Here is a 56770-nt window from a genome sequence, read left to right as displayed (position 1 = left end):
GTCAAAGATACCCCCTAAGAACGTCAGAGCGCTCCGTGAGGTCCTGAATGCGGTTTTTTACCGGATTAATTTCAAACATGGTCTGTTTTCTTTTATGAGCTTGTCAAAATGCGGTGATAAGAGCGGGATTGTACCGAATCCACGCCCTTTTTTATAGAGATTACTGACGCTAAATTGGCCAGATATTGTCGATGATGATCTGAAGGGAGCGGTTACCGCGAAACTCGTTAATATCCAGCTTATAGGCCAGCTCAACCTCGCGCACGCCGTTGTCCGGCCAGATGGAGGTATCAACGTTAAAGGCTATGCCGTCCAGCAGCGGCCCGCCGCCGACCGGTTCCACCATCACTTTGAGGTGGCGTTCGCCGACAATACGCTGTTGCAGCAAACGAAAACGCCCGTCGAAAAGCGGCTCCGGGAACATCTGCCCCCACGGGCCCGCATCGCGCAGCATCTGCGCCACGTCCATGGTCATTTCAGCCGGGGAAAGCTCACCGTCAGAAACCACTTCCCCCTGCAACAGCGACGGATCGATCCAGTCGGTGACCAGTTCGCCAAACAGACGCTGGAATTCGTCGAACTTCGCCTCTTCGAGTGACAGGCCCGCGGCCATCGCGTGGCCGCCGAACTTAATCATCAGGTTCGGATGAAGCGTGTCGAGACGCTCCAGCGCGTCGCGCATGTGCAGCCCCGGAATCGAGCGTCCGGAGCCTTTCAGCGTGCCGTCCCCGGCAGGCGCAAACGCGATCACCGGACGGTGGAAGCGCTCCTTGATGCGTGAGGCCAGAATGCCCACCACGCCCTGGTGCCATTCAGGGTGATACATCGCCAGCCCGCCCGGCAGGGTATCGCCGCTGCGCTCCAGCTTTTCGCACAGGGTCAGCGCTTCGGCCTGCATCCCCTGCTCAATCTCTTTACGGGTCTGGTTGAGCGCGTCCAGCTCATTGGCCAGCACGCGCGCTTCGCCGATGTTGTCGCACAGCAGCAGCGCGACGCCAACGGACATATCGTCCAGCCGCCCCGCCGCGTTCAGGCGCGGGCCGAGGGCAAAGCCCAAATCGCTGGCCGCGAGCTTAAGCGGATCGCGGTTGGCAATTTCCAGCAGCGCCTTGATCCCCGGACGGCATTTACCTGCTCGAATACGGCTTAAGCCCTGCCAGGTGAGGATCCGGTTATTGGTATCGAGCGGCACCACGTCCGCTACGGTTCCCAGCGCCACCAGATCGAGATATTCCGCCAGGTTCGGCACGGCTATCCCGCGCGATTCAAACCAGCCCTTATCGCGCAGCAACGTGCGCAGCGCCAGCATCAGATAAAACGCCACCCCTACCCCGGCCAGCGATTTCGACGGGAAATCACAGTCGCGCAGGTTGGGGTTAATGATGGCTTCGGCGGCCGGCAGGGTTTCTCCTGGCAGGTGGTGATCGGTGACCAGTACCGGGATCCCCAGCGCATGGGCATGATCGACCCCCGCATGAGAGGAGATCCCGTTATCCACGGTCATGATCATCTGTGCGCCACGGGCGTGGGCCTGATCGACCACTTCCGGGCTGAGGCCGTAGCCATCCTCAAACCGGTTCGGCACCAGATAAGTCACGTTATCGCAGCCCAGGGCACGCAGGCTGAGCACGCTCAGCGCGGTACTGGTTGCGCCGTCGGCATCGAAATCGCCCACCACGACAATCCGCGTCCCTTCACGGAACGCGTCGTAGAGCATGTCGGTCGCTTTTTCGATGCCGCTCAGCGCCTGCCAGGGCAGCATGCCTTTGACGCTGCGCTCAAGATCGCTTGCCGTTCGCACGCCGCGGCTGGCATACAGCCGCTTTAGCAGCGGAGGAAGGTCGGCGGGTAAATCGACCGTATCCACCGCTTCACGGCGGCGCAGTTTTATCGGGGCTTTCACGCGAATTACTTACCGCCCGTCTGTTTCTGATGCGCGTCGAGGAACGCTTTCATCTCTTTTGGACCCTGATAGCCCGGCACCACGTAACCGTTGCTCAGCACAATGGCTGGCGTTCCGCTCACGCCAAACTGGACGCCCAGCGCGTAGTGGTTAGCAATGTCGATATCGCAGGACGCAGGCTTCACGCCTTTGCCGTTCATCGCGTCATCAAAGGCCTTATTGCGATCTTTCGCACACCAGATCGCCTTCATATCCTGCTCGGGCTGGCTCTGCACGCCGGCGCGTGGGAAGGCCAGGTAACGCACGGTAATGCCCAGCGCGTTGTAGTCTTTCATCTCTTCATGCAGCTTGTGGCAGTAGCCGCAGGTGATGTCGGTGAAGACGGTAATGACGTGTTTTTCCTGCGCCGCTTTGTAGACGATCATCTCTTTTTCGAGCGCGTTCAGGTTTTTCATCAGCAGCTGGTTAGTGACGTTCACCGGCTGTGCGCCGCTCACGTCGTACATTGGCCCCTGAATAATGTGCTTGCCGTCTTCGGTCACGTACAGCACACCGCTGTTGGTCAGCACCGTTTTCATGCCAGCCACCGGCGATGGCTGGATCTCGCTGCTGGCGACGCCGAGTTTCGTCAGAGACTGTTTAATGGCGGCATCGTCCGCATGGGCAAATCCGGAAACTGAAGCTGCCAGCAGGGTGAACAGCGCTAAAGACTTTTTCATATATGATCCTGTAACAATTCGTCGGCACTCACGCGCGAGGGTGGTGCTGTTGGTGTAGCTGCCGCAGGCGTTCCGTCGCGACATGGGTGTAAATCTGCGTCGTTGAAAGATCGCTGTGTCCAAGCAACATCTGCACCACGCGTAAATCAGCGCCGTGGTTTAACAGATGCGTCGCGAAGGCGTGACGCAAAACGTGCGGCGACAGCTTTTCACTGTCAATACCCGCCAGTGTGGCGTAATGTTTAATGCGATGCCAGAACGTTTGTCGCGTCATCTGCTGCGCGCGCTGGCTCGGGAATAATACATCAATGGAAACGCCGTTCAGCAGCCACGGACGCCCGTGTTCCAGATACGTCTCCAGCCAGTAGACCGCCTCTTCACCCAGCGGTACCAGCCGTTCTTTGTTCCCTTTACCGATGACGCGCACCACGCCCTGACGCAGGCTGATATCGCTCATCGTCAGGCCAACCAGTTCGGAAACGCGCAAGCCCGTGGCATACAATAGTTCAAGCATGGCTTTATCGCGTAACTCCAGCGGAAGGTCAACTGCGGGCGACTGTAATAATCTCTCAACTTGTGCTTCGCTGAGATCTTTTGGCAGCCGCTGAGGCAGTTTAGGCGATGCCAGCAGTGCGCTGGGATCGTCCGCGCGGATCTTCTCGCGGTAAAGGTGCTGGAACAGGCGGCGCATGGCGCTCAACAGACGCGCGGAGCTGGTGGCTTTGTACCCCCCTTCCATCCGCTCGGCCAGTAACCCTTGCAGGTCATCGCTTTGCGCGCTTTCAAGCGTCAGCCCCCGGTGCGCCAGCCACTCCACCAGCAGGGTAAGATCCCGGCGGTAGGCGCTGAGCGTATTTTCAGCGAGGTTTTTTTCCAGCCACAGCGCGTCGAGAAACTGTTCGATGAGTGCGAGATCCTTTTCCACATCCGCCCCTTTGGTTCTGCAATCCGGCCATTATGCCTGATTGCCATCGGTTTCTGGTACACTACGCGCAAAGTCATAGCAAGAATTGAGATTGTTACGCGATGAATATTGGTCTGTTCTATGGTTCCAGCACCTGCTACACCGAAATGGCGGCGGAGAAAATTCGCGACATCATTGGCCCGGAACTGGTGACGTTGCATAACCTGAAAGATGACTCGGTCGCCTTGATGGAGCAGTACGATGTGCTGATCCTGGGCATCCCAACCTGGGATTTTGGTGAGATTCAGGAAGACTGGGAAGCCATCTGGGATCGGCTCGATACGGTCAATTTCGAGGGCAAAATCATTGCGATGTACGGCATGGGCGACCAGCTGGGCTACGGGGAGTGGTTCCTCGACGCGCTCGGCATGCTGCATGACAAACTGGCGCCTAAAGGCGCGACGTTTATCGGCTACTGGCCTACGGAAGGCTATGAGTTCACCAGCCCAAAACCCGTCATTGCCGACGGCCAGCTGTTTGTCGGGCTCGCGCTGGATGAAACCAACCAGTACGATCTCAGCGACGAGCGCCTCCAGACCTGGTGCGAGCAAATTCTGGGTGAGATGGCCGAGCAGTTTAGCTGATTTACTCCTGCGTCGGCTGTTGCACGATTAGCCGGCGCAGATCCCGCCACTCCGCGGCATCCATACTGTCTGCTGCCAGCCACAGGTGCTGGCGTCGATTGTCCTCAACCCGACGCAGCCGTAGCATCATCCCGGTGTTGAGCATCCACGGCGTCCCTATCATCTCCCACTCTTTTCCCTGCCAGCGCAGGCGAGAATCCATCAGCAGCTTGATTTCACCCTGTCGGGCGTTGATTCGACGCTGGCTTCGCACGCTGTCAAACACCACAAACGACAGCAAAAGCAACCACAGAGGGGTGTAGCTAAGCGGCCACGGCACCAGTAACACCAATGCCGCGACCAGTCCGTGGAGCAGTAACGACATCCACTGTGAGCGCCACGAGACGCGAAGATCAGATTGCCACAGGACCACGTTCCTGATTCCGTGTTTGAATTAATTGCACCATCCGTTGCAACTCGGTGTCGGCGGGCTTGCCGTGATTCATCAGCCAGTTGAATAAATCCGGATCGTCAGACTCAAGCAAGCGGACAAACAGACGCTTATCGTCATCGCTTAAGCTGTCGTACTCATACTCAAAGAAAGGCATGATGGAGATATCAAGTTCACGCATGCCGCGACGGCACGCCCAGTGAATACGGGCCTTGTTGTTAATATCCATGTTCTGTTTCCTGCATTACGTTTGGCACAGTCGGTATCCCGTTCGGTATTCATTATTGCTTTCCGGGACACCTGGTAGTGTAACGTGTTTTTGACCGTTTCTTTACTGGAATATTGCGAACTACGAGCAGGCTTCCAGAATAATCCCTATTAAGACAGTGGATTACACTATTTTGCGTAGCGCTACGCATAACCAGGTAATGGCACGAATGGCCTGCTGAAAGCGCTTGCAATGAATACAGTCTCTTTTACCATTAGGTATTATCAAAGCGTTAAGCAATTCAGGACATCACTATGGCATTTACACCATTTTCTCCTCGCCAGCCCGCCGCCTCTGCGCGTCTGCCGCTGACGCTGATTACTCTTGATGACTGGGCACTGGCGACACTGACCGGTGCGGACAGCGAAAAATACCTGCAAGGCCAGGTCACAGCGGACGTGGCGCAGTTGACTGAACACCAGCATCTGCTGGTCGCCCATTGCGATCCAAAAGGCAAAATGTGGAGCAACCTGCGTCTGTTCCGCCGTCAGGACGGGTTCGCCTTCATTGAGCGCCGCAGCCTGCGTGACGCCCAGCTCAAAGAGCTGAAAAAATATGCAGTCTTTTCTAAAGTCACTATCGCCCCGGACGATGAACACGTCCTGCTGGGGGTTGCGGGTTTCCAGGCGCGTGCAGCGCTGAAAAACCTGTTTGCCGAGCTACCGGATGCCGAAAAACAGCTGGTCAGCGAGGGAGCGACCTCCATTCTGTGGTTCGAGCACCCGGCGGAGCGCTTCCTGCTGGTAACAGACGTGGCAACGGCGGAACGGGTCACCGAGGCCCTTCGCGGTGAAGCACAGCTCAACAACAGCCAGCAGTGGCTGGCGCTGAACATCGAAGCGGGCCTGCCGGTGATTGACGCGGCAAACAGCGCGCAGTTTATCCCGCAGGCGACCAACATTCAGGCGCTGGGCGGTATCAGCTTTAAGAAAGGCTGCTACACCGGTCAGGAGATGGTAGCGCGGGCGAAATTCCGCGGCGCGAACAAACGTGCCCTGTGGACGCTGGCGGGCCACGCCAGCCGCGTGCCGGAAGCGGGTGAAGATCTCGAGATGAAGATGGGTGAAAACTGGCGTCGTACCGGCACCGTATTAGCCGCCGTACAGCTCGATGATGGCCGCCTGCTGGTGCAGGTTGTCATGAATAATGATATGGAGCCCGACAGCGTATTCCGCGTGCGGGATGATGCGAACACGCTCAGCATTGAGCCGCTGCCGTATTCACTGGAAGATTGATGCTGTATCGCCCGGTGGCGCTGCGCTTACCGGGCCTACAGATCCCGTAGGTCGGATAAGGCGAAGCCGCCACCCGACAACAAACTACACCTGCCCCACATACAAATAAATTGCCAGGAAGTGGCACACGCTGCCGCCCAGCACAAAGCCGTGCCAGATCGCATGGTTGTACGGGATGCGCTTACAAACGTAGAAAATCACGCCCAGCGAGTAGACCACACCGCCCATCGCCAGCAGCGTCACGCCCCCGACCGCAAGCTTAATGGCTAACTGATACACCACAATCAGCGAGAGCCAGCCCATTGTCAGATAGGTGACCAGCGACAGCACTTTGAACCGGTGCGCGATGGTCAGCTTAAACAGGATCCCCAGCAGCGCCAGGCTCCAGATCACAATCATCAGGCCACGCGACAGCGGTGAGTTGAGCCCCACCAGCAAAAACGGCGTGTAGGTGCCTGCAATAAGAAGATAGATAGCGCAGTGGTCAAATTTCTTGAGCCATATCTTCGCCCGCTGGTGCGGAATAGCGTGATACAGCGTTGAAGCCAGAAATAGCAGGATCATACTCCCGCCATAGAGGCTGTAGCTGGTGATGGCCATCGCGCTGGCGTTGGAATCCACCGCCTGCACCAGCAGCAATACTAAACCGACAATCCCAAACACCAGGCCAATGCCATGGCTTATACTGTTGGCTACTTCCTCAGCCAGCGAATATCCCTGTGCGATTAATGGTCTGCTCACCATACTTAACTCCGGGAAAACAAAAGATGATTATTCATCGCCAGTCTATGCTAACTGAGAATGATTCCAGTGAACACCTGTTAGCTAAAATAAATCCACAATAAAGATTTATCCTTATAATTCAATGCAATGAAAAAACAATCCGCCGTACAGATGTAAATGATTTCATTAACGCCTGAGTAATCAATGAGATAAAACCGTCTCCCGCCGCCGGGCGGCATGATATGATTCAGGGATAGTGTCCGACAGCGAGTTTAGCCATTGTGAGTATGTTCACCCATTCCGCCATTGCCAGCCTCAACAATCTGGAAATGATGGTCTACAACTACGTCATTAAGAACCGTGACAAAGTGATGTACATGACCATCCGCGAGCTGGCGGATGCGGCGGGCGTTTCCACTACCACCATCCTGCGCTTTTGCCGCAAGCTCAACTGCGATGGCTACTCTGAGTTCCGCGTGCGCTTTAAGCTTTACCTGGAGCAGAACGAGCCGCAGCAGGCAAATTTTGGCGCCAGCGAAATTATCAGCTTCTTTAAAAGCGTAAATAACGAAGAGTTCGATGCGTTATTAGATGAGGCCGTCGATATTATTTTATCCTCCGAGCGAATTATTTTCGTCGGCGCAGGCACGTCCGGATCGCTGGCAAAATATGGCGCGCGTTTCTTTTCAAATATCGGAAAATTCAGCAACCATATTGACGATCCCTATTTCCCGGTCACGAACGATATGGCTAAAAATGCGCTGGCTATTGTGCTCTCCGTCTCCGGCGAAACCGAAGAGATCTTACGCTTTGCCAGCCAGTTCAGCCTGCACCGCTGCAAGGTACTCTCCATTACCAGCCATGAACACTCTCGTCTCGCGAAGCTGGCAGACTTCAATCTCTCCTGGCACGTTCCGCAAACGCGAATCGGCGGCGTTTACGATATCACCACCCAAATTCCTGTGATCTATATTCTGGAATCATTAGGCCGCAAGCTGGCGAAGAAATTAACAGAATAAAACACCCTGTTTTTTTGATGTGACAAATTACAATTTCCGCAAATTGTTATATCGTGACATTTAATTCCGCTTTGCTAGACTCGAAATCAATAAATCCTGAATTGAGAATAGCAAAGATGAAAAAACTCACCTTACCGAAAGATTTTTTATGGGGCGGCGCGGTGGCGGCGCACCAGGTTGAAGGCGGCTGGAACAAAGGCGGCAAAGGCCCCAGCATCTGCGACGTCCTCACCGGCGGCGCCCACGGCGTTCCGCGTGAAATCACTCAGGAAGTGATTGAAGGCAAATATTACCCGAACCACGAGGCCGTCGACTTCTACGGCCATTACAAAGAAGACATCAAGCTGTTTGCCGAGATGGGTTTCAAATGCTTCCGTACCTCCATCGCCTGGACGCGCATCTTCCCGAAAGGGGATGAAGCTCAGCCAAACGAAGAGGGGCTGAAGTTCTACGACGACATGTTCGACGAGCTGCTGAAGTACAACATCGAGCCGGTGATCACCCTCTCCCACTTTGAAATGCCGCTGCACCTCGTTCAGGAATACGGCGGCTGGACCAACCGTAAAGTGGTGGATTTCTTCGTGCGCTTCTCGGAAGTGGTGTTTGAGCGCTACAAAAATAAGGTCAAATACTGGATGACCTTTAACGAAATCAACAACCAGCGCAACTGGCGCGCGCCGCTGTTCGGCTACTGCTGCTCCGGCGTGGTGTATACCGAGCACGATAACCCCGAAGAGACCATGTACCAGGTGCTGCACCACCAGTTCGTGGCCAGCGCGCTGGCGGTGAAGGCTGCACGCCGCATTAACCCGGAGATGAAGGTCGGCTGCATGCTGGCGATGGTGGCGCTCTATCCTTACTCCTGCAAGCCAGAAGATGTGATGTTCGCCCAGGAATCCATGCGCGAGCGCTACGTCTTTACCGACGTTCAGCTGCGCGGCTACTACCCGTCTTACGTGCTGAACGAGTGGGAGCGCCGTGGCTTCTCCATCAAAATGGAAGCGGGCGACGAGCAGATCCTGCGTGAAGGCACCTGCGACTACTTAGGTTTCAGCTACTACATGACCAACGCGGTGAAAGCGGAAGGCGGCACTGGCGACGCCATTTCCGGCTTCGAGGGCAGCGTGCCGAACCCGCACGTGAAGGCGTCCGACTGGGGCTGGCAGATTGATCCTGTGGGCCTGCGCTATTCGCTGTGCGAGCTGTACGAGCGCTACCAGAAGCCGCTGTTTATCGTAGAAAATGGTTTCGGTGCCTACGACAAAGTGGAAGCAGACGGCAGCATCAACGATGACTACCGCATCGACTACCTGCGCGCCCACGTGGAAGAGATGATGAAGGCCGTGACCTGGGACGGCGTAGATCTGATGGGCTACACCCCGTGGGGCTGCATCGACTGTGTCTCCTTCACCACCGGCCAGTACAGCAAGCGCTACGGCTTTATCTACGTTAACAAGCATGACGATGGCACAGGCGACATGTCCCGCTCCCGCAAAAAGAGCTTCGAGTGGTATAAAACCGTCATTGCCAGCAACGGCGAAACGCTGTAATCGCTCGCCCTCTCTGCAACAGGAGAGGGCAAACCGCTTATCTTCCAGACACTTCTTTACAGCATTTGCGTTGCCAAAAGATGTTCGCCCGATAATATAGGCGTCCTGAATATTAGAGGCGAACATGATTAAGCGACAACGCAACGCTATTCTGCTTGTAGCCCTGGCCTGCCTGGTGGTGCTGATATGCACCGCCCAGCGGATGGCCGGGATGCACGCGCTTGTCATGAACGTCACCGCCGTAAGCCAGTCCGTCCAGCAGGGGCAGGAGAGTTCCGACGCACCGGTCACCCCGTGTGAGCTTAGCGCCAAATCGCTGATGTCGGTCCCGCCGGTGTTGTTTGAAGGCGCCCTGTTTGCCGTTACCCTGCTGCTGGCGTTGCTGGCAGCCATTCCGCCGCGCCGCGAGCGGCAGTGGCCTCCCCGCGTTATCTCCCCGCCCCGGTTACGGGTGCATCTGCGATTATGCGTCTTCCGTGAATGAGTTTTCGCCTGTCACTTCAGGTTAATTTATCATTTACGGAGAAAATTTATGTTTACTGTATTCAGGCGACTGCTGGTCTGCCTGCTTTGGCTATGGCTGCCCCTCAGCCAGGCTGCCGACAGCGGCTGGCTGCGCGCCGCCGATAATCAGCACGCCAGCGTCAGGCTGCGTGCGCAACCCGAAAGCACTGGCGAAACCCGCCTGCTGCTGGACGTCGCCCTGCAAAAAGGGTGGAAAACCTACTGGCGCTCGCCGGGCGAAGGCGGCGTCGCACCCGCCATTACCTGGCATCAACCCGTTGAGGCGATCTGGCGCTGGCCTACGCCGCAGCGTTTCGACGTCGCGGGCATCACCACGCAGGGCTATCACGGCGATGTGAGCTTTCCCATCACCCTGCGGGGCGACGTCCCGAAGATCCTGAGCGGCGTGCTGACGCTCTCCACCTGTAGCAACGTCTGTATTCTTACTGACTATCCCTTCTCGCTGAACATGACCGCATCCGCAGGCGCCGGTTTTGATTACGATTTCAGTCGGGCCATGGGCACCCTTCCGCTCAGCGGCGGATTGACCTCAACGCTGAACGCCACCTACGCCCCCGGCAAGCTGACCGTAACGGCGCAGCGTGAGGCTGGCTGGCAGGCGCCGTCGCTGTTTATCGACGGCATGGACGACGTGGATTTCGGCAAGCCGACCCTCGCCGTGCGCGGTGATTCGCTGGTGGCCACCGTGCCCGTGACGGACAGCTGGGGCGAGGCCGCGCCGAGCCTCAGCGGGAAAACGCTGTCGCTGGTGCTCGCCGACAGCGGCCAGGCGCAGGAGTCCCGCGTGGAGATCCAGCCGGGCAGGGCCGCCCCCGCGTTCTCGTTAGGCTGGGTGCTGCTGATGGCGCTGGCTGGTGGTCTGATCCTCAACGTTATGCCCTGCGTGCTGCCGGTGCTGGCCATGAAGCTGGGCACGCTGATGCAAACCGAAAGGCAGGCGCGCAGTCAGGTGCGCAGGCAGTTTCTTGCTTCAGTGTCCGGGATCGTGATGTCGTTCCTCGCGCTGGCGCTGATGATGACGGTTTTACGCTTAGGCTATCAGGCGCTTGGCTGGGGGATCCAGTTCCAGAATCCGTGGTTTATTGGCGCGATGGCGCTGGTGATGGTGCTTTTCAGCGCCAGCCTGCTGGGGCTGTTTGAAATCCGCCTCCCTTCCGGGGCCAGCACGTTCCTCGCCACGCGCGGAGGAAACGGTCTGGCAGGCCATTTCTGGCAGGGCGCGTTTGCGACGCTGCTGGCAACGCCCTGCACCGCGCCGTTCCTGGGCACAGCGGTATCGGTCGCGCTGGCGTCGCCGCTTCCTCTGCTGTGGGGGATCTTCCTGGCAATGGGCATCGGCATGAGCCTGCCGTGGCTGCTGGTGGCGGCCTGGCCGGGGCTGGCACAGCGGTTGCCGCGCCCGGGACGCTGGATGAACGTCGTGCGCGTCGTGCTGGGGATAATGATGCTTGGCTCATCGCTGTGGCTGCTGAGCCTGCTGACGGTGCATATCGGCACCCTGCCCGTTATCACGCTGGGCGTGCTCCTCATCCTTGCGCTGCTGCTGGTCACCGCCTGGCGCTACCGCTGGCAAACGGCGCTGCGCGCCGGAGCGTTTGCCATCGTGGTGGCCGGGGCGGTTGCGTTTGTTTCCGGCTCCGGCAGCGAGGGGGCCCGACGCGATCGCATTCACTGGCAGCCGCTCAGCGACCAGGCCATCACCCAGGCGCTGGCAGAGAACAAACGGGTGTTCGTCGACGTGACCGCCGACTGGTGCGTGACCTGTAAAGCCAATAAATACAACGTGCTGCTGCGCGACGACGTACAGGATGCGCTCTCTGCCCCGGACGTCGTTGCCCTGCGCGGTGACTGGAGCCGCCCCTCCGATACCATCAGCCAGTTCTTAACCACGCGCGGCAGCGCCGCCGTACCGTTTAACCAGATTTACGGACCAGGGTTACCGCAGGGCCACGTGCTGCCCCCGCTGTTAAGCCGTGAAGCGGTGCTGAGCACCCTGTCCGATGCGAAAGGAAAATAATATGCGCTCGTTTATCGCCTTACTGTTGCTCTCTTTATCGGCGTTCAGTTTTGCCGCGCCAACAGAGGACGCTTCCGATGACCAGCTGGCGGCGCTGCTGTTCAACGATCCGGCCAGCCCGCGCACCGGCGCGACGTCGCCGAAGCTCACCATCGTCTCCTTCACGGACTACAACTGCCCTTACTGCAAGCAGTTCGACCCGATGCTGGAGAAAATCGTACGTGATAATCCCGACGTGCAGCTCATCGTTAAACTGCTGCCGTTTAAGGGGCAAAGCTCGGTGAATGCCGCTAAGGCGGCGCTCTCGACATGGCAGCAGGCGCCGGACAAATTCTGGGCGCTCCACCAGCGGCTGATGATGAAAAAAGGCTATCACGATGACGCCAGCATCGCCGCCGCGCGGGCCAAAACCGGAACGGACGGCATTAAAACGGATGATAAAACCATGGACAGCCTAAAGATGAACCTGATCCTGGCACAGGTACTGAATATTCAGGGTACGCCGGCAACCATCATCGGTGACCAGATGGTCGCGGGCGCCATTCCTTATGACGATCTGGAGGGGCTGGTCAAAGAACAGCTGGCAAACGCCCGTGGCAGGTAAGCTTCCGCGCCTGCTGCGCGAGCTGGCCGTGTGGCTGCTGATTGGCGTAGCCGTGAGCCTGGCGGTGGACTATTTCCGCCAGCCCGCGCTGCCGCAGAACTTCGCGTCCACCACGCTGCAAACCCTCGACGGCGGGACCGTCGATCTTATCGCCATGAGTGAGGAGCGTCCGCTGCTGGTCTACGTCTGGGCGACGTGGTGCGGCGTCTGTCGCTACACCACGCCGTCGGTAGCGGCGCTGGCCGCGGACGGGGGTAACGTGATGTCGGTTGCGCTGCGCTCAGGCGATAACGCGACGCTCGAAACATGGATGAGGAAGAAGAAGGCTGCGATGCCCACGGTCAACGACGCCAGCGGAGAGCTGGCGCGTCAGTGGGACGTTCAGGTGACGCCCACGCTGGTGGTGATCTCTCACGGTGAAGTGACGTCGATCACCACCGGCTGGACCAGCAGCTGGGGGATGCGCCTGCGGCTGTGGCTGGCGTCGTAGCGTTACTTCCCGCCGGCCAGCTCCAGGAAGCTGCCGGTGACATAGGAGGCCTTGTCGCTCAGCAGCCAGGCAATGGCCTGGGCGACCTCCTCCGGCTGTCCGCCACGCTGCATGGGTAACAGAGACTTCACCCGATCCACACGCCCCGGCTCGCCGCCGGAGGCGTGAATATCGGTATAAATCAGGCCAGGCCGCACGCAGTTCACGCGAATGCCCTGCGCCGCGACCTCCAGCGCGAGGCCGGTCGTCAGAGAATCTACTGCCCCTTTGGAGGCGGCATAATCCACATATTCCCCGGGCGCGCCCAGGCGTGACGCCGCCGAAGAGACGTTCACAATTGCGCCGCCCTTGCCGCCGTGTTTATGCGACATACGCTTTACCGCCTCACGGCAGCAGAGAAAATAGCCGGTGACGTTGGTGGCCAGCACGCGGTTAATACGCTCAGCGGAGAGGTTTTCGAGGGTGGATTGTTCAAACAGAATTCCGGCGTTGTTCACCAGCGCGGCGAGCGGCTCACCTTCGCGATCGATGCTGTCGAACATCGCCATCACCTGCGCTTCATCGCTGATATCCGCGCGCACGGCAAAGGCCTGACCGCCCGCGTCCACGATCTGATTGATAACGTCCGTCGCAGCGTTGATGTTGTGGTGAAAATTCACCGCTACGGTGTAGCCTTCGCTTGCCAGCTGTAGCGCGGTGGCTTTACCAATGCCGCGGCTGGCGCCGGTGACCAGTGCAATTGCCATTCACAACCTCCAGATAAAAAAAGCCGGGTGGCGCTTACGCTTACCCGGCCTACAGTACGGCAAATAATTACTGGTATTCGCTCATCGGTACGCAGGAGCAGAACAGGTTACGGTCGCCGTAGACGTCATCAAGACGCTTCACAGTCGGCCAGTATTTGTTTGCCACGCCCGCCGGGAAGACGGCCAGCTCGCGGGTGTAACCGTGATTCCACTCTGCCACCAGTTCGTTCTGGGTATGCGGCGCGTTAACCAGCGGGTTATCTTCCAGCGTCCACTCTCCGCCCTTCACGCGGTCGATTTCGCTACGAATGGCCAGCATCGCGTCGATAAAGCGGTCCAGCTCCACCTTGCTTTCAGACTCGGTCGGCTCAACCATCAGCGTACCCGCCACCGGGAAGGACATGGTTGGCGCGTGGAAACCGTAGTCGATCAGGCGTTTGGCAATATCCAGCTCGCTGATGCCCGTCTCGTCCTTCAGAGGACGAATATCGAGGATGCATTCGTGCGCCACGCGACCGTCGCGGCCGGTGTAGAGCACCGGATAGGCGTCCTTCAGGCGCGTTGCGATGTAGTTGGCGTTCAGGATCGCCACCTGGCTTGCCTGCTTCAGCCCTTCCGCGCCCATCATGCGGATGTACATCCAGCTGATAGGCAGGATAGAGGCGCTGCCGAACGGGGCCGCAGAGACCGCGCCCTGACGGGTCAGCATGCCTTCAATCTGCACCACGCTGTGCCCCGGCACAAACGGCGCCAGGTGCGCTTTGACGCCAATTGGCCCCATGCCTGGGCCGCCGCCGCCGTGCGGAATGCAGAACGTTTTGTGCAGGTTCAGGTGCGACACGTCCGCGCCAATGAAGCCCGGAGAGGTGATGCCCACCTGGGCGTTCATGTTCGCGCCGTCGAGGTAAACCTGACCGCCGAACTGATGCACCACTTCACACACTTCACGGATAGTCTCTTCGTACACGCCGTGGGTAGACGGGTAGGTCACCATGATGCACGAAAGTTTGTCGCCCGCCTGCCCGGCTTTCGCGCGCAGGTCGGCCAAATCGATGTTGCCGTTTTTGTCACACGCCACGACCACCACTTCCATGCCCGCCATCTGTGCTGAGGCCGGGTTGGTGCCGTGGGCGGAGCTTGGGATCAGGCAGATATCACGGTGGCCTTCATTGCGGCTTTCGTGATAGTGACGGATCGCCAGCAGACCGGCGTATTCACCCTGCGCGCCAGAGTTCGGCTGCATGCAGAGCGCGTCGTACCCGGTCAGCTTCACCAGCCAGTCGGAAAGCTGGTTGATCATCATGTGATAACCTTCCGCCTGCTCAGCCGGGCAGAACGGGTGCAGCTCGGAGAACTCAGGCCAGGTAATCGGGATCATCTCTGCCGCAGCGTTCAGCTTCATGGTGCAGGAGCCCAGCGGGATCATCGCCTGGTTCAGCGCCAGATCCTTGCGCTCCAGAGAGTGCATGTAGCGCATCATCTCGGTTTCGCTGTGGTAGCGGTTGAACACCGGGTGAGTCAGGATCGCGTCGTCGCGCAGCATGCTTTCCTGAATGGAGCGGCTGTCGAGCGCGACCTCTTTGTCGAGCGTATCAACGTCAAGACCGTGTACGTCGCCCAGCAGCACGTCAAACAGCGTTGCGATATCGTCACGAGTCGTCGATTCATCCAGGGTGATCCCTACCGCGTGATGAATATCGCTGCGCAGGTTGATTTGCGCGGCCTCGGCGCGCGCCAGCACGGCCGCTTTGTCTGCCACGTCGACGCACAGGGTGTCGAAATAGTGCTCATGACGCAGCCTGAGGCCTTTCTGTTGCAGGCCGCAGGCCAGAATGTCGGCCAGACGGTGGATGCGGCTGGCAATACGTTTCAGCCCAGCCGGACCATGGAACACCGCGTACAGGCTGGCAATGTTTGCCAGCAGCACCTGAGAGGTACAGATGTTGGAGTTCGCTTTCTCGCGGCGGATATGCTGCTCGCGGGTCTGCATCGCCATGCGCAGCGCGGTGTTACCGGCGGCATCTTTCGATACGCCGATAATACGGCCCGGCATGGAGCGTTTAAATTCATCTTTTGCGCCAAAGAATGCAGCGTGCGGGCCGCCGTAGCCCATCGGCACGCCGAAGCGTTGCGCTGAGCCAAAGACAATGTCCGCGCCCTGTTTGCCCGGTGCGGTCAGCAGCACCAGCGCCATAAAATCAGCGGCGACGCTCACAATCACCTTACGGGATTTGAGCTCAGCGATCAGCGCGCTGTAATCATGCACTTCCCCGGTGGTGCCCACCTGCTGTAACAGCACGCCGAAGACGTCCTGGTGATCCAGCACTTTGTCAGCGTCGTCGACAATCACCTCAAAGCCGAAGGTTTCCGCACGGGTGCGCACCACGTCCAGCGTCTGGGGATGCACGTCTGCCGCTACGAAGAAGCGGTTGGCGTTTTTCAGCTTGCTCACGCGCTTCGCCATCGCCATCGCTTCGGCGGCGGCAGTGGCTTCATCCAGCAGAGAGGCGGAAGCGATATCCATGCCGGTCAGATCCAGGGTCACCTGCTGGAAGTTCAGCAGCGCTTCCAGACGGCCCTGAGAGACTTCTGGCTGATAGGGGGTATAAGCGGTGTACCAGCCCGGGTTTTCCAGCATGTTGCGCAGGATAACCGGCGGTAACTGCACGTTGGTGTAGCCCATGCCGATGTAAGACTTATAGCGCTTGTTGAGGCCGGCGATAGCCTTCAGCTCCGCCAGCGCGGCGAACTCCGTTGTGGACTCGCCAACCTGCGGCGGCGTGGCAAGCTGGATGTCTTTTGGCACGATCTGGCCGATCAGTGCGTTTAATGAATCCGCGCCAACTGTCTTCAGCATCTCCTGCTGTTGCTGAGCATCCGGCCCAATGTGACGTTCAATGAAGGCGCCACGGTTTTCAAGCTGGCTTAAAGTCTGTGTCATGAGCGATGGTTCCTGAAACGTGCAGTGAATCGTAGTTATCTGTAACGCTGTTGCCCGGTGGCGCTAACGCTTGCCGGGCCTACGCAGATCGGTAGGCCGGATGCGCAGCGCCATCCGGCACAACGTTATTCGTCTTCCAGTAATGCTTCGTACGCGGTCGCATCCAGCAGCGCGGCAACCTGCGCTTCGTCGCTGGCTTTGATCTTGAAGATCCAGCCGCCTTCATACGGCTCGCTGTTGACCAGCTCCGGGGAGTCGCTCAGCGCGTCGTTCACGGCAACAATTTCACCGCTCACAGGCGCGTAGATGTCAGAAGCCGCTTTGACCGATTCCGCCACCGCACAGTCGTCGCCTGCGCTCACGGTTGCGCCCACTTCCGGCAGGTCAACAAACACCATGTCGCCCAGCAGCTCCTGCGCGTGCTCGGTGATCCCAACGGTGTAAGTGCCGTCCGCCTCTTTACGCAGCCACTCGTGTTCTTTGCTGTATTTCAGTTCTGCTGGCACATTGCTCATTGAAGTTCTCCTGATAAAAATAATTAGGCGACCGGCTTACCGGCGCGAACAAAAATCGGTTTGGTCACGTTGACCGGCATTTCGCGGTTGCGGATCTGCACCACCGCCGTTTCGCCAATGCCCGCCGGCACGCGCGCCAGGGCAATACTGTAGCCGAGCGTCGGGGAGAAGGTTCCGCTGGTGATCACGCCTTCGCGATGATTACCGTCAGCATCGGTGAAGCGCACCGGCAGCTCGCCGCGCAGCACGCCTTTTTCCTTCATCACCAGGCCAACCAGCTGTTCGGTGCCCTTCTCGCGCTGCATCTCCAGCGCTTCACGACCAATAAATTCACGGTCGGCCGGTTCCCACGCGATGGTCCAGCCCATGTTGGCCGCCAGCGGAGAGACGCCTTCGTCCATCTCCTGGCCGTAGAGGTTCATGCCCGCTTCCAGACGCAGCGTATCGCGCGCGCCCAGACCCGCAGGCTTCACGCCCGCCTCAACCAGGGCACGCCAGAAATCGGCGGCTTTCTCGTTCGGCATGGCAATTTCATAGCCCGCTTCACCGGTGTAGCCGGTGGTGGCGATAAACAGATCCCCCGCCTGCACGCCGAAGAACGGTTTCATCCCTTCGGTGGCGTTGCGCTGCTCGTCGCTGAACAGAGACGCGGCTTTCGACTGGGCATTGGGTCCCTGCACGGCGATCAGCGACAGATCGTCACGAACGGTGATATCGATGGCGTAAGGTTCAGCGTGTTGGGAAATCCAGGAGAGGTCTTTTTCGCGAGTGGCGGAGTTTACAACGAGGCGGAAGAAATCTTCGGTGAAGTAGTAGACGATGAGGTCGTCAATCACGCCGCCCGAGGCATTGAGCATGCCGGTATAAAGCGCTTTGCCCGGCGTCTTCAGTTTGGCGACGTCGTTTGCCAGCAGATAACGCAAAAACTCCCGGGTGCGGCTTCCGCGCAGGTCGACAATCGTCATGTGTGACACGTCGAACATACCGGCATCGGTGCGCACCGCGTGGTGCTCATCAATTTGCGAGCCGTAGTGCAGCGGCATCATCCAGCCGTGGAAGTCCACCATGCGGGCGCCGCATAACACGTGCTGTTCGTACAAAGGAGTCTGTTGAGCCATCTTTTCCTCGTTGAAAAATTCACCGTGAAACCCGGTGTCGGCCTCGCAATCGGTAGCCGACGCAAACGTTCTCTTTTACCTGAACTTACCACCGAAACCGGCGGTTAACCATAAGGTAAAGCGGGTCATCACATTAGCTTATGGCTAAAAAACGCAGGAAAGCGTACAGAGTATTTGACTGGGAAAATGCGATTAAACCCGCATAATATTAACAATGATCTAACAGGATTTAGCGGATGATGATATTTCGTGCGGAAAAACGGGCCGAATTTCCGTAACATAAAAATTGTAAGATTAGATTTTCTAATGCGAAAAATGGCGTGAAATTAGATTATTTCAAACGAGGAATTTTCCCCGGCGCAGAGGCCGGGAAAATAAAGTGTGACGGGGATCGAGATTAACGTAACCAGTCGGGCAGATCGTTGAGGCCCATTGCCTGACGGAGAAGCTGAGGCTTCACGCCGGGAAGGGTATCGGCAAGCTTGAGACCGATATCGCGCAGCAGTTTTTTCGCCGGGTTCGCCCCGGCAAACAGCTCGCGGAAGCCCTGCATGCCCGCCAGCATCATCGCCGCGCTGTGTTTGCGGCTGCGCTCGTAGCGACGCAGATACAGATGCTGGCCAATGTCTTTGCCTTCACGATGCAGACGACGCAGCTCTTCAACCAGCTCAGCCGCGTCCATAAAGCCGAGGTTAACCCCCTGCCCGGCCAGCGGATGAATGGTATGCGCCGCATCCCCCACCAGCGCCAGACGGTGCGCCGCGAACTGCCGCGCGTAGCGGCCCGTTAACGGAAACGCCCGGCGCTCGCTTTCAAGCGCGCACAGGCCCAGACGGTTATCAAACGCCACGCACAGTGCCTGACTGAAGGCGTCCGGCGTCGCCTCCTGCATCTGCTGCGCTTTCTCCGGCTCTAAGGACCAGACGATGGAGCACAGATGCGGATCGGCAAGCGGCAGGAAGGCCAGAATGCCGTCGTTGTGGAAAATCTGGCGTGCGACGCCGCCGTGCGGCTCTTCGGTGCGGATTGTGGCAACCAGGGCGTGATGACGGTAATCCCAGAAGGTCAGCGGAATATCCGCTTTGTTACGCAGCCAGGAATTCGCGCCGTCGGCACCCACCACCAGACGCGCGGTCAGCATGTCGCCGCTTTCAAGGGTGATAAACGCGTCGTTCTCGCCCCATGCCACCTGCTGAAGTTTCGCCGGCGCGATGAGGGTGATGTCGCTGCACTGCTGTGCTTTCTGCCACAGCGCGTAATGGATCACCGCGTTTTCAACGATGTGTCCAAGGTGGCTGTAGCCCATGCTTTCATCGTCAAAGGCGATGTGGCCAAAGCTGTCTTTATCCCACACCTCCATTCCGTGGTAGCAGCTTGCGCGCTGCGCCACGATCTCTGACCAGACGCCGAGGTGCGTCAGTAATTTTTCGCTGGCTGCGTTGATAGCTGAGACGCGCAGCTCCGGCGGGGCATCCTGCGCCACGGGCTGCGGCGCGTTTTGCTCAAGCACGGCCACGCGCAGGCCGCTGCCCTGTAAACCACAGGCCAGCGCCAGTCCTACCATTCCGCCGCCGACAATGGCGACATCAACATTTTGCACGGTGATTACTCCTTAACGCGCGACCCAACCCAGGGTCCGCTGCGCCAGCACGTCACGTGCCGGAATGAACAGTTCCATCGCCATCAGCCCGAGGTTGCGACCCGCAACCAGCGGCGCCCAGCGATTGGCAAACAGGTGGACTAAACCGTCGGTAACGCCAATGGTCGCCGCCTTGTCCGCCTGACGTCGTTTCTGATAATGGCTCAGCACTGAGTATGCGCCACAATCCTGTTGTTCGCTCCACGTCCGGGCCAGGAGCTCGGCCAGACTCATCACGTCGCGCAGGCCAAGGTTGAAGCCTTGCCCGGCGATGGGGTGCAGCGTCTGCGCGGCGTTACCGACCAGCGCGACGCGGTGGGAAACCGTCTGCGATGCGGTCGTCAGCGAGAGCGGATAGGCCACGCGCTTACCGGCGTGGGTGATACGTCCAAGCCGCCAGCCGAAGGCCTTTTGCAGCTCGGAACAAAAACGTTCATCGGACCAGGAGAGCACCTCGTCGGCGCGATCCTGCGCATGGCACCACACCAGCGAGCAGCGTCCGTTCGACATCGGCAGCATGGCCAGTGGACCGTGCTCGGTGAAGCGCTCAAAGGCCCTGCCGTTATGCGCGCCTGCCGTGGAAACGTTAGCGATAACCGCCACCTGACCATAGGGTTGAGCGCGCCACTCTACGCCGCACTGCGTGGCGATCGACGAGCGTGAACCATCCGCCGCCACCAGCAGCTGCCCCTCCAGCGTGGTGCCATTGTCCAGCGTCACGCTGACGGCCTCGTCGCTGCGGCTAAAGCTGGCGACGCGCGCCGGACAGTGCAGCGTGACGCCAGGGGCATCCTGTAACAAACGGAACAGCCGCAGCCCCACGTCATGCAGTTCAACGACCTGCCCCAGCGCCTCAATTCGGTAATCGTGGGCATCCAGCGTCACAAACCCGGCGTGGCCGCGATCGCTGACGTGAACGGTGCCGATGGCCGTCGCGCAGTCCGCTATCGCCTGCCAGATGCCAATGCGCGAAAGCTGCTGGCAGGTTCCCTGGGCCAGTGCGATGGCGCGGGCATCGAAGCCGGGATGATCGGCCGCCTGCGGCGCGACAGCCTCAACAAGATGCACCGGAAGCTGACCTTTGGTTAACTGCGAAATGGCCAGCGCCAGGGTAGCGCCGGTCATGCCTCCGCCAACGATGATCACGCTCATACGCGTGCCGCCGCCATCAGCGCCTCGATATCGTCGGCGTTTTTCACCACGGTCGCGGTCAGGTTTTCGTTGCCGGTTTCGGTGATGACGATGTCGTCTTCAATACGAATGCCGATCCCGCGGTACTGGTCCGGCACGTCCGCATCCGGCGCGATGTACAGCCCCGGCTCAACGGTCAGCACCATGCCAGGCTCCAGCACGCGCGAACGATCCGTACCGTATGCGCCTACGTCGTGTACGTCGAGCCCCAGCCAGTGGCTCAGGCCGTGCATAAAGTACGGGCGATGGGCGTTTTCAGCGATAAGGGTGTCCACTTCGCCTTTCAGGATACCAAGCTTAACCAGCCCGCTGATCATGATGCGCACCACCTCGCCCGTCACGTCCTGGATAGAGGTGCCCGGACGGAACAGCGTCAGCGCGGTTTCAAGCGACTCCAGCACGATGTCATAGATTTCACGCTGCGCGGGCGTGAATTTGCCGTTCACCGGGAAGGTGCGCGTGATGTCGCCCGCATACCCCTGATATTCACAGCCGGCGTCAATCAGCACCAGATCGCCATCGCGCAGCTCACTTTCGTTTTCGGTGTAGTGCAGAATGCAGCCGTTTTCCCCGCCGCCAACGATGGTGTTGTAGGACGGGAAGCGCGCGCCGTGGCGGTTAAATTCATGGTGAATTTCGCCTTCCAGCTGGTACTCGAACATACCGGGACGGCACTTTTCCATGGCGCGAGTATGCGCCAGGGCGCTAATTTCGCCCGCGCGGCGCATCACGTTGAGTTCTTCTTCTGACTTGAACAGACGCATCTCGTGCACCACCGGACGCCAGTCCGTCAGCGTGGCGGGCGCGGAGAGGTTCTGCCTGGAGCCTTTGCGCAGCTTGTCCAGCGCGGTAAACACAATCTCATCCGCATAGGCGTATTCGCCCTGCGCGTGGTAGAGCACGTCGAGACCGTTAAGCAGCTGGTAAAGCTGCTGGTTGATTTCGCTGAAGGCCAGCGCGCGGTCTACGCCCAGCTTTTCCGGCGCTGCCTCTTGCCCCAGGCGGCGGCCAAACCAGATTTCCGCAGTTAAATCGCGCACGCGGTTGAAGATCACGCTGTGGTTGTGGGTGTCATCGCTTTTAATCAGCACCAGCACCGCTTCCGGCTCGTTGAAGCCGGTGAAGTACCAGAAATCGCTGCTCTGTCGATAGGGGTATTCGCTGTCGGCGCTGCGCGTCACTTCCGGCGCGGCAAAAATCAGGGCGGCGCTACCCGGCTGCATTTTTGCCAGCAGCGCCTGACGACGGCGAGAATACTCTTGATTCGAGATAACCATGACACCCTCCTGTGCGTTATTTTTCTTAATGTAAGGTCGGCTTACGAACTTCCGGCGCGGTCGGCTGCGAGCGCGTGAAGTTGTCGTGGCACAGCAGAGACGCCACGCGAACGTATTCGATAATCTCTTCGAGAGACATCTCCAGCTCTTCCTGATCTTCGTCTTCGTCGTAGCCAAGCTGCGCAATGTTACGCAGATCGTCGATCGCTTCACCCGCTTCGCCGGTCACTTTATCCAGTTTAGGCTGGGTGACGCCGAGGCCGAGCAGATAGTGATTTACCCAGCCCGCGAGCGCGTCGGCGCGATCGAAGACGCTGACATCATCGCCTTCAGGCAGATAAAGCTGAAAAAGAAAGCCATCGTCTTCCAGGGAATCGCTGGTTGCCGCATGCATTTTGCGCAGCGCTTCCGCCAGCTCGTGGCCAAACGCCAGCCCTTCGTTGGTGAGGTCGTGGATCAGCGGCTGCCAGGAGCTGTCGCTGTTTCCGCCGCACAGTATGCCGCTGATCAGACCGTGCATTTCGGCAGGGGTTAAACCGACTCCCTGCTGGTTCAGTAACTGGTTTAAATCCTTGTAACCAGGCATTTCGTTCTGTATAGACATACGCATTCATCATCAAAGGGAGGATATTCATGATATGCTACCACTTTGGACCCTGGTGATACCAGAAAAGGGCTTGTATCTTCACATCAGGGTAGCTATAGTGTCGCCCCTTCGCAGCCCCCGGGGCAGTAAGCGAAGGCAGCGCAGTCAATCAGCAGGAAGGTGGCATGTCTGCACAACCCGTCGATCTCCAGATTTTTGGCCGTTCACTGCGAGTGAATTGTCCACCTGAACAAAGGGATGCCCTGAATCAGGCTGCGGACGATTTGAATCAGCGGTTGCAAGATCTAAAAGAACGCACTAGAGTCACAAATACTGAGCAGCTGGTTTTCATCGCCGCGTTGAACATCAGCTATGAACTGACTCAGGAAAAAGCGAAGACCCGCGATTACGCGGCCAGCATGGAGCAGCGCATTAAAATGCTCCAGCAGACCATAGAACAGGCGTTGCTTGATCAAGGTCGCAATCCCGAAAGACCGGGACCAAAGTTTGAATAACACTTCGCAGTTGACTATGGTAGAGTAACTGTGAAGACAAAATTTCTCTGAGATGTTTGCAAGCGGGCCAGTCCCCTGAGCCGATATTTCATACCACAAGAATGTGGCGCTCCATGGTTGGTGAGCATGCTCGGTTCGTCCGAGAAGCCTTAAAACTATGACGACACATTCACCTTGAACCAAGGGTTCAAGGGTTACAGCCTGCGGCGGCATCTCGGAGATTCCCTCTCTCTTCTTCTACCGACTACCATGACTCAATTCCCTGAAGTTTCTGCCTCACGCCAGGATATCCGTCAGCTCATTCGCCAGCGTCGTCGCGCCTTAAGCGCCGAACAACAGGCACACTTTGCCCAGCAGGCCGCCTCCCGCATGATGGCCTATCCGCCCGTGGTGATGGCAAACACCGTCGCGCTGTTTCTCTCGTTTGACGGCGAGCTGGACACCCAGCCGCTTATCGACCAGCTCTGGCGCGCCGGGAAAAAAGTGTACCTGCCGGTACTGCATCCGTTCAGCCAGGGCAATCTGCTGTTTCTGCACTACCATCCGCACAGCGAGCTGGTGGTGAATCGTCTGAAAATTACCGAACCTAAACTCGACGTGCGCGACGTGTTGCCGCTTTCTGAGCTGGACGTGCTGATTACGCCGCTGGTGGCGTTTGATGAACAGGGCCAGCGATTAGGCATGGGCGGGGGTTTCTACGACAGAACGCTGCAAAACTGGCAGCGCTACGGGTTGCAGCCGGTAGGGTATGCGCATGATTGCCAGGCTGTAGAAGCGTTGCCTGTAGAGAAATGGGATATTCCGCTGCCGGCGGTAGTGACGCCCAGCAAAACGTGGCTTTGGTAGCATAAAGCCGGGTGGCGGCTGCGCCTTACCCGGCCTACATAAAACCTCGGAATTTGTAGGTCGGGTAAGCGTAAGCGCCACCCGACATCACAGACCGCACAACCATCGTAGGTCGGGTAAGGCGTAGCCGCCACCCGACACCACAGACCGCACCATCAGTACAGCAGACGCGCGCGAATCGTCCCCGGAATGGTCTTCATGCTCTGCAACGCTTTCTCGGCGATGTCTTCATCCGCTTCAATATCAATCACCACGTAGCCCATCTGCGAGTTGGTTTGCAGGTACTGCGCGGCGATGTTAACGCCCTGCTCGGCAAAGATCTGGTTGATGGCAGTCAGCACGCCCGGACGGTTCTCGTGGATGTGCAGCAGACGGCGACCGCCGTGCAGCGGCAGAGACACTTCCGGGAAGTTCACCGCAGAGAGCGTTGAACCGTTGTCAGAATATTTGCTCAGCTTACCCGCCACTTCGAGGCCGATGTTCTCCTGCGCTTCCTGGGTCGAGCCGCCGATGTGCGGCGTCAGGATCACGTTGTCGAACTCGCACAGCGGAGAGGTAAACGGATCGCTGTTGGTAGCCGGCTCCGTCGGAAATACGTCGATAGCCGCTCCCGCCAGATGTTTACGCTTCAGCGCGTCGCACAGCGCAGGAATGTCAACTACCGTACCGCGCGCGGCGTTGATCAGCAGCGAGCCCGGCTTCATCAGCGCCAGCTCCTCCGCGCCCATCATATTTTTGGTGGAGGCGTTTTCCGGCACGTGCAGGCTGACCACGTCGCTCATGTTCAGCAGGTCAGAAAGATGCTGCACCTGCGTCGCGTTACCCAGCGGCAGTTTGCTTTCGATATCGTAGAAAAATACGTGCATACCGAGGGATTCCGCCAGAATACCGAGCTGCGTACCGATATGGCCGTAACCGATAATCCCCAGCTTTTTACCACGCGCTTCGAAGGAGCCCGCGGCCAGCTTGTTCCACACCCCGCGGTGCGCTTTAGCGTTGGCTTCCGGAATGCCGCGAAGGAGCAGCAGCAGCTCGCCGATCACCAGCTCCGCTACGGAACGGGTGTTCGAGAACGGCGCGTTAAAGACCGGAATACCGCGCTTCGCGGCGGCGTTCAGATCAACCTGGTTGGTGCCGATGCAGAAACAGCCGATCGCCACCAGCTTTTCCGCCGCAGCAATAACGTCTTCAGTCAGTTGGGTACGGGATCGCAGGCCAATAAAATGGGCATCACGGATGGACGCTTTCAGCTCTTCGGAGTCCAGCGCGCCTTTGTGAAATTCGATGTTGGTGTAACCTGCCGCACGAAGGCTATCAAGCGCTTTCTGGTGCACGCCCTCGACCAGCAGGAATTTAATCTTGTCTTTCTCCAGTGATACCTTTGCCATTTACCCGACCCTGTTTTTTATCTGAACTGATGTTGTGCTGGATTGAAATCCCGTGCAGCCAACATATCAAAAAAAACTATTGCAGCAATATGAACGTTTGCGTCGGCACTCTGAAGAAAAGTCATACAGGGCAAAATGACAGAGGAAAATGCTGCGGATAATTGTGAACGTGGAAGGATCGGCAAATGAGGTGGAAAAACGTGACACAAGTCACCGAATTTAGCGCTTCAAAATTTTTTTAGCGGGGGGAGCGCTCCCCCCGTCAGATCATTTTACGATGGTTTTCACGCCGTCAGCCGTGCCGATCAGCGCCACGTCCGCGCCGCGGTTGGCAAACAACCCTACGGTCACGACGCCCGGAATGCCGTTAATCGCATTTTCCAGCGCAACGGCGTCGAGGATTTCGAGACCGTGAACGTCGAGGATGACGTTGCCGTTATCGGTCACCACACCCTGACGGTATTCCGGACGACCACCCAGCTTCACCAGCTGACGCGCTACGGCGCTGCGCGCCATCGGAATCACTTCAACCGGCAGCGGGAAATTCCCCAGAATATCGACCTGCTTGGAGGCATCCGCGATACAGATGAACTTGTCCGCTACTGACGCGATGATCTTTTCACGGGTCAGCGCCGCGCCGCCGCCTTTGATCATCTGCATGTGGCCGTTGATTTCATCCGCGCCATCAACGTAAATGCCCAGGCGGTCCACTTCGTTGAGGTCGAAAACGGTGATGCCAAGGCTCTTCAGCTTTTCCGTGGAAGCATCGGAGCTGGAAACTGCGCCCTCGATCTGCCCCTTCATCGTGCCCAGTGCATCGATAAAGTGTGCCGCCGTCGACCCCGTACCCACCCCGACAATGGTACCCGGCTGTACGTATTGGAGAGCGGCCCATCCTACTGCTTTTTTCAGTTCATCCTGCGTCATGATCGTTTTGCCTGTGGTATGAAAACTCAGGGCGCATTATAGAACACGTCGAATGGATTTCGTCTGCCACGAAGGGAAAATTGTGTCATAGTGCAGATTAAGCAAAATTAAGGAGTCAGCCAGAGCAATGAAACGTCCGGACTACAGAACACTACAGGCACTTGATGCAGTTATTCGTGAACGCGGTTTTGAGCGCGCGGCGCAAAAGCTGTGCATCACCCAGTCCGCCGTATCACAACGTATCAAACAGCTTGAAAACATGTTCGGGCAGCCGCTGCTGGTGCGTACCGTGCCGCCGCGCCCCACGGAGCAAGGACAAAAGCTTCTCGCCCTGCTGCGTCAGGTTGAACTGCTGGAAGATGAGTGGCTGGGCGATGAACAGACCGGCTCTACGCCGCTGCTGCTGTCGCTGGCGGTGAACGCCGACAGTCTGGCAACGTGGCTGCTGCCGGCCCTTGCGCCGGTGCTGGCCGACTCCCCAATCCGCCTGAACCTTCAGGTTGAAGACGAGACCCGCACTCAGGAACGCCTGCGCCGTGGCGAAGTGGTTGGGGCGGTCAGTATTCAGCCTCAGGCCCTGCCAAGCTGTCTGGTGGATCAGCTGGGCGCGCTGGATTACCTGTTTGTCGGTTCAAAAGCCTTTGCGGAGCGCTACTTCCCGAACGGCGTGACCCGCGCCGCGCTGCTGAAAGCCCCTGCCGTCGCGTTCGACCATCTGGACGATATGCATCAGGCGTTTTTGCAGCAAAACTTCGACCTGCCGCCGGGCAGCGTGCCGTGTCATATCGTTAACTCGTCCGAAGCCTTCGTACAGCTCGCGCGTCAGGGCACCACCTGCTGCATGATCCCGCATTTGCAGATTGAGAAAGAGTTGAAAAGCGGTGAGCTGATTGATTTAACGCCGGGGCTGTATCAGCGCCGGATGCTGTACTGGCACCGTTTTGCGCCTGAAAGCCGCATGATGCGCAACGTTACGGATGCGCTGCTGGCGTTTGGGCATAAAGTGTTGAGGCAGGATTAAAAAGAAAAGCCGGGTGGCGGCTACGCCTTACCCGGCCTACGGATTACTGAGCTGGCTTTTCAGTTGGCTCAAGCTGGAACACCACATCAACCTGATCGTCGAACTGAATGGTTGGCTGCTCGTAGGTTTCCTGAGCAGAAACCGGCGCGGCGTCTGCCTTCATCATCCGCACCATCGGGCTTGGCTGGTAGTTAGAGACGTGGTAACGCACGCTGTAAACCGGGCCGAGCTTGCTCTTGAAGCCGGATGCCAGCTGTTCCGCCTGATGAATGGCATCATTAATTGCCGCTTTACGCGCTTCGTCTTTATATTTCTCCGGTTGCGCAACGCCCAGCGAGACGGAACGGATTTCGTTCAGGCCTGCCTTCAGCGCACCATCCAGCAGCGAGTTGAGCTTATCAAGCTGGCGCAACGTCACTTCAACAGTACGCACGGCGCGGTAGCCTTTCAGGATGCTTTTACCGTTCTGGTAGTCGTAATCCGGTTGAGTACGCAGGTTCGCAGAGCTGATATCTTTTTTCGCAATACCGTTCTGTTCCAGGAAAGAGAGGTATTGCGCAACACGATCGTCTGCCTGTTTCTTGGCGGAAGCCGCATCTTTCGCCGCGACGTTCACTTCAATTGCCAGGGTTGCAACATCCGGAACCGCATCCACGCTTGCGGTGCCTGAAGTGACAATGTGCGGGCCGTTTGGCAGTTCATTCGCCTGCACCGACACCGAACCTAAACTTACTAATGCCGCCAGGGCCATCACCTTAAACTTCACTGTCATTCCTCCATGTTGCGAAGAGTGCCCCATCAACAGGGCTCATGCCAGCAAGCTTAGCGGCTCCTGCTCAGATGTCCATAAGACAAACGCTTAGTTGAACAATCCCTGTACGTGATGAATGCCCTCTTTCGCCAGCTGGAAGGCAATAAACCACATCACCAGCCCCACCAGCGTATTGATAATGCGCTGCGCTTTGGCGGTACGCAGTCGTGGCGCCAGCCACGCCGCCAGGATCGCCAGACCGAAGAACCAGAGGAAGGAGGCGCTGACCGTGCCCAGCGCAAACCAGCGCTTCGGCTCAACGTCCAGCTGACCACCCAGGCTGCCGAGTACCACGAACGTATCAAGGTAAACGTGCGGGTTAAGCCAGGTCACGGCGAGCATGGTGACGATAATCTTCCAGCGCCCCTGCTTCATCACTTCGGCGCTCGCCAGCTCAAGATTACTGCTCATGGCCGTTCTCAGGGCACCGAATCCGTACCACAGCAGAAACGCCACGCCGCCCCATGTAACCAGCGCCAGCAGCCACGGCGACTGCATCAGCAGCGCGCTGCCGCCAAAAATTCCGGCGCAAATCAGCAGCAGATCGCTCACCGCGCACAGCAGAGCAATCATCAGGTGGTACTGGCGACGGATGCCCTGGTTCATCACGAACGCATTTTGCGGGCCGAGGGGGATGATCATGGCTGCGCCTAACGCAAGCCCCTGAAAATAATAAGATAACATGACGTAATTCTCACAAAGTTGTCCTGGAGGCAGACTATACTGCGGGAATGTCATTAGAGGAAATGGATAATATTAATCGGGGATTAGTGAGACTAATAACAAAAAAGCCCGGTGGCGCTCGCGCTTACCGGGCCTACTGGTAACGTTACTCTGCTTCTTTGACTTTTTTGACGTTGACGTCCATCTGCGGGTACGGGAAGCTGATGCCGTTGGCATCGAAATCGCGCTTGATGCGCTCCAGCACGTCCCAGTAAACGTTTTGCAGATCGCTGCTTTTGCTCCAGATGCGTACCACAAAATTAATGGATGACGCGCCCAGCTCGTTCAGACGAACGGTCTGCTCGCGGTCCTTCAGAATGCGGTCGTCAGAATCAATGATGTTAGCGATCAGCGATTTCACCTGGTCGATATCGGAATCGTACGCCACGCTGATGATCAGCTCGTTACGACGCACCGGCTCGCGGGAGAAGTTAATGATATTGCCCGCAATGATTTTCCCGTTCGGTACCACAACAATACGACCGTCGACGGTACGCAGGGTGGTAGAGAAAATCTGTACCTGCAACACGGTACCGGCGATGCCGCCTAAATCCACATATTCACCGGAACGGAACGGACGGAAGGTCACCAGCAGTACGCCTGCCGCCAGGTTTGAAAGCGAACCCTGCAATGCCAGACCAATGGCCAGGCCGGCAGCACCGAGCACGGCGATGACGGATGCCGTCTGCACGCCTACGCGCCCCAGCGCGGCAATCAGCGTAAAGGCGATGATGCCGTAGCGCACCAGCGCGGAGAGGAAATCGGCGACCGTGGCGTCAATGTGTCGAGAGACCATCACCCGGTTGACAGCGTTCGAGACGATACGCGCCACGATCATCCCGACGATGATAATGGCAATAGCGGCAACAATATTCACGGCGTAGCTCAGCAGTAGCGCCTGGTTACGCACCAGCCAGTTACCCGCGTTATTGATGCTGTCTACAACATCAAGTTGTTCCATTTATTCTTCCTTTTGCTAAACCAAAACACAAAATCTATCCCTTGAGGGGACAGGCAGGTCAGTAAAGGGTAAACAAAAAGCGCAGGTATTGCCAAGCAGATCACAAAAACAGGTATTGCAGGATATTGAAAAAGCATAAAAAAAGGCCCGCGTTTGCGGGCCTTCTGATGCGCTGTTAGCGGGTCAAATTACAGAACGTCGATCGCGTTCAGTTCTTTGAATGCCTGCTCCAGACGCGTCACCATGGACGTCTGCGCAGCGCGCAGCCATACGCGTGGATCGTAGTATTTCTTGTTCGGCTGGTCTTCGCCTTTCGGGTTGCCCAGCTGGCCTTGCAGGTAAGCTTCGTTGGTTTTGTAGTATTGCAGGATACCGTCCCAGGTTGCCCATTGGGTGTCAGTATCGATGTTCATTTTCACTACGCCGTAGCTTACGGAATCTTTGATTTCCTGAGCAGAAGAACCGGAACCGCCGTGGAAGACGAAGTTCAGGCTGTTGTGCGGCAGGTTGTGTTTCTTGGAAACGTATTCCTGAGAATCGCGCAGGATGGTCGGGGTCAGAACCACGTTACCTGGCTTATAAACGCCGTGCACGTTACCGAAGGACGCTGCGATGGTGAAGCGCGGGCTGATTTTGCTCAGCTCGGTGTAAGCGTAATCAACGTCTTCTGGTTGGGTGTACAGTGCAGAAGCGTCCATGTGGCTGTTGTCCACGCCGTCTTCTTCACCGCCGGTGCAGCCCAGTTCGATTTCCAGGGTCATGCCCATTTTGGACATACGCGCCAGGTACTTAGAGCAGATCTCGATGTTTTCTTCCAGAGACTCTTCGGACAGGTCGATCATGTGAGAAGAGAACAGTGGCTTACCGGTTGCCGCGAAGTGTTTTTCACCCGCGTCCAGCAGACCGTCGATCCACGGCAGCAGTTTCTTCGCGCAGTGGTCAGTGTGCAGGATAACTGGAACACCGTAATGCTCAGCCATCTGGTGAACGTGGTGCGCACCAGAGATAGCGCCCAGGATAGCAGCACCCTGAGGAACGTCAGTTTTCACGCCTTTACCCGCGATGAACGCAGCGCCGCCGTTGGAGAACTGAACGATAACCGGTGCTTTAACTTTTGCAGCGGTTTCCAGTACGGCGTTGATGGAGTCGGTACCTACGCAGTTAACTGCTGGCAGAGCGAAGTTGTTTTCTTTAGCTACCTGGAACACTTTCTGTACGTCATCACCAGTGATAACGCCAGGTTTTACGAAATCAAAAATTTTAGACATGTTGCTTAGTCCTGTATCTTCGGCCGTTAGAAAAGGTGCGAGCTCTGATAAGCGCGCTGAAAATTGGGCAGGTTTCCCTGCCCCTGAATGGCTTACTTCTTAGCGCGCTCTTCGAGCATTGCTACTGCTGGCAGTACTTTGCCTTCCACGAATTCGAGGAATGCGCCGCCACCAGTGGAGATGTAGGAGATCTTGTCAGCGATACCGAACAGGTCGATAGCTGCCAGGGTGTCACCACCGCCTGCGATAGAGAACGCTTCGCTGTCTGCGATAGCGTTAGCAACGATTTCAGTCCCTTTGCGGAAGTTCGGGAATTCGAACACGCCGACTGGACCGTTCCACAGGATAGTTTTTGCGTTTTTCAGGATTTCAGCCAGTTTCTGTGCAGAAACGTCGCCCAGGTCCAGAATCTGCTCTTCATCTTTGATGTCGTTAACAGATTTCAGGGTCGCGGTAGCGGTTTCGGAGAACTCGGTTGCCACGCGAACGTCGGTTGGAACCGGGATATCGCAGGTGCCCAGCAGGCGTTTGGCTTCGTCAACCAGGTCTGCTTCGTACAGGGATTTACCCACGTTGTGGCCCTGAGCGGCAACGAAGGTGTTCGCGATACCACCGCCAACGATCAGCTGGTCAGCGATTTTGGACAGGGAATCCAGTACGGTCAGTTTGGTAGACACTTTAGAACCACCAACGATAGCAACCATTGGACGAGCAGGTTCTTTCAGTGCTTTACCCAGTGCTTCCAGTTCGTCAGCCAGCAGCGGACCTGCACACGCAACGTCTGCAAATTTACCGATACCGTGGGTAGATGCCTGCGCACGGTGAGCCGTACCGAATGCATCCATCACGAACACGTCGCACAGTGCAGCGTATTTTTTGGACAGGGTTTCGTCGTCTTTCTTTTCGCCTTTGTTGAAGCGAACGTTTTCCAGAACAACCAGCTCACCTTCGGCAACGTCTACGCCGTCCAGGTAATCTTTCACCAGGCGAACCGGGTTGGACAGTTTGTCTTTCAGGTAATTAACAACCGGCAGCAGAGAGAACTCTTCGTTGTACTCGCCTTCAGTTGGACGGCCCAGGTGGGAGGTGACCATCACTTTAGCGCCCTGCTTCAGAGCCAGTTCAATGGTTGGCAGAGATGCACGGATACGCGCGTCGCTGGTCACTTTGCCATCTTTAACCGGTACGTTCAGATCGGCACGGATGAAAACGCGTTTACCTGCCAGATCCAGATCGGTCATCTTAATTACAGACATGGTGAATCCTCTCGTTGATTCTTAAAGTTTTGCAAGCGCAAGGTGCGCTCTACCTGAAACCTTTTGCGGCCATGGCTAACGTGGTGTCGAGCATTCGGTTAGCAAAGCCCCATTCGTTATCACACCAGACCAGCGTCTTGATAAGGTGCGCACCACTGACTCGCGTCTGCGTGCCATCCACGATGGCGCTGTGCGGGTCGTGGTTAAAATCTACTGAGACCAACGGTAATTCCGTATAGTCAACTATACCATGAAATGCTCCCTGTGCCGCTTTTTGCAGCAACAGGTTGACTTCACAGGCTTTTACCGGTTTTTTTACCGTCACGCTAAGATCGATTGCGGTGACGTTTATCGTCGGAACACGCACGGCAATCGCTTCGAAACGGTCGTTAAACTGCGGGAAAATACGGGTGATCCCCGCAGCCAGTTTCGTATCCACCGGAATAATGGACTGGCTCGCCGCGCGAGTGCGTCGTAAATCCGGATGATAGGCGTCGATAACCTGCTGATCGTGCATGGCGGAGTGAATCGTGGTCACGGTGCCTGATTCAATGCCGTACGCATCGTCTAACAGTTTAATGACCGGAATAATGCAGTTGGTGGTGCAGGAGGCGTTGGAGACAATGCGGTGTTCAGCGTGCAGCTCGTGCTGGTTGACGCCAAACACGACGGTGGCGTCGAGGTCGTGGCTGCCGGGATGGGAGAACAGGACTTTTTTCGCACCGGCCTTCAGATGCGCTTCGCCATGTTCGCGGTTACCGTACACGCCGGTACAGTCCAGAACCACATCCACACCCAGTTCGCGCCAGGGCAGCCCTTCAATACTGTTCTCATGCAGCACGCGGATTGCATCGTCACCGACGAACAGCTGTTCCCTTTCCTGGCGAACGTCCCAGGCAAAGCGGCCGTGGCTGGTGTCATATTTCAATAAATGCGCCATGCCCGCAGCATCCGCCAGTTCATTGATTGCCACCACGGTGATTTCCGCACGACGCCCGGATTCATATAATGCACGAACCACGTTGCGCCCGATGCGACCGAAGCCATTAATCGCTACGCGTACGGTCATAGATCTCCTGCAAAGCTATCCCTGAGTCTGAGGTGGCTGAAAGAGTAATCCAGCGACGCCCGAAGGGGAATCCTTGCTGTCACAAACTGCGATTGATTGGTCAATTGTCGAACATTTAATCGACTGAAACGCTTCAGCAAGAATAAGCGAATCGCGGAATAAAAGGAATGGTTGTCCAGATGAATAAGCGAGCTATATGACTTGCGTCACATTTCTGGTGGAATAATGTCTACAAAAAAGCCGGGTGACGCTTACGCGTACCCGGCCTACGTTTTGTGCCATTTGTAGGCCCGGTAAGCGTAAGCGCCACCGGGCAAAACAGCAATTACAGCAGTTCTTTCGCCTTCGCGACAACGTTCTCAACGGTGAAGCCGAACTCTTCAAACAGCTGCTCAGCCGGTGCAGACTCACCGAAGGTGGTCATACCGACGATAGCACCGTTCAGGCCCACGTATTTGAACCAGTAGTCAGCGATACCCGCTTCCACCGCCACGCGAGCGGAAACCGCTTTAGGCAGTACGGATTCACGGTAAGCCGCATCCTGCTTGTCGAACGCATCGGTAGACGGCATGGAGACCACGCGCGCCTTCACGCCTTCGGCAGTCAGTTTTTCCCATGCTGCAACAGCCAGTTCAACTTCAGAACCGGTCGCGATGAAGATCAGCTCAGGCTGGCCCGCGCAATCTTTCAGCACGTAACCACCGCGCGCGATGTTCGCCAGCTGCTCTGGGGTACGCTCCTGCTGCGCCAGGTTCTGACGGGAGAGGATCAGCGCGGTCGGGCCGTCCTGACGCTCAACGCCGTATTTCCACGCCACCGCAGATTCAACCTGGTCACATGGACGCCATGTGCTCATGTTCGGGGTCACGCGCAGGGAAGCTACCTGCTCTACCGGCTGGTGAGTTGGACCATCTTCGCCCAGACCGATGGAGTCGTGGGTGTAGACCATCACCTGACGCTGTTTCATCAGCGCTGCCATACGCACGGCGTTACGTGCATATTCCACGAACATCAGGAAGGTAGAGGTGTACGGCAGGAAACCACCGTGCAGGGAGATACCGTTCGCGATAGCGGTCATACCGAATTCACGTACACCGTAATGGATGTAGTTACCGGCAGCATCTTCGTTGATTGGCTTAGATCCAGACCACAGGGTCAGGTTAGATGGCGCCAGGTCAGCGGAACCGCCGAGGAATTCTGGAAGCCATGGACCAAACGCTTCGATCGCATTCTGAGACGCTTTACGGCTGGCGATTTTAGACGGGTTCGCCTGCAATTTCGCAATGAACTCGTTCGCTTTCGCGTCGAAATCAGACGGCATGTCGCCTTTCATACGGCGGGTGAACTCGGCTGCTTCCTGCGGGAAGGCTTTTGCGTAAGCCGCAAACTTCTCGTTCCAGGCCGCTTCTTTCGCCTGGCCCACTTCTTTCGCATCCCACTGAGCATAGATCTCAGACGGGATTTCGAAGGCTGGGTGTTTCCAGCCAAGCGCTTCACGGGTCAGTGCGATTTCCGCGTCGCCCAGCGGTGCGCCGTGGGAGTCATGGGTGCCCGCTTTGTTCGGGGAGCCGAAGCCGATGATGGTTTTGCACATCAGCAGGGACGGTTTGTCGGTCACGGCGCGCGCTTCTTCTACTGCACGTTTAATCGAGTCAGCATCGTGGCCATCAACGCCACGCACAACGTGCCAGCCGTAGGCTTCGAAACGTGCAGCGGTGTCGTCAGTGAACCAGCCTTCAACGTGACCGTCGATGGAGATGCCGTTGTCGTCGTAGAACGCAACCAGTTTGCCCAGCTTCAGGGTACCTGCCAGGGAGCACACTTCGTGAGAAATGCCTTCCATCATGCAGCCGTCACCCAGGAACGCGTAGGTGAAGTGGTCAACGATGTCGTGGCCAGGACGGTTGAACTGTGCCGCCAGGGTCTTCTCAGCAATCGCCATACCCACTGCGTTCGCAATGCCCTGACCCAGCGGGCCGGTGGTGGTTTCAACGCCTGCGGTGTAGCCCACTTCCGGGTGACCTGGAGTTTTGGAGTGCAGCTGACGGAAGTTTTTCAGCTCTTCGATTGGCAGATCGTAGCCGGTGAGGTGCAGCAGGCTGTAGATCAGCATAGAGCCGTGGCCGTTAGACAGCACGAAACGGTCGCGGTCTGCCCATGCCGGGTTCTGTGGGTTGTGGTTAAGGAAATCACGCCACAGGACTTCGGCGATGTCAGCCATGCCCATTGGGGCACCCGGATGGCCGGATTTGGCTTTCTGTACTGCGTCCATGCTCAGCGCACGAATAGCATTAGCAAGCTCTTTACGTGAGGACATTTTAACTCCAGATCGGACTGTTAAAGGCCATGCCCTTGACGACAGCGCGTTTTGGGCTACGCCGGAAAAAAGTGCCAACAATGTAACCCAAGCCGCAGGGCATGTACATGGAGCATTCTTTTGCAGCTTAAGAAATCTCTGGATCATGCTCGCATGTTGCGCAATCTGCTCGCCCGCCCCTGTAGATATTCCTTATACTTAGCCCGACACCGGCTTCGTTGACGGTGCATTTTTCAGAATTAATTCAGATTAACGAGTACGGAAGCGACATCATGAAAATGCGTGCAACTGGGCTGGCTGTGGGAACAACGCTCCTGCTAAGCGGCTGTCAGAATATGGATTCTAACGGCCTGATGACCTCAGGCGCAGAAGCTTTTCAGGCCTACTCTCTGAGCGATGCGCAGGTCAAAGCGCTGAGCGACGAGGCATGTAAGGATATGGATGGAAAAGCTACGCTTGCCCCGGCAAACAGCACCTACACGCAGCGTCTGAACAAGATTGCTTCCGCGCTGGGCGACAACATTAATGGCCAGCCGGTGAACTATAAGGTGTACATGGCGAAAGACGTGAACGCCTTCGCGATGGCCAACGGCTGTATCCGCGTTTACAGCGGCCTGATGGATATGATGACCGACAACGAAGTGGAAGCGGTGATCGGCCATGAAATGGGCCACGTAGCCCTGGGTCACGTGAAGAAAGGGATGCAGGTTGCGCTGGGCACCAACGCCGTGCGCGCCGCGGCAGCCTCAGCGGGCGGTATTGTCGGCAGCCTGTCCCAGTCGCAGCTTGGCGACGTGGGCGAGAAACTGGTGAACTCCCAGTTCTCCCAGCGTCAGGAGTCTGAAGCGGATGACTACTCTTACGATCTGTTGCGCAAACGCGGCATCAATCCATCGGGCTTAGCCACCAGCTTCGAGAAACTGGCGAAGCTGGAAGAAGGCCGTCAGAGCTCCATGTTTGACGACCACCCGGCCTCCGTTGAACGCGCGCAGCATATCCGCGACCGCATGGCGGCTGACGGTATTAAATAACGGCACATCTGCCCGGTGCGCGCCGCGCCGCCGGGCAACAAGACCAAATCAGTACAGCGTTTTCTGCGGCGGCCCGGCAAACTTCAGGGCGCCTATCTGCCCCATCCGCACTTCCACCACCGACGGCCCCGGCATGGCCAGCGCCTCCGTCATGACCGCATCAAAGTCCTCGGCCCGCTCAACGCTCCAGGCCTGTAAGCCAATCGCCTGCGCCAGCAGGGTAAAGTCCGGGGTGTGCAATTCGTTGTAATACTGTCGCCCGCCGAAATACTTATCCTGAATGCCGCGCATGACGCCGTAGCCCCCGTCGTTCATGATCAGCAGCGTCACGTTGGCTTTCTCCTGCGCCAGCGTCGCCAGCTCGCCTAAATTCAGGCTCAGGCCGCCGTCGCCCACCAGCCCCACCACCTTACGCTGCGGGTTGGCAATGGCGGTACCGATAGCCATCGGTAGCCCCATACCAATCGCCCCGGCCAGAGAGTGAATGTTCATCAGCGGGCCGTTAGCCCTGAACAGGCGGCTGCCCCACAGGCTGCCGGACACGGTGATATCGCGCACCAGCAGGCCGTCCTTCGGCAGGGCTTTTTCTATGGCGTCGTTGAGCTTCGCATAGGCGCCGCACTGCTCGCGCAGGCCCTGTTCAGCCTGCAATACCGCCTGCTGCACCTGCCCGTCCCACTGGGCGTTGCCCCACTCGCGGCCCTGCGCTTTATCGGCCAGGGCACCAAGCAGCGCTGAACAGTCGGCTATCAGCGTGTTATCCATCAGATAGTTACGGCTCGCCGCAGCCGGATCAATATCAATCTGCACCCGCGGAGACGGCAACTCCAGCGTCCAGGAGCGGGTTTCGTTGCTGCGCAGGCGAGAACCGGCCACCAGCGTAAAATCACACTGCGCAATCAGCGCCTCTACCGATGGCGAGTTGTGGAACGCGCGCAGGCTGGCACGATGGCTGTCCGGCAGCACGCCGCGCGCGTGGGTGCTGGAGATCACCGTCACGCCCGCCTCCGCCAGTTTTTTCACCGCGTCAGCGCTTCCCAGCGCCCCGCCGCCCAGCCACAGCAGCGGCTGTTTAGCCTGCTTAAGCTGCGCCCACAGCGAATCGACAGCGCTCGCATCTACGCTCACACCCGGAGCCGGTTTCACCGGTGCGGTCACCAGAGACAGAGGAATTTTAGCCCCCTGAATATCAATCGGGATCTCCACTGATACCGGCCCGCACGGCGGCGTCTGCGCCTCCTGAATCGCTTTATGCAGGATCGCTATCGCCTGGCTGGCATTGCTGATGCGGTACGCCCGCTTTGAACTGGCCTTCAGGAAGGTCAGTTGGTCGCGAGTCTCGTGGATAAACCCGGTGTCGGCGTCCAGCCAGGCCTTCTCAACCTGTCCGGTTAAATGCAGCAGCGGCGTGCAGGCGTTCATCGCCTCCACCAGCGCGCCTACCGCGTTCCCCGCCCCCGCGCCGGTGCTGGTCAGCGCCACGCCGAGGCCGGAAAACCGCCCGTGGGCGTCGGCCATGGTGACGGAACCCGCTTCGCCGCGCGCGGGCACAAAGCGTATTTTGCCCCGCTGCCCTACCGCATCCGCGATCGGCAGGTTGTGAATGGAGATGACGCCGTAGATGGCCTCAACCTGATACTGCTCCAGCGTTCTGGCGATGGCGTCGCCGACGGTTATCATTTCGCTCATTGCTCACCCTTTCTCAGTCGCACCAGTGGTTGACGCTGTTACCCGTCGCCAGATAAATGCTCTTTTGCTGCATCCAGGCTTTCAGCCCCTGAATGCCCTTTTCGCGGCCCAGACCGCTCTCTTTAAAGCCCCCGAACGGGGTCGAAATCGCAAAAACTTTGTAGGTGTTGATCCACACCGTACCGGCCTCCAGCTGCTCGCTGAGGCGTAGCGCCCGCCCGATGTCGCGGGTCCAGATCCCTGCCGCCAGGCCGTAGACCGAGTCGTTCGCCTCGCGGATCAACGCCGCTTCATCGCCAAACGGTATCGCCACCAGCACCGGGCCGAAAATCTCCTCCTGGCAGGCGCGGGCGCCGTTCGTCAGCCCTTCAATAATGGTTGGCAGGAAGAAGCTGCCGTTTGCCAGCGCCGGATCTGCCGGGATCTCGCCGCCGCACAGCACCCGGCCCCCTTCGCGCTTCGCCAGCTCGACGTACTCAAGAACGCCCTGACGATGCTTGTCGTTGATCAGCGGTCCTACATGGATGCCGTCAGTGAACGGATGCCCCACGCGCAGGCCGCGCGTGAGCTCCAGCAGCCGCGCCATCAGCGGCGCGTACAGGCTTTCGTGGATAAACAGCCGGGACCCGGCGATGCACGCCTGCCCCGCCGAGCTAAAAATGCCGTAGCAGATCCCGCGCGCGGCCTGCTCAACGTCGGCATCCTCCAGCACAATGGTCGGGGATTTACCGCCCAGCTCCAGCGACGCCGGGATCAGCTTTTCCGCCGCCACGTGCGCCAGATGGCGGCCCGTATTGGTGCCGCCGGTAAAGGAAATTTTTCGCACGCGAGGATGGCGCGCCAGCGCGTCGCCAATCACCGAGCCTTTACCCGGCAGCACGCTCAGCAGCCCGGCGGGCAGCCCGGCCTGTTCAAAAATGCGCGCCAGCTCGAGCGCCATCAGCGGCGTGGCTTCGGCAGGCTTGAGGACCACCGCGTTTCCGGCGGCGATGGCCGGGGCGACCTTCTGCATCTCGCTGGCAATGGGAGAGTTCCACGGCGTGATGGCCGCCACCACGCCGAGCGGCTCATAGCGGCTTAGCGTCAGCAGATCCGGCTGGCGCGGCGTGGGCAGTTCCCCTTCCAGCAGCTCGCAGGCGGCGGCGAAGTAGCGGGCTGTTCCCGCCGCGCTCATCACCAGCCCGCGCGCCTCCGCCAGCGGCTTGCCGTTATCCCGGCTCTGCATCTGCGCCAGCTCGTCAGCGCGGGACTCAATCAGATCCGCCACCTTGTGCAGGATCTTCGCCCGCACGTGCGGCAGGCTGTTGCGCCATGCGGGATCGCGCCACGCGCGCTCGCCGGCCTCGATCGCGTCGTGCAGATCGTCAAGGTTGGCCGCGTTTAGCGTCGCATTGAGCGCCCCGTCTGCCGGGAAGTGGCTCTGCATCGGGTTACCGCCGCCGCGTCGCCACTGGCCGCCGATAAAAATCTTCAGATCGTCCATCGTCACTCCTCAGCTCAGGGCCAGCTCGCGGCAGGCGCGCACCGCGCTGAGTGCCGCCAGGGTGGAGGTTTTAGGGTTAGACGCCAGCGGCAGCCCGCTCAGCTCCAGATGGAATTCGCCAAACAGCCCTTCTACGTGCAGCGTGTGGGTGTTACGTTTCGTTGTCGGGTCAACCATCAGCTGTACGCGGGTTTCATCCATCCCGACGCCGCCGAGCGCCACGGTCGCCGCCACGTTGGCGTTCGCCGGGAACAGGCGCGCCGCCTCGCGGGCGCTGCCTTCAAAAAAGACCTGCGCCTCTCTGACTGCGTTGAGATCGATAAGCTGCTCGGCGTAGCTGCCGCGCCAGCTGGTCGGGCTTTTGCGCGACTGATAGGTGACGCGCTCAAGCCCGCCCTCCTTCGCCGCCGCCAGCCCGTCAATGCCGGCAACCGCCCCGGAAAGCAGGGTCAGTTTTCCGCCCGCCGCGAGCAGGCGCTGCTCCAGCGTGCTGTCCGCCAGCGCGCCGGTGGAAATGACCGCCAGATGCCAGCCGCGACGCAGAATTGCTTCGCCATACTGGGCCACCGCCTGCTGGCTGGCGCACTCCAGCACCAGATCGGGCGTTTGCGCGCACGCCATCGGCGAGGTCAGCGCCTCTACCGCATCGCCAAACTGGTCGCGAATGGCGGCATGGTGAGATTCTCGCGCCACGATCCAGCCGATAGCCACGCCGGCGGGCAGACGCTCAATCACCGCCTGCGCCATGGCGCCATAACCAATTAACATTACCTTTTTCATGATGCGTCCTTACAGATGGCGGCAAAAGCCGCCGGAAACGTCCAGCGCCGCGCCGGTGGTAAACGAAGCCAGCGGCGAGGCGAGGAACAGCAGCGCCTGCGCGGGCTCCTGTGGCTTGCCGAGGCGCGCCATCGGAATGCCGCGCCTGCGCGCAATCTCCGCCGTCCACTCCGGCCAGCTCTGGCTTTTGTCCGCCCGGCTTTCGAAGCGGCGCTGCCACTGGCCGGACTCGACCATGCCGAGCAGTATGGAATTGACGCGAATCCCTTTGCCCACCAGCTCCTTCGAGAGCGTCAGCGTCATGTTCAGCAGCGCGGCGCGAGCTGCCGACGTGGCGATCATGTGCTCTTCCGGCTGAAGCGCCAGCAGGGAGTTCACGCAGGTGATGGAAGCGATGTCGGACCGTTCCAGCAGGGTCTGAAACGCCTGCACCGGATTAATGACGCCAAACAGTTTAAGTTCGGCTTCGTGCAACCACGCCTCGCGCGGGGTGTCATTGAAGTGCGCCACGTAGCCCTGACCGGCGTTGTTGATCAGCATATCCGCCGCGCCAAAGCGCGCCTGTACCGCCTCCGCAAAAACCTGCACCTCGTCGGCGTTCAGCACGTCGCAGCGGTAAGAGAAAATCTCCCCGTCGGGATAGTCGTTTTGCAGCGTCGCATGGGCGCTGGCGAGCCGGTCCGGGTCGCGGCCACAGAAGGCGACTTTCGCCCCTTCGCCCAGCAGCAAGCGCAGCGTTTCAAAGCCAATGCCGGACGAACCGCCGGTAACGACCGCTACGCGGCCGTCAATGTGTGCATTCATCGCGCACCTCTTCGTTAATGCGTAAAAGCTGTTGGTTAAAAAACGCGTCGTTATCGAGATAGCTCGCGTGTCCGGCCTGCGGAATGGCGGTAAACGGCATGCCGTAGCGCAGCGCCAGCCCCTGCACCAGCTCGGGCTGCGTTATCGCGTCCTGCTCGCCGCACCAGACTTCAAATTGACCGGCGTAACGCTTAAGCCAGCCGTGAATGTCGTCGTGCGCCAGCATCCACGCGGCGGCAAGGTAGCCTTCCGGTCGCAGCCTGCGCATGCCCGCCGCGACGGTGGCGATATCTTCCGCGCGCGCGCCGGGGCGCAGCAGCGTCGCGGCGCGGGTCTGGGCGAGGATGTCGCCGCCGAGCGCCATCTGCTGCTCGCGATTACGCCAGACCTGCTCCCGCTGCGCCGGCGCGGCATTGCCGTAGCCCTGCGCGGCGTCCGCCAGCACCAGATGAATGACGCGTTCAGGGAACTTCGCCGCAAAGGCGCTGGCCACCAGTGCGCCCAGGGAATGGCCCACCAGCACCGCCTGCCAGACACCGGCGCGATCGAGCATCGCCGCCAGCGCGTCGGCGTAATCCCCCGCGTTCGCACGCTCAACCGCCAGCATCGGGCTTTCGCCGTAACCGGGCATGTCCCACGCCAGCACGCGAAAACCGTTCAGCGCCATCTGCTTGTGCCAGGACGCAGCGCCAGAGCTGATCCCGTGCAGCAGCATCAGCGGAATGCCGCTTCCCTGTTCACGAAAACCCGTCATGGCGCCCCCTTAGTTCCGCTTCACTTTTGAGAGCGGATGGTCGGAGGGGTAGGTCGGGATTTCCGGTTTGTTGGTTCCCAGCATGACGCACATCAGCGCCTCTTCTTCCCCGTGGTTAAACAGGCCGCGATAGATACCCGGCGGGACGGAGATCAGGTCACGCTCGCGCAGCACGGTTTCGGTGTAGTTGTCGCCGTCCTGGATCATCAGCGTGATCTGCCCTTTGAGCATGAAGAACACCTCCTCCACGTCATCGTGCAGGTGCAGCGGCCCTTCGCACTTCGACGGCAGCACCATGGTGGAGAAGGTAAAATGGTCCGCCTGCACGGTATTGGTGTCGTTCGCCACGCCGGTTGCGCCGGTGCCGATGTAGCGCATCTGCGCCCGGCGGTATTTCGGGTCAAAATCGGCCTGGAACTTCAGCGCGTTCCAGTCGTATTTACGGCCTTCGAAGCGCGCGATGCGCGACTCGACCCACTCTTCCATCGTCAGGTGGTCAGGTTTGATGCCTGTTTTATTGGTTACGGTTGAATCAGTCATGACACTCTCCTCAGTAACGTCTCAGCAGCGGCAGTAACAGGACGCAGCCCACCGCCGCCATCACCGCCAGAAAAATCAGCCCGGAATCCATGCTGTGGGTGAAGGCGATAAGCGCGCCCATCACCGCCGGCGACAGCGCGCCCGCAAAGTTTCCCAGCCCGTTGAAGATGCCGCCCGCCGTGGCGCTCACCCGGGGATGGGTGGCCTTCGCCAGCAGGGCGAAAATGTTGGGGGCGCCGGTGCCCCACATAAAGGTGCTGAAGCTCATCGCCGCGATGATGGCAAGCGGGGTATCAAGGTGCATCACCGCCGTCAGCCCGACGGCCGCCCCCGCCATCGAGATAAAGCAGGCCGCCGCGCGCTTATCGACCCGGTCAGAGAGCCACGCGCCAATCACCTCTCCCGCCAGCATGGCGATGAACGGCATCGACGACAGCCAGCCCGCGTGCTCCAGGTGGATGCCTTTGCCCTTGATTAAGTAGCCAGGCAGCCAGCCATTGATGCCCCACAGGTAGGTCAGGAACGCGATGTTGAAGATGCAGATGATCCAGAAGTGCGGGCTGACAAACAGCTCGCGCCGCGCCGCGCGCCGCTCGTCCTGAGACGCCTGCGAGGTGCCGGGTTTTGCTTCCAGACGGATCCCACGCAGGCCGATGCGCACAAAGATAAGCACCGGCACGGTCAGCATTGCCATGACAAAGAAGGTGCTCTGCCAGCCGAAGGTGTTCAGCAGCCAGAGGGAGAGCGGGAAGCCAATCGCCGCGCCGACTGGCGTGCCCAGCAGCCACAGCATGGTGGCGCGCGCCTGTAAATGCTGCGGGAAGTTGTGGCGCACGATGGCGAAGGCCAGCGGGAACAGCGGCCCTTCCGCCACGCCCAGCAGGATGCGCAGAACGATCATCAGCGTGTAGTTATGGGTAAAGCCCATCGCCACCATCAGCACGCACCAGATCGCCATCATCCCAGTGAGCAGGCGCAGCGGCGCGATTTTGTCGCCTAACCCGCTCAAAAATACCGACGAAAAGCCGTAGCTCAGCAGGAAGGCGCTCATCAGAATGCCGAGGCGCGTGGTGTCAAAATCGATGCCCATCGCCTGCTGGAAATGGGTGTCGGAAAAGAGCGCCGCGATGCTGATTTTGTCGAAAAACGCCAGCAGCACGCAGGCCAGCAGCGACAGCGGGATGGCCCAGCGCACCGCTTTTTCAGGCGTGCGGGTTCCCTCACCGCTCGCCTCGACGGGCGCGGTGTTGGTCTCTAATGTGGTCATGTCTCCCCCTACGGGTGCGGGTTAGCTATCGCAGTGACATCAGTGAAAAAGTCGGGTCGGCGAGCGGTACGTCCGACAGGTCCCGTCCCGCCGCCATCCAGCGCTTCGCCAGCTTGACGGTGCGCGCATCGTTGAACGCCACCAGCTGCGTCAGCCGCCCGCGTTCATCCAGCGAGAAGAACAGCGCGTCTTCACGCACCCGCGTTTTGCCTCCCGGCTGCGGAATGCCGAGGATCTGAATATTGTGCTGGTATTGATCCGACCATAGCCACGGCGCGTCGTCGTAGCCTGGCGCATTGGGGTTAAGCATGGCTTTCGCCGTCGCCACCGCCTGATTCTGCGCGAAGGCCCAGGACTGGATGCACAGGCCGTAGTGATGGTGCTGCGCCACGTCGCCTGCGGCAAAGATGAACGGATCGGACGTGCGCCCCTGGGCGTCCACCACGATCCCCCGCTCGGTGCGAAGTCCCGCATCGCGCGCCAGCTCCAGATTGAGATCGACGCCGATCCCCACCACTACCGCATCAAAGGTTTCACGCTGGCCGTCGCAGTGGATGACCGGCAGGCCGTTATCGTCCTCCAGCTCCAGCGCGCCGCAGCCGGTACGGATCTCCACCCCCTGCTCACGGTGGATAGCCTCTAAGCGCTGCGACACCTCGCCGCTCACCGAGCGCATGCACAGCGCGGGCTGCTGCTCGAACAGCGTGACCGCCACGCCGCTTTTGCGCGCGGAAGCGGCAATCTCCAGGCCGATCCAGCCGCCGCCAACAATCGCCAGTTTTTTACTTTCTGCCAGACGCGCTTTCAGGCGCTGCGCGTCCTGCCAGTGGCGCAGGGTGTAGACCTGCGGGTGCGCCGCCCACGCCTGCGAAGGCAGGCGCGCCCGCCCGCCGGTGGCCATTAAAAGGATGTTGTAACTAAGGCGTTCGCCGTTGCTCAAACGCACGGATTTCGCTTCACGATCGACTGATTCAGCACGCAGCGGGCGGTACCAGGTCAGGTTCAGCGCCTGCTGTGCTGCTTCGCTAAACAGCCGCGGGAGCGCTGCGTCCGGCTCCAGCAGAGACGCTTTCGACAGCGGCGGACGTTCGTAGAAATCCCACTCCTCTTCCGCCACCACGCAGATCTCGCCGTCGAAGCCCTCGTCGCGCAAGGTTTTCGCCGCCCATCCGCCCGCCTGACCGCCGCCGATAATGACAATGCGCGACGTCATACCGCCTCCGGCTTTTTCTGCTGGCGGCGCGTGTCGTGGTCAATCCCGCCTTCTACCGCCCATTCGGTAAAGGAGACCAGGGAGTGCTCCAGCTCGCGCGGCTGCCAGTTTTCCGTCAGATAGTCGTCGTTGGTGTAATACTCAAACGCGCCGCCGGTCGGGCTATTGACGTACCAGAAGTACGCCGACGACACCGGATGGCGGCCCGGCCCGATAAAGGTGCTCCATTCATTTTTATTCATCGCGATACCGCCGCCGATCACCTCGTGGATGTCGCGCACGGTGAAGGCCACGTGGTTGAGGCCGCGCTTACGGTTCGGCAGTTGCAGCAGGAACAGGTTGTGATGGCCGCCGCGCGCTCCGCAGCGCAGGAACACGGCGCGGTTGATGTAGCGGTCCGAAACCTGGAAGCCGAGCACCTCGCGGTAGAATTTTTCCACCGCCGCCAGTTCCTCCACGAAGAACACCACGTGCCCGACGTTGATCGGCTGGGCACGCTCATAAACCGGGCTCGGCGTGTCGATGCGGCGGGCGTCGCCCCACTGGTTAATCGGCTCAACGTTCAGCTCCACGTCAGTCTGCTGGCTGACCTGCACGCGCAGGGTCATGCCGTTGGGATCGAGACATTCCAGCGCGTCGCCCACTTCGCGAAAGCCGGGCTGCTGCGCAAGCTTCGGGCGCAGCGCGTCGAGATCGGACTGTGCGGCCACCGCCCAGGTCATGCGGCGCAGGGTGTTGCCCGCTTCAAACGCCGGCGGCAGGTCGGGGCTGTCGATGGGGTTCAGCTCCACGCGCGCGCCGCTCAGGGTGGTAAAACGCTGGCCGCTGGCATCGCCCGTCAGGCCAAAATCACGCATAAATTTGGCGCAGTGCGTCAGGTCTTCCACGCCAAATTCCAGCTTTTCAATTCCGGTTACACTCATCGTTCGTTGCCTCATCTGGCCCAAAATGGGCGTAAAACATGCCCGACGCAGTCAAGCGCCTGACGTTAACTCACTGATTTAGCTGGCCTGTGACAAATATCCTAAGAAGCCAGAAATTTTATCCGCCGCGAGGCGAACCTCGTTTTGCAGCCGCTCGCGGTCGGTCTGCGGGATCTCCTCCGACGGCACAAGAATGCTGACCACCGCCGCCACGCGTCCGCTTCGGTCATACACCGGGTAGACGATGGAGGAGATGCCGTGGCGGAAGAAGGATTCGCCGATGACATACCCGCGGGCTTTGTCCTGCTGCACCATCTGCCACAGGGCCTCGCGGTCGTGAAGCTGCCCCGGCGTGTTGCCCGGCAGGCGCTCGTGCGGGAACAACTGTTCGAAATCGGCGCGGGAAATATCGGTCAGCAGCATGCGGCCCAGCGAGGTGCAGTGCACCGGCAGGCGGGTGCCAATGCTGACCTGGTTGATGCGCGACCCGGCGGCGCTGACGCGGGCGATGTAGATAATGTCGCGCCCGTCGCGGATCGCCAGATGGCTGCTGCACTGGCTCACGTCGCGCAGTTGCTCGATCACCGGCTGGCCGACCTGCGCCACGTCCAGCGAGGCAATGTACTCAAAGCCGAGACGCAGCACGTTCATGCCCAGCGAAAAGGTATTGGTGCGCGCGTTCCGCTCCAGAAAGCCCATGTACTCCAGCGTCTGCACCACGCGATAGGCGGTCGCCTTCGGCATATCCACCAGCCGGTGCAGCTCGGCAAAGGTCAGATCGCGATGCTGCTCACCAAAAGCCAACAGCAGCTGTAAACCGCGCTCCAGCCCCGGCACCAGATACTTCACTTCCTGATCGTTTGCCATAATCGCTACACCTTAGTTAAAGACAAAACCGCCGTTGACCGGGATCAGCTGCCCGGTGATAAACCGCGACAGATCGCTTAACAGCCAGACCACGCTGCCGGTGACGTCTTCCGGCTGCTGCGCGCCGGTTAACGCGCGGCCATTCTCGTAGAGCTGATGGCGCTCGGCCGGAACATATTCGGTCGCCTCGACGCGGGTTAACCCCGGCGCGATGGCATTAATGCGTATACGCTTTTCGCCCAGTTCGCGCGCCATTGAGCGGGTCATCGCAATCACGGCGCCCTTGCTGGCGACGTAGGCCATCAGGCGCGGCGCGCCCCACAGCGCGGTGTCGGACGCAACGTTCACGATGCCCGCGCCCTCGCGCATCAGCGGCACCGCGGCGCGCGTCACCAGCCAGGTGCCTTTGACGTTAACGTTCATCACCCGATCCCAGAGATCCGGATCGTAATCGAGCATATTTTTGCCGCCGACGCCCGTCGCCATCGCCGCGTTGTTCACCAGGCCATCAATCTGACCCTGCTCGCCAATCGCGCTGAACACCTGCTCAATGGACTGCGGATCGGCCAGATCGATAACGTGCGGTTCGATCGCATAGCCCCGCTCGCTCAGGGCGTGGGCGCTCTCGGCCAGCTCGCCCTTGAGGATGTCGCACATCACCACCGCCGCGCCCTGCTCCGCACAGGCTTTGGCAAAGTGAAAGCCCAGCCCGCGCGCGGCGCCGGTTATGACGATGCGCTTGCCGCTCAGCAGCCCGTTCATCAGGCGGCTCCCTGCTGTTCTTCGCGCATCGCCAGCTGCTCTTTGGCGGCCTTTTGCATCATGCGGCGCAGGCGCGAGAGGCCGACGTCGTGCTGATACAGGTATTCATGGTCGCGGGCGTTTGGCGCCAGGCTTTCCAGCACCACGCGGTCCTGCTCCAGCACTTCCCAGTGCAGTTTTTCCAGACGGTTGCGGTACATGAAGCGCCACATGTCGCGCTGCCAGCCCTGCACCCGGCGAATGCGCCAGAAGAAGACGCGGCAGTTGTCGTTATCTTCCGGCACCACCATGCCGACGATAAAGAAGTGGCCGCCCGGCCCGAAGCGCTTCTTGTACGGAATGGAGAGGCGCATCCAGCAGGTGCCGCTGTTGCCCAGCTCTACCCAGTCAAAGTTGACGCCGCTCTGCCCTTTCTTCTCGAAAATAAAGCCGGTTTTGGTCGGCTGGAGCACCATGTCGGCCTTGCGATCCCCTTCCGCCATCGAGTGCGATGAGGAGTGCAGATAGGTGCCGTGCATCGGGTCCATCACGTTTTCCAGCGCGTACTGGTAATTGCATTTCCACGCGGCGGTGCAGAGGAAGTTGCTGAAGTTGTCCGTATCGGCGAGCTCGTCCGGGAAGGTCAGCTCGTCCGGCTGCTGGTCTGCGGTGACGCCAAACCACAGGAAGATGGCGCCGTGCGCCTCCTGCACGTTGTAGCTGCGCACGCACTGCTGGCCGACCAGCGGGCATTTGTCCACGGCGGGCACGTCTTTCACCTCGCCGTTGCCCGCGACCTCCACGCCGTGATACCAGCAGGCAATGCGGTCGCCCAGGTTCCAGCCCATCGACAGGCGTGCGCCGCGGTGCGGACAGCGGTCCTCCAGCGCCTGCACCTGGCCGTCTTTGTTGCGCCAGACCACAATCTGTTCGCCCAGGCGGGTAATGCCCACCGGCGCAGACTGCACCTCCCAGCTCGCCAGCACCGGATACCAGAGGCCGCGCAGACCTTTATCGAGATAGTGTTGTACGGTAGTCGTCATCGCGTTGCCCTCAGTAGCCGTTAACCTGTAAGAATGCCTGGAAGCTGGCCTCGCTCCACGGCTCGCCCTGCTGATCGTGCATGCGCACCGCGTTCAGCCCGTTCACCAGCTCCGGTAAGGTTTCAACTCCCTGCTCGAAGAGATCTTCCAGCGTGGCGATGAGGTTCACTTCCCAGCTTTCCGGCTCGCGGCTGCGGGTCTGCCAGATCAGGTTCTGGTAATCACCCGGCTTATGGATCGCACCGTTACCGCCCTCAGCCGGTGGGGCAAACTGACGGCTTTCCGGCAGCGCCGGGTTGTAATTCAGGGTGTCGCTCATGCCACGGTCTCCTCGACGAAGGTAATCTGAATCTGGTTTTCAAAAACCCGAACCGGGTAGCGGTTAAGGTTGCGTCCGCCGGGGCCGTGCAGGCACTGGCCGGTTTTAACGTCGAAGACCGCCTCGTGCAGCGGGCATTCCACTTTGCCGTCTTCCACGAAGCCCTGGCTCAGCAGGGCATAGGCGTGGGGGCATACGTCTTCCAGCGCGTAATATTCACCGTCAATCAAATACACGCCGATCTCTTTACCGTCGACGTTGCCGCTAAAAGGGAAATCTTCCTGTACTTGTTCTGCGTCACATACGCCTATCCAGCTCATCACGATCCTCCAGGCTTTTGTTTCATATATGAAACTCTGTTTCTTATTTAATACGGTCAATATAAAAGCGATGAATGTTTCGTCAAGCCGCAATGTGACGAATTTGTTAATCAAACGGTAATTAATTAACTAAGTGTGCAAAGGATCACGAAAAAATGCAGCGATATGAAATTTTCATTATTGCGGCGTGAAAGAATACGATTTATCGATGGCCTGAAATTTTAATAAACAGTGATTGACTTCTTTTCTTTTTGTTCCTTAAAAATAAAAGAAGGGAAAATTATGGTGTTTCACCTGTGAAACTTAATTTTATTTTTCCATTAATAAACAATGAGTTTCACAGGTGAATCATTTTACCCCTGTGACAATCACGCGCATAAAAAATAGAAATAAGCGAAAACATAAGGCAGGCGTTATGACGGCAAGATGGCAAGGCACAGTGGCATTGTTATTACTCATTATTATTTCCTACGTCGACCGGGTAAATATTTCTGTCATGATTTTAAACCCGGAATTTGCCCAACATTTTCAGCTAAATGAAAACAGAATGTTACAGGGAATGCTGATGACCTGTTTTCTGCTGGGTTATGGATTTTCGGCTTTATTATTAACGCCGGTTATTGAAAGTAAACTCCATTATCGACAGGGATTATTGAGCAGCATAGCGATTTGGGCAGCGGTATGCGCCATTTCCCCACTGCTCGGATCGCTGATGGGAATGCTCATCGCGCGCACGATCCTGGGGATCGCTGAGGGGCCGCTCTTTTCGCTGAAAACGCGCTTCATCAGCGATCACTTTAGCGCGCAGGAGATCGGCAAACCCAACGCCGTGACCGCGCTGGGGGTCTCGCTCGGGCTGGCCGTGGGCTTTCCGCTGGTAACGTGGCTGATGGCGCATCTCGGCTGGGCCGGGTCGTTTTATGCCCTGGCGGTACTGAACCTGGTGCTGGGCGGCGGCCTTGTCTGGCGCTTCCTGCCCGCGCCGCGGGGTTCGGAGCAGATCAAAAAATCGGGCTTCGCAGAGACGTTTTCGCTTGCCTGGCAGACGCCGCTGCTCGGGTGGATCCTGCTGGTGGAGATTGCCACCCTGAGCTATCTCTGGGGGAGCAGCGCCTGGCTGCCCGCGTGGCTGCGCGATGAGCATCATTTCTCGCTGCACGCCACGGGCATGCTTGCGGCCATTCCCTTCCTGCTGAGCCTGGGCTCGAAGTTCCTCGGCGGGGTGCTGCTCGACAAAATGCGCCCTGAACAGGCGCCGGTGCTGTTTGTGGTGGGCGGCGCGCTGACGGCGCTGTCCGTGGTCGCGCTGATGCTCAGCCATCAGCCTGCCTGGCTGGCGCTGTTTATGCTCTCGGCGAATGTATTCTGGGGGCTACAGGGGGCGGCTATTCCGGCGGTGATCCAGCATCACGCCGCGCGGGAAGCGGTGGGCAGCGCTTACGGCATTATCAATGGGATCGGCAATATCTGCGCGGCGTTTATTCCGCTGCTGATGGGGATGGTGATGAGGTCGGTGGGGTCGGTCAGCTCAGGCTTTTCGGTGCTGGTCGTCTCGCAGGCAATCACCCTGCTTGCCGGGGGAATGTTGCTGCTGCGCATGCGTCGCGCAGCAGCAATCAGCGCGTAAGGCTTATTCGCCTTTTTTCGCCGCCTGGATGTAGAGCATTTCCAGCGCCAGGGTCGCCGCGGCAAGCGCGGTGATCTCGGACTGGTCATAGGCTGGCGCCACTTCAACCACGTCCATCCCAACGATGTTCAGATCCTTCAGGCCACGCACCAGCTTGATGGCGCGGTCTGACGTCAGGCCGCCAATCACTGGCGTGCCGGTACCCGGTGCAAACGCCGGATCCAGGCAGTCGATGTCAAAGGTCAGATACACGGGCATATCACCGACGATCTGCTTAACCTGAGCCAGAATATCGTCCACGCCGCGATCGTTCACCTGGCCGGCGTCCAGCACGGTGAAGCCGTTATCTTTGTCGAACTCGGTACGGATGCCGATCTGCACGGAGTGGTTCGGATCGATCAGGCCTTCTTTCGGCGCGGTGTAGAACATGGTGCCGTGGTCGAACTCGCAGCCGTTCGCGTAGGTGTCGGTATGCGCATCGAAGTGCACCAGCGCCATTTTACCGAAGTGCTTCGCATGGGCGCGCAGCAGCGGCAGAGTAACGAAGTGATCACCGCCGAAGGAGAGCATGCGCTTACCGGCCGCCAGCAGCTTCTCTGCGTGCGCCTGCAATTTTTCGCTCATTTCGCGCGCGTCGCCGAAGGCGTACACCAGGTCACCGCAGTCCACCACGTTCAGGCGCTCGCGCATGTCGAAGTTCCACGGGAAGCGGTTGTGCTCCCAGGCCAGGTTGGTGGAAACCTGACGGATTGCCGCCGGGCCGTGACGTCCACCCGCACGACCGGAGGTTGCCATGTCGAACGGTACGCCGGTGATCACCCAGTCAACGTCGCTGTCGTACGGCTGGAAGTTCATTGGAAGGCGTAAAAAACCAAACGCGTTAGATACCAGAGAGTTATCGTACTGATGACCTAAAGTGCTCATGTCCAGACCTCTTTTAACGTCGATACATTAAAAACAGATGAAAAAAAATCCCCTCCGCGTCGTTAAACCCGACGAGGAAGGGATTGATTCGTAAATCGCATATTGGGGCGAATTATCGCCGTTAATTCATACGGGTTCAAGTGAGTATAGCATTCTGTCGGATGGCGGCTGCTCCTTATCCGGCCTACATTCGTAGGCCCGGTAAGCGCAGCGCACCGGGCATTGGCGGCACAGCAGCCTGATGCCCTCACCCCACCCCTCTCCCACACGGAGAGGGCGTTTTACCTACTCGTCTTCCAGGTAGGTGTACCCGTACAGACCCGCTTCAAACTCTTCCAGGAACTGCTGCTGCAAGGCATCGTCCAGACCGGTGTTTTTCACCTGATCGCGGAACTGGGTGAGCAGTTTTTTCGGATCCAGCTGCACGTATTCGAGCATGTCCGCCACGGTGTCCCCTTCGTCGGACAGCTCAACCTCGACGCTGCCGTCAGGGAAGACAAACACGTCAACCGCTTCGGTATCGCCGAACAGGTTGTGCATGTTGCCGAGGATCTCCTGATACGCACCCACCATAAAGAAGCCCAGCATTGGCGGGTTCTCCGGATCGTACTCCGGCATTGGCATCGTCGTTGCAATACCGTCACCGTCCACGTAGTGGTCAATCGCGCCGTCAGAGTCACAGGTGATGTCCAGCAGCACCGCGCGACGTTCCGGGGCGTGGTTCAGGCCTTCAAGCGGCAGAACCGGGAACAGCTGGTCGATACCCCAGGCATCCGGCATCGACTGGAACAGGGAGAAGTTGACGTACATTTTGTCCGCCATACGCTCCTGCAACTCGTCGATAATCGGACGATGCGCGCGGTTGCTCGGGTCGAGCTGTTTCTGCACTTCATGGCACATGTTCAGATAGAGCTGCTCGGCCCAGGCGCGCTCTTGCAGGCTAAAGGTGCCTGACGAGTAGCCGACGTGAATATCGTGCAGGTCCATCTGGCTGTCGTGCAGCCATTCGCGCAGGGAGCGACGCGTGCCCGGCTCGTGCATCTCCTGCCAGGTTTCCCACATGCTTTGCAGGGAACGTGGGGCATCGTCTGCCGGAGGCGTGGCTTCGGTGATTTCGCTACGCTCGACGCCGATGATGTTAGACACCAGCACCGTATGGTGCGCGGTAACCGCGCGGCCAGATTCGGTGATCACCGTCGGGTGCGGCAGGCCGTGCTCTTCGCAGGCATCGCCAATCGCCCAGATGATGTTGTTGGCGTATTCGTTCAGGCCGTAGTTGACCGAGCAGTCAGACTGGGAGCGGGTCCCTTCGTAGTCCACGCCCAGGCCGCCGCCCACATCAAAGCACTGGATGTTCACGCCAAGCTTATGCAGCTCAACGTAAAAACGCGCGGATTCACGCACGCCGGTGGCGATGTCGCGGATATTGGCCATCTGCGAGCCGAGGTGGAAGTGCAGCAGCTGAATGCTGTCCAGTCGACCGCGCTCGCGCAGAATCTCCACCAGCTGTAGCACCTGGTTCGCCGCGAGGCCGAACTTGGATTTTTCACCGCCGGAAGACTGCCATTTACCGGAACCCTGCGACGCCAGTCGCGCACGCACGCCAAGGCGCGGGATCACGTTCAGACGCTCGGCCTCTTCCAGCACGATCGCGATTTCGGTCATCTTCTCGATCACCAGATAGACCTTGTGGCCCATCTTCTCGCCAATCAGCGCCAGACGGATGTATTCGCGGTCTTTATAGCCGTTACAGACGATCACCGACCGGGTCATGCCCGCGTGCGCCAGAACGGCCATCAGCTCCGCTTTGGAACCGGCTTCCAGGCCCAGCGGCTCGCCGGAGTGGATCAGGGACTCAATCACGCGGCGGTGCTGGTTTACCTTGATCGGGTAAACGAGGAAATAGTCGCCGTTATAACCATACGATTCGCGCGCGCGTTTGAACGCGGCGTTAATAGAACGCAGGCGATGTTGCAGGATCTGCGGGAAGCAGAACAGTGCAGGCAAGCGCTGGCCCTGCGCTTCACGGGCTTTCACCAGCTTAGCGAGATCCACGCGCGCTTCAGGGACGTCCGGATCCGGGCAGACGCTGATGTGGCCCAGTTCGTTAACGTCGTAGTAGTTATTGCCCCACCAGGCAATATTGTAAGTGCGCAGCATCTTGCTGGCTTCCTGGGAGCTCATCGCAACCTCCTGCATAGAACGTAGTACACCCTGTTCGCCTGCTGACGAAGGCGAAAGCGAAGACATGTCGTCAGACATAGCGAACCTCAACTCTTTGTAATAAGTGTAAAACAGTTGACTACTATCGCAGCGTTATACGGCGATAACAACCCATTAACGGCTCCATTTCCCAGCAGAGTATGCTGAAATCCAGACCGTGCGACCGGTTTCTTATTCATATCATTGTAAAACACGTATCCGAACTCTGTATGACAAGGTTCGGCGAAACCACGAGAAAACTCCTGTATTAACAAGAGCGCCCTTGTTCAGTTTTCACAAAGCGTAACCGGCTCTGGAATCCTGAGAAGCACCGAGATGGGTATAACATCGGCAGGTGTTTAAACCAGAAGTGCGGGTGGGAATCACATGCGCGCCAGAACGGCTGCGCTGAATGAGCGGAAAACGATGGTTCATTATCTCGTATCACCTCCACGGCCGCCTCTGCTGAAACGGACCACAAGCCAAAGCTAAAAGTTCACTGCTTAACCCGGCTGGAAGTGGCGACACGATGTGTTCATCGAGCGCTGATTTTATATGAGCCGCGCGCCGCGTTTTATACCGAGAAGGTGGCTAAAAAGCAAAATAAAAATGTGCAGGTTGCCAGCGCCGTCAGGAAAAATTTCCAGCTATGTTTTCAACGCAGTGAGAGGTGAGTCAAAAAAAACTGGAAATCGGGCGAAGAAGTGACCTAAAATAGCCATCCAGATGTTAATCCATCCATACCGATTAACACTCAGACTGCCAGTGTCAAAATCCTGTAGGCCTTGGTAGAATTATCTCCTTTGGCTATTCCACACAGCAGCTTGAGCTAACCAAATTCCTCTTAGGTGAAATAAAACATGGCAAAACACCTGTTTACGTCCGAGTCCGTATCAGAAGGACATCCTGATAAAATTGCTGACCAAATCTCCGATGCGGTGCTGGATGCGATCCTCGCGCAGGATCCAAAGGCGCGCGTAGCGTGTGAAACCTATGTCAAAACCGGCATGGTTCTGGTTGGCGGTGAGATCACCACCAGCGCATGGGTTGATATCGAAGAGATCACCCGTAACACGGTACGTGAGATCGGCTATGTGCATTCTGATATGGGCTTTGATGCCAACTCCTGCGCCGTACTGAGCGCGATTGGCAAACAGTCTCCGGACATCAACCAGGGCGTTGACCGTGCCGATCCGCTGGAACAGGGCGCGGGCGACCAGGGCCTGATGTTCGGCTATGCGACCAACGAAACCGACGTGCTGATGCCGGCCCCTGTGACTTACGCACACCGTCTGGTGCAGCGTCAGGCTGAAGTGCGTAAAAACGGCACTCTGCCGTGGCTGCGTCCGGATGCGAAAAGCCAGGTGACCTTCCAGTACGACGACGGGAAAATCGTCGGTATCGATGCCGTGGTTCTCTCCACGCAGCATGCTGAAGAGATTGATCAGAAATCGCTGCAAGAAGCGGTGATGGAAGAGATCATCAAGCCGGTTCTGCCGACTGAGTGGCTGAGCTCTGCGACCAAATTCTTCATCAACCCAACCGGACGCTTTGTTATCGGCGGGCCTATGGGTGACTGCGGTCTGACCGGTCGTAAAATCATCGTTGATACCTACGGCGGCATGGCGCGTCACGGTGGCGGTGCATTCTCCGGTAAAGATCCGTCTAAAGTTGACCGTTCTGCCGCGTACGCTGCGCGTTATGTGGCGAAAAACATCGTTGCTGCCGGCCTGGCTGACCGCTGTGAGATTCAGGTTTCCTACGCTATCGGCGTGGCTGAGCCAACCTCCATCATGGTGGAAACCTTCGGTACTGAAAAAGTGCCTTCAGAACAGCTGACACTGCTGGTGCGCGAGTTCTTCGACCTGCGCCCATACGGCCTGATTCAGATGCTGGATCTGCTGCACCCAATCTACCAGGAAACTGCCGCGTACGGTCACTTTGGTCGCGAACATTTCCCATGGGAAAAAACCGACAAAGCCGCTCTGCTGCGTGACGCTGCCGGTCTGAAGTAATCGACTGACAGCAGCTAAAACAGGCCAGCCTTTGTGCTGGCTTTTTTTATGCCGGGTGGCGGCTGCGCCTTACCCGACCTAC

At 58.6% G+C, this 56770-nt stretch carries 55 protein-coding genes and 1 other RNA gene (1 of these 56 cut by a window edge); 15 read left to right on the top strand and 41 right to left on the bottom strand.

Annotation, left to right across the window (positions count from 1 at the left end):
• From prfB to xerD, 4 genes are all read right to left on the bottom strand, one after another.
• Nucleotides 1-79 (bottom strand): peptide chain release factor 2 gene (gene prfB, locus IM267_RS08305; protein WP_102750013.1). Its coding sequence is split into 2 segments (ribosomal slippage): nt 1-3 and nt 5-79, totalling 1098 coding nucleotides (it extends 1020 nt beyond the left edge of the window); the frame shifts between segments, so codons are not numbered across the junction.
• Nucleotides 80-169: 90 nt separating this feature from the next.
• On the bottom strand, nt 170-1903 hold the full coding sequence (recJ, locus tag IM267_RS08300) for a single-stranded-DNA-specific exonuclease RecJ (RefSeq protein ID WP_193033169.1): 1734 nt from the start codon (nt 1901-1903) through the stop codon (nt 170-172).
• 5 nt (nt 1904-1908) lie between these two features.
• Entirely contained in the window at nt 1909-2622 is a 714-nt protein-coding gene (dsbC, locus tag IM267_RS08295) for a bifunctional protein-disulfide isomerase/oxidoreductase DsbC (protein WP_063451984.1), read from the bottom strand.
• A gap of 28 nt (nt 2623-2650) precedes the next feature.
• The gene (xerD, locus tag IM267_RS08290; protein WP_003863442.1) at nt 2651-3547 is read right to left on the bottom strand and encodes a site-specific tyrosine recombinase XerD; all 897 of its coding nucleotides are present in this window, start codon (nt 3545-3547) and stop codon (nt 2651-2653) included.
• Between the two features lie 101 nt (nt 3548-3648).
• On the opposite strand from xerD, the gene fldB reads away from it, so the two are divergent.
• Nucleotides 3649-4170, top strand: a complete 522-nt coding sequence (gene fldB / locus IM267_RS08285) for a flavodoxin FldB (RefSeq protein ID WP_063451986.1) — start codon at nt 3649-3651, stop codon at nt 4168-4170.
• Between the two features lies 1 nt (nt 4171).
• On the opposite strand, the gene IM267_RS08280 is transcribed toward fldB, so the two are convergent.
• Both IM267_RS08280 and sdhE read right to left on the bottom strand, forming a co-directional pair.
• Nucleotides 4172-4582, bottom strand: a complete 411-nt coding sequence (locus IM267_RS08280; protein WP_063451987.1) for a protein YgfX — start codon at nt 4580-4582, stop codon at nt 4172-4174.
• Nucleotides 4563-4829: an FAD assembly factor SdhE gene (sdhE, locus tag IM267_RS08275; protein ID WP_003863437.1), complete on the bottom strand. Its 267-nt coding sequence runs from the start codon at nt 4827-4829 to the stop codon at nt 4563-4565. Before sdhE ends, IM267_RS08280 begins: the two co-directional genes overlap by 20 nt.
• 293 nt (nt 4830-5122) lie before the next feature.
• Between sdhE and ygfZ the strand changes: the two genes are divergently transcribed.
• Entirely contained in the window at nt 5123-6103 is a 981-nt protein-coding gene (ygfZ, locus tag IM267_RS08270; RefSeq protein ID WP_193033168.1) for a tRNA-modifying protein YgfZ, read from the top strand.
• An 84-nt stretch (nt 6104-6187) separates the two neighbouring features.
• Here ygfZ and IM267_RS08265 read toward each other — a convergent pair whose 3' ends face one another.
• The gene (locus tag IM267_RS08265; protein WP_193033167.1) at nt 6188-6847 is read right to left on the bottom strand and encodes a hemolysin III family protein; all 660 of its coding nucleotides are present in this window, start codon (nt 6845-6847) and stop codon (nt 6188-6190) included.
• 266 nt (nt 6848-7113) lie between these two features.
• On the opposite strand from IM267_RS08265, the gene IM267_RS08260 reads away from it, so the two are divergent.
• The 6 genes from IM267_RS08260 to IM267_RS08235 all read left to right on the top strand — a co-directional run bounded on the left by IM267_RS08260 (nt 7114) and on the right by IM267_RS08235 (nt 13031).
• Entirely contained in the window at nt 7114-7845 is a 732-nt protein-coding gene (locus IM267_RS08260; RefSeq protein WP_193033253.1) for a MurR/RpiR family transcriptional regulator, read from the top strand.
• A gap of 116 nt (nt 7846-7961) precedes the next feature.
• On the top strand, nt 7962-9395 hold the full coding sequence (gene bglA, locus IM267_RS08255) for a 6-phospho-beta-glucosidase BglA (RefSeq protein WP_063867889.1): 1434 nt from the start codon (nt 7962-7964) through the stop codon (nt 9393-9395).
• 124 nt (nt 9396-9519) lie between these two features.
• Entirely contained in the window at nt 9520-9879 is a 360-nt protein-coding gene (locus IM267_RS08250; RefSeq protein WP_063451991.1) for a hypothetical protein, read from the top strand.
• 48 nt (nt 9880-9927) lie between these two features.
• Complete coding sequence (locus IM267_RS08245; protein WP_193033166.1) at nt 9928-11937, top strand: protein-disulfide reductase DsbD; 2010 nt, start codon at nt 9928-9930, stop codon at nt 11935-11937.
• Between the two features lies 1 nt (nt 11938).
• Nucleotides 11939-12541 (top strand): DsbA family protein, encoded by a 603-nt coding sequence (locus IM267_RS08240; RefSeq protein WP_063451993.1) that lies wholly within the window; start codon nt 11939-11941, stop codon nt 12539-12541.
• Nucleotides 12531-13031, top strand: coding sequence for a protein disulfide oxidoreductase (locus IM267_RS08235; RefSeq protein ID WP_193033165.1), 501 nt, complete (start codon nt 12531-12533; stop codon nt 13029-13031). The genes IM267_RS08240 and IM267_RS08235 overlap by 11 nt, the downstream gene beginning before the upstream one ends.
• Nucleotides 13032-13033: 2 nt before the next feature.
• Here the strand turns inward: IM267_RS08235 and IM267_RS08230 are convergent, their stop codons facing one another.
• The 8 genes from IM267_RS08230 to IM267_RS08195 form a co-directional block, all read right to left on the bottom strand.
• Nucleotides 13034-13777 (bottom strand): SDR family oxidoreductase, encoded by a 744-nt coding sequence (locus IM267_RS08230; protein WP_193033164.1) that lies wholly within the window; start codon nt 13775-13777, stop codon nt 13034-13036.
• A gap of 67 nt (nt 13778-13844) precedes the next feature.
• Nucleotides 13845-16718, bottom strand: coding sequence for an aminomethyl-transferring glycine dehydrogenase (gene gcvP / locus IM267_RS08225; protein WP_193033163.1), 2874 nt, complete (start codon nt 16716-16718; stop codon nt 13845-13847).
• Between the two features lie 125 nt (nt 16719-16843).
• Complete coding sequence (gene gcvH, locus IM267_RS08220; RefSeq protein WP_006811885.1) at nt 16844-17233, bottom strand: glycine cleavage system protein GcvH; 390 nt, start codon at nt 17231-17233, stop codon at nt 16844-16846.
• Between the two features lie 23 nt (nt 17234-17256).
• A complete protein-coding gene (gene gcvT, locus IM267_RS08215) occupies nt 17257-18351 on the bottom strand; it encodes a glycine cleavage system aminomethyltransferase GcvT (protein WP_193033162.1) in 1095 nt (364 codons plus the stop codon).
• Nucleotides 18352-18748: 397 nt separating this feature from the next.
• Nucleotides 18749-19951, bottom strand: coding sequence for an FAD-dependent 2-octaprenylphenol hydroxylase (gene ubiI, locus IM267_RS08210; protein ID WP_193033161.1), 1203 nt, complete (start codon nt 19949-19951; stop codon nt 18749-18751).
• 12 nt (nt 19952-19963) lie between these two features.
• On the bottom strand, nt 19964-21142 hold the full coding sequence (gene ubiH / locus IM267_RS08205; RefSeq protein ID WP_193033160.1) for a 2-octaprenyl-6-methoxyphenyl hydroxylase: 1179 nt from the start codon (nt 21140-21142) through the stop codon (nt 19964-19966).
• On the bottom strand, nt 21139-22452 hold the full coding sequence (gene pepP / locus IM267_RS08200; protein WP_131636454.1) for a Xaa-Pro aminopeptidase: 1314 nt from the start codon (nt 22450-22452) through the stop codon (nt 21139-21141). The genes ubiH and pepP overlap by 4 nt, the downstream gene beginning before the upstream one ends.
• Before the next feature lie 31 nt (nt 22453-22483).
• The gene (locus IM267_RS08195) at nt 22484-23062 is read right to left on the bottom strand and encodes a YecA family protein (RefSeq protein WP_003860099.1); all 579 of its coding nucleotides are present in this window, start codon (nt 23060-23062) and stop codon (nt 22484-22486) included.
• 167 nt (nt 23063-23229) lie between these two features.
• Here IM267_RS08195 and zapA point away from each other — a divergent pair, with 167 nt between their 5' ends.
• The 3 genes from zapA to IM267_RS08180 all read left to right on the top strand — a co-directional run bounded on the left by zapA (nt 23230) and on the right by IM267_RS08180 (nt 24405).
• A complete protein-coding gene (gene zapA, locus IM267_RS08190) occupies nt 23230-23559 on the top strand; it encodes a cell division protein ZapA (RefSeq protein WP_006811891.1) in 330 nt (109 codons plus the stop codon).
• Nucleotides 23560-23600: 41 nt separating this feature from the next.
• A non-coding RNA gene (gene ssrS / locus IM267_RS08185) (6S RNA) lies at nt 23601-23784 on the top strand.
• A gap of 24 nt (nt 23785-23808) precedes the next feature.
• A complete protein-coding gene (locus IM267_RS08180; RefSeq protein ID WP_193033159.1) occupies nt 23809-24405 on the top strand; it encodes a 5-formyltetrahydrofolate cyclo-ligase in 597 nt (198 codons plus the stop codon).
• 155 nt (nt 24406-24560) lie between these two features.
• Here IM267_RS08180 and serA read toward each other — a convergent pair whose 3' ends face one another.
• Both serA and rpiA read right to left on the bottom strand, forming a co-directional pair.
• Nucleotides 24561-25793 carry a phosphoglycerate dehydrogenase gene (gene serA, locus IM267_RS08175; RefSeq protein ID WP_063452002.1) on the bottom strand — a complete coding sequence of 411 codons (1233 nt, stop codon included), beginning with the start codon at nt 25791-25793 and terminating at the stop codon, nt 24561-24563.
• A gap of 267 nt (nt 25794-26060) precedes the next feature.
• Nucleotides 26061-26720, bottom strand: a complete 660-nt coding sequence (gene rpiA / locus IM267_RS08170) for a ribose-5-phosphate isomerase RpiA (RefSeq protein WP_047355196.1) — start codon at nt 26718-26720, stop codon at nt 26061-26063.
• Between the two features lie 127 nt (nt 26721-26847).
• On the opposite strand from rpiA, the gene argP reads away from it, so the two are divergent.
• Nucleotides 26848-27741, top strand: a complete 894-nt coding sequence (argP, locus tag IM267_RS08165; protein ID WP_003860089.1) for a DNA-binding transcriptional regulator ArgP — start codon at nt 26848-26850, stop codon at nt 27739-27741.
• 43 nt (nt 27742-27784) lie between these two features.
• On the opposite strand, the gene IM267_RS08160 is transcribed toward argP, so the two are convergent.
• The 7 genes from IM267_RS08160 to tkt form a co-directional block, all read right to left on the bottom strand.
• A complete protein-coding gene (locus IM267_RS08160; protein WP_063867868.1) occupies nt 27785-28507 on the bottom strand; it encodes an oxidative stress defense protein in 723 nt (240 codons plus the stop codon).
• 93 nt (nt 28508-28600) lie between these two features.
• Nucleotides 28601-29236 (bottom strand): arginine exporter ArgO, encoded by a 636-nt coding sequence (gene argO, locus IM267_RS08155; RefSeq protein ID WP_193033158.1) that lies wholly within the window; start codon nt 29234-29236, stop codon nt 28601-28603.
• A gap of 145 nt (nt 29237-29381) precedes the next feature.
• On the bottom strand, nt 29382-30236 hold the full coding sequence (mscS, locus tag IM267_RS08150) for a small-conductance mechanosensitive channel MscS (RefSeq protein ID WP_063452005.1): 855 nt from the start codon (nt 30234-30236) through the stop codon (nt 29382-29384).
• Nucleotides 30237-30424: 188 nt separating this feature from the next.
• Complete coding sequence (gene fbaA, locus IM267_RS08145; protein ID WP_063867865.1) at nt 30425-31504, bottom strand: class II fructose-bisphosphate aldolase; 1080 nt, start codon at nt 31502-31504, stop codon at nt 30425-30427.
• A gap of 92 nt (nt 31505-31596) precedes the next feature.
• Nucleotides 31597-32760, bottom strand: a complete 1164-nt coding sequence (gene pgk, locus IM267_RS08140) for a phosphoglycerate kinase (protein WP_028014337.1) — start codon at nt 32758-32760, stop codon at nt 31597-31599.
• Between the two features lie 49 nt (nt 32761-32809).
• Nucleotides 32810-33829, bottom strand: a complete 1020-nt coding sequence (gene epd, locus IM267_RS08135; protein WP_063452007.1) for an erythrose-4-phosphate dehydrogenase — start codon at nt 33827-33829, stop codon at nt 32810-32812.
• Between the two features lie 325 nt (nt 33830-34154).
• On the bottom strand, nt 34155-36146 hold the full coding sequence (gene tkt, locus IM267_RS08130) for a transketolase (protein WP_063867863.1): 1992 nt from the start codon (nt 36144-36146) through the stop codon (nt 34155-34157).
• Between the two features lie 272 nt (nt 36147-36418).
• Here tkt and IM267_RS08125 point away from each other — a divergent pair, with 272 nt between their 5' ends.
• Nucleotides 36419-37177, top strand: a complete 759-nt coding sequence (locus IM267_RS08125) for a M48 family metallopeptidase (RefSeq protein WP_193033157.1) — start codon at nt 36419-36421, stop codon at nt 37175-37177.
• Nucleotides 37178-37225: 48 nt separating this feature from the next.
• Here IM267_RS08125 and IM267_RS08120 read toward each other — a convergent pair whose 3' ends face one another.
• The 14 genes from IM267_RS08120 to IM267_RS08055 form a co-directional block, all read right to left on the bottom strand.
• Entirely contained in the window at nt 37226-38866 is a 1641-nt protein-coding gene (locus tag IM267_RS08120) for a thiamine pyrophosphate-binding protein (protein WP_193033156.1), read from the bottom strand.
• Nucleotides 38867-38879: 13 nt separating this feature from the next.
• Nucleotides 38880-40349: an aldehyde dehydrogenase gene (locus IM267_RS08115; RefSeq protein ID WP_193033155.1), complete on the bottom strand. Its 1470-nt coding sequence runs from the start codon at nt 40347-40349 to the stop codon at nt 38880-38882.
• Between the two features lie 9 nt (nt 40350-40358).
• The gene (locus tag IM267_RS08110; RefSeq protein ID WP_193033154.1) at nt 40359-41129 is read right to left on the bottom strand and encodes an aspartate dehydrogenase; all 771 of its coding nucleotides are present in this window, start codon (nt 41127-41129) and stop codon (nt 40359-40361) included.
• 9 nt (nt 41130-41138) lie between these two features.
• Entirely contained in the window at nt 41139-41933 is a 795-nt protein-coding gene (locus IM267_RS08105; RefSeq protein ID WP_193033153.1) for an SDR family oxidoreductase, read from the bottom strand.
• Nucleotides 41917-42687: an alpha/beta fold hydrolase gene (locus IM267_RS08100; RefSeq protein ID WP_193033152.1), complete on the bottom strand. Its 771-nt coding sequence runs from the start codon at nt 42685-42687 to the stop codon at nt 41917-41919. Before IM267_RS08100 ends, IM267_RS08105 begins: the two co-directional genes overlap by 17 nt.
• Nucleotides 42688-42696: 9 nt before the next feature.
• Nucleotides 42697-43227 carry a cupin domain-containing protein gene (locus IM267_RS08095; RefSeq protein WP_017382915.1) on the bottom strand — a complete coding sequence of 177 codons (531 nt, stop codon included), beginning with the start codon at nt 43225-43227 and terminating at the stop codon, nt 42697-42699.
• Nucleotides 43228-43237: 10 nt separating this feature from the next.
• Entirely contained in the window at nt 43238-44494 is a 1257-nt protein-coding gene (locus IM267_RS08090; RefSeq protein WP_131636369.1) for an MFS transporter, read from the bottom strand.
• A 25-nt stretch (nt 44495-44519) separates the two neighbouring features.
• Nucleotides 44520-45707 (bottom strand): NAD(P)/FAD-dependent oxidoreductase, encoded by a 1188-nt coding sequence (locus IM267_RS08085; protein ID WP_193033151.1) that lies wholly within the window; start codon nt 45705-45707, stop codon nt 44520-44522.
• Complete coding sequence (locus IM267_RS08080) at nt 45704-46630, bottom strand: VOC family protein (protein ID WP_060572201.1); 927 nt, start codon at nt 46628-46630, stop codon at nt 45704-45706. Before IM267_RS08080 ends, IM267_RS08085 begins: the two co-directional genes overlap by 4 nt.
• 78 nt (nt 46631-46708) lie before the next feature.
• Nucleotides 46709-47497, bottom strand: a complete 789-nt coding sequence (locus tag IM267_RS08075) for an IclR family transcriptional regulator (RefSeq protein WP_041908334.1) — start codon at nt 47495-47497, stop codon at nt 46709-46711.
• Nucleotides 47498-47509: 12 nt separating this feature from the next.
• Entirely contained in the window at nt 47510-48259 is a 750-nt protein-coding gene (locus IM267_RS08070) for an SDR family oxidoreductase (RefSeq protein ID WP_193033150.1), read from the bottom strand.
• The gene (locus tag IM267_RS08065) at nt 48259-49281 is read right to left on the bottom strand and encodes an aromatic ring-hydroxylating dioxygenase subunit alpha (protein ID WP_107533711.1); all 1023 of its coding nucleotides are present in this window, start codon (nt 49279-49281) and stop codon (nt 48259-48261) included. The genes IM267_RS08070 and IM267_RS08065 overlap by 1 nt, the downstream gene beginning before the upstream one ends.
• A 10-nt stretch (nt 49282-49291) precedes the next feature.
• Nucleotides 49292-49600 carry a recombinase-like helix-turn-helix domain-containing protein gene (locus IM267_RS08060; RefSeq protein ID WP_028014353.1) on the bottom strand — a complete coding sequence of 103 codons (309 nt, stop codon included), beginning with the start codon at nt 49598-49600 and terminating at the stop codon, nt 49292-49294.
• Nucleotides 49597-49920 (bottom strand): non-heme iron oxygenase ferredoxin subunit, encoded by a 324-nt coding sequence (locus tag IM267_RS08055; protein ID WP_003860044.1) that lies wholly within the window; start codon nt 49918-49920, stop codon nt 49597-49599. The genes IM267_RS08060 and IM267_RS08055 overlap by 4 nt, the downstream gene beginning before the upstream one ends.
• 415 nt (nt 49921-50335) lie before the next feature.
• Here IM267_RS08055 and IM267_RS08050 point away from each other — a divergent pair, with 415 nt between their 5' ends.
• Nucleotides 50336-51547: an MFS transporter gene (locus tag IM267_RS08050; RefSeq protein WP_193033149.1), complete on the top strand. Its 1212-nt coding sequence runs from the start codon at nt 50336-50338 to the stop codon at nt 51545-51547.
• Nucleotides 51548-51550: 3 nt separating this feature from the next.
• Here IM267_RS08050 and speB read toward each other — a convergent pair whose 3' ends face one another.
• From speB to yqgB, 3 genes are all read right to left on the bottom strand, one after another.
• Nucleotides 51551-52471, bottom strand: a complete 921-nt coding sequence (speB, locus tag IM267_RS08045) for an agmatinase (RefSeq protein ID WP_193033148.1) — start codon at nt 52469-52471, stop codon at nt 51551-51553.
• 285 nt (nt 52472-52756) lie between these two features.
• On the bottom strand, nt 52757-54733 hold the full coding sequence (speA, locus tag IM267_RS08040) for a biosynthetic arginine decarboxylase (RefSeq protein ID WP_022649348.1): 1977 nt from the start codon (nt 54731-54733) through the stop codon (nt 52757-52759).
• Nucleotides 54734-54741: 8 nt separating this feature from the next.
• Nucleotides 54742-54873, bottom strand: coding sequence for an acid stress response protein YqgB (gene yqgB, locus IM267_RS08035; protein WP_193033147.1), 132 nt, complete (start codon nt 54871-54873; stop codon nt 54742-54744).
• Between the two features lie 660 nt (nt 54874-55533).
• On the opposite strand from yqgB, the gene metK reads away from it, so the two are divergent.
• Nucleotides 55534-56688 (top strand): methionine adenosyltransferase, encoded by a 1155-nt coding sequence (gene metK, locus IM267_RS08025; RefSeq protein WP_003860037.1) that lies wholly within the window; start codon nt 55534-55536, stop codon nt 56686-56688.
• The last annotated feature ends 82 nt before the right edge of the window (nt 56689-56770 follow it).

This window comes from Enterobacter cloacae complex sp. P15RS (assembly GCF_014895905.1).
Classification (GTDB): Bacteria; Pseudomonadota; Gammaproteobacteria; order Enterobacterales; family Enterobacteriaceae; genus Enterobacter; species Enterobacter quasihormaechei.
Note: the sequence above shows the minus strand (reverse complement) of the source record. Positions and strands in the feature narration are given on the sequence as shown.

What these genes read in the sequence shown, in the direction of transcription:
- sdhE (WP_003863437.1), bottom strand. Translation starts at nt 4,829, where the DNA reads ATGGATATTAACAACAAGGCCCGTATTCACTGGGCGTGCCGTCGCGGC.
- bglA (WP_063867889.1), top strand. Translation starts at nt 7,962, where the DNA reads ATGAAAAAACTCACCTTACCGAAAGATTTTTTATGGGGCGGCGCGGTG.
- IM267_RS08230 (WP_193033164.1), bottom strand. Translation starts at nt 13,777, where the DNA reads ATGGCAATTGCACTGGTCACCGGCGCCAGCCGCGGCATTGGTAAAGCC.
- serA (WP_063452002.1), bottom strand. Translation starts at nt 25,793, where the DNA reads ATGGCAAAGGTATCACTGGAGAAAGACAAGATTAAATTCCTGCTGGTC.
- IM267_RS08090 (WP_131636369.1), bottom strand. Translation starts at nt 44,494, where the DNA reads ATGACCACATTAGAGACCAACACCGCGCCCGTCGAGGCGAGCGGTGAG.
- IM267_RS08195 (WP_003860099.1), bottom strand. Translation starts at nt 23,062, where the DNA reads ATGTCTATACAGAACGAAATGCCTGGTTACAAGGATTTAAACCAGTTA.
- ygfZ (WP_193033168.1), top strand. Translation starts at nt 5,123, where the DNA reads ATGGCATTTACACCATTTTCTCCTCGCCAGCCCGCCGCCTCTGCGCGT.
- IM267_RS08110 (WP_193033154.1), bottom strand. Translation starts at nt 41,129, where the DNA reads ATGAAAAAGGTAATGTTAATTGGTTATGGCGCCATGGCGCAGGCGGTG.
- fldB (WP_063451986.1), top strand. Translation starts at nt 3,649, where the DNA reads ATGAATATTGGTCTGTTCTATGGTTCCAGCACCTGCTACACCGAAATG.
- ubiH (WP_193033160.1), bottom strand. Translation starts at nt 21,142, where the DNA reads ATGAGCGTGATCATCGTTGGCGGAGGCATGACCGGCGCTACCCTGGCG.
- IM267_RS08070 (WP_193033150.1), bottom strand. Translation starts at nt 48,259, where the DNA reads ATGAACGGGCTGCTGAGCGGCAAGCGCATCGTCATAACCGGCGCCGCG.
- IM267_RS08180 (WP_193033159.1), top strand. Translation starts at nt 23,809, where the DNA reads ATGACTCAATTCCCTGAAGTTTCTGCCTCACGCCAGGATATCCGTCAG.
- argO (WP_193033158.1), bottom strand. Translation starts at nt 29,236, where the DNA reads ATGTTATCTTATTATTTTCAGGGGCTTGCGTTAGGCGCAGCCATGATC.
- epd (WP_063452007.1), bottom strand. Translation starts at nt 33,829, where the DNA reads ATGACCGTACGCGTAGCGATTAATGGCTTCGGTCGCATCGGGCGCAAC.
- gcvP (WP_193033163.1), bottom strand. Translation starts at nt 16,718, where the DNA reads ATGACACAGACTTTAAGCCAGCTTGAAAACCGTGGCGCCTTCATTGAA.
- dsbC (WP_063451984.1), bottom strand. Translation starts at nt 2,622, where the DNA reads ATGAAAAAGTCTTTAGCGCTGTTCACCCTGCTGGCAGCTTCAGTTTCC.
- mscS (WP_063452005.1), bottom strand. Translation starts at nt 30,236, where the DNA reads ATGGAACAACTTGATGTTGTAGACAGCATCAATAACGCGGGTAACTGG.
- speB (WP_193033148.1), bottom strand. Translation starts at nt 52,471, where the DNA reads ATGAGCACTTTAGGTCATCAGTACGATAACTCTCTGGTATCTAACGCG.
- pgk (WP_028014337.1), bottom strand. Translation starts at nt 32,760, where the DNA reads ATGTCTGTAATTAAGATGACCGATCTGGATCTGGCAGGTAAACGCGTT.
- metK (WP_003860037.1), top strand. Translation starts at nt 55,534, where the DNA reads ATGGCAAAACACCTGTTTACGTCCGAGTCCGTATCAGAAGGACATCCT.
- yqgB (WP_193033147.1), bottom strand. Translation starts at nt 54,873, where the DNA reads ATGAATAAGAAACCGGTCGCACGGTCTGGATTTCAGCATACTCTGCTG.
- IM267_RS08075 (WP_041908334.1), bottom strand. Translation starts at nt 47,497, where the DNA reads ATGGCAAACGATCAGGAAGTGAAGTATCTGGTGCCGGGGCTGGAGCGC.
- gcvH (WP_006811885.1), bottom strand. Translation starts at nt 17,233, where the DNA reads ATGAGCAATGTGCCAGCAGAACTGAAATACAGCAAAGAACACGAGTGG.
- IM267_RS08265 (WP_193033167.1), bottom strand. Translation starts at nt 6,847, where the DNA reads ATGGTGAGCAGACCATTAATCGCACAGGGATATTCGCTGGCTGAGGAA.
- IM267_RS08125 (WP_193033157.1), top strand. Translation starts at nt 36,419, where the DNA reads ATGAAAATGCGTGCAACTGGGCTGGCTGTGGGAACAACGCTCCTGCTA.
- rpiA (WP_047355196.1), bottom strand. Translation starts at nt 26,720, where the DNA reads ATGACGCAGGATGAACTGAAAAAAGCAGTAGGATGGGCCGCTCTCCAA.
- tkt (WP_063867863.1), bottom strand. Translation starts at nt 36,146, where the DNA reads ATGTCCTCACGTAAAGAGCTTGCTAATGCTATTCGTGCGCTGAGCATG.
- zapA (WP_006811891.1), top strand. Translation starts at nt 23,230, where the DNA reads ATGTCTGCACAACCCGTCGATCTCCAGATTTTTGGCCGTTCACTGCGA.
- IM267_RS08080 (WP_060572201.1), bottom strand. Translation starts at nt 46,630, where the DNA reads ATGAGTGTAACCGGAATTGAAAAGCTGGAATTTGGCGTGGAAGACCTG.
- fbaA (WP_063867865.1), bottom strand. Translation starts at nt 31,504, where the DNA reads ATGTCTAAAATTTTTGATTTCGTAAAACCTGGCGTTATCACTGGTGAT.
- IM267_RS08095 (WP_017382915.1), bottom strand. Translation starts at nt 43,227, where the DNA reads ATGACTGATTCAACCGTAACCAATAAAACAGGCATCAAACCTGACCAC.
- IM267_RS08050 (WP_193033149.1), top strand. Translation starts at nt 50,336, where the DNA reads ATGACGGCAAGATGGCAAGGCACAGTGGCATTGTTATTACTCATTATT.
- IM267_RS08085 (WP_193033151.1), bottom strand. Translation starts at nt 45,707, where the DNA reads ATGACGTCGCGCATTGTCATTATCGGCGGCGGTCAGGCGGGCGGATGG.
- IM267_RS08115 (WP_193033155.1), bottom strand. Translation starts at nt 40,349, where the DNA reads ATGGACGATCTGAAGATTTTTATCGGCGGCCAGTGGCGACGCGGCGGC.
- argP (WP_003860089.1), top strand. Translation starts at nt 26,848, where the DNA reads ATGAAACGTCCGGACTACAGAACACTACAGGCACTTGATGCAGTTATT.
- IM267_RS08055 (WP_003860044.1), bottom strand. Translation starts at nt 49,920, where the DNA reads ATGAGCTGGATAGGCGTATGTGACGCAGAACAAGTACAGGAAGATTTC.
- IM267_RS08065 (WP_107533711.1), bottom strand. Translation starts at nt 49,281, where the DNA reads ATGACGACTACCGTACAACACTATCTCGATAAAGGTCTGCGCGGCCTC.
- IM267_RS08120 (WP_193033156.1), bottom strand. Translation starts at nt 38,866, where the DNA reads ATGAGCGAAATGATAACCGTCGGCGACGCCATCGCCAGAACGCTGGAG.
- speA (WP_022649348.1), bottom strand. Translation starts at nt 54,733, where the DNA reads ATGTCTGACGACATGTCTTCGCTTTCGCCTTCGTCAGCAGGCGAACAG.
- IM267_RS08260 (WP_193033253.1), top strand. Translation starts at nt 7,114, where the DNA reads ATGTTCACCCATTCCGCCATTGCCAGCCTCAACAATCTGGAAATGATG.
- IM267_RS08060 (WP_028014353.1), bottom strand. Translation starts at nt 49,600, where the DNA reads ATGAGCGACACCCTGAATTACAACCCGGCGCTGCCGGAAAGCCGTCAG.
- IM267_RS08245 (WP_193033166.1), top strand. Translation starts at nt 9,928, where the DNA reads ATGTTTACTGTATTCAGGCGACTGCTGGTCTGCCTGCTTTGGCTATGG.
- IM267_RS08250 (WP_063451991.1), top strand. Translation starts at nt 9,520, where the DNA reads ATGATTAAGCGACAACGCAACGCTATTCTGCTTGTAGCCCTGGCCTGC.
- gcvT (WP_193033162.1), bottom strand. Translation starts at nt 18,351, where the DNA reads ATGGCTCAACAGACTCCTTTGTACGAACAGCACGTGTTATGCGGCGCC.
- IM267_RS08105 (WP_193033153.1), bottom strand. Translation starts at nt 41,933, where the DNA reads ATGAATGCACACATTGACGGCCGCGTAGCGGTCGTTACCGGCGGTTCG.
- IM267_RS08100 (WP_193033152.1), bottom strand. Translation starts at nt 42,687, where the DNA reads ATGACGGGTTTTCGTGAACAGGGAAGCGGCATTCCGCTGATGCTGCTG.
- IM267_RS08240 (WP_063451993.1), top strand. Translation starts at nt 11,939, where the DNA reads ATGCGCTCGTTTATCGCCTTACTGTTGCTCTCTTTATCGGCGTTCAGT.